51 protein-coding genes and 1 pseudogene (2 of these 52 only partly in view) are annotated in these 55,881 nt (G+C 73.8%); 25 read left to right on the forward strand and 27 right to left on the reverse strand.

Translation table 11 applies throughout. The features are described from left to right. From AB0E88_RS14675 to rhaI, 8 genes are all read right to left on the reverse strand, one after another. Nucleotides 1-1,244, reverse strand: the 5' portion of a protein-coding gene (locus AB0E88_RS14675; RefSeq protein WP_361629509.1) for a VWA domain-containing protein. The gene continues 124 nt to the left of window position 1, outside the view; the window shows 1,244 of its 1,368 coding nt (coding positions 1-1,244); it begins with the start codon at nucleotides 1,242-1,244; the stop codon falls past the left edge of the window. Beyond that, nucleotides 1,241-2,098, reverse strand: a complete 858-nt coding sequence (locus tag AB0E88_RS14680) for a MoxR family ATPase (RefSeq protein WP_361629512.1) — start codon at nucleotides 2,096-2,098, stop codon at nucleotides 1,241-1,243. Before AB0E88_RS14680 ends, AB0E88_RS14675 begins: the two co-directional genes overlap by 4 nt. 107 nt (nucleotides 2,099-2,205) lie before the next feature. Then, on the reverse strand, nucleotides 2,206-2,847 hold the full coding sequence (locus AB0E88_RS14685; protein WP_361629909.1) for an LUD domain-containing protein: 642 nt from the start codon (nucleotides 2,845-2,847) through the stop codon (nucleotides 2,206-2,208). 5 nt (nucleotides 2,848-2,852) lie between these two features. Then, nucleotides 2,853-4,331: a lactate utilization protein B gene (locus tag AB0E88_RS14690; RefSeq protein ID WP_361629515.1), complete on the reverse strand. Its 1,479-nt coding sequence runs from the start codon at nucleotides 4,329-4,331 to the stop codon at nucleotides 2,853-2,855. Continuing rightward, nucleotides 4,328-5,083: a (Fe-S)-binding protein gene (locus AB0E88_RS14695; RefSeq protein ID WP_361629518.1), complete on the reverse strand. Its 756-nt coding sequence runs from the start codon at nucleotides 5,081-5,083 to the stop codon at nucleotides 4,328-4,330. Before AB0E88_RS14695 ends, AB0E88_RS14690 begins: the two co-directional genes overlap by 4 nt. A 73-nt stretch (nucleotides 5,084-5,156) precedes the next feature. Next, on the reverse strand, nucleotides 5,157-6,605 hold the full coding sequence (locus tag AB0E88_RS14700) for a rhamnulokinase family protein (protein ID WP_361629521.1): 1,449 nt from the start codon (nucleotides 6,603-6,605) through the stop codon (nucleotides 5,157-5,159). After that, entirely contained in the window at nucleotides 6,602-8,641 is a 2,040-nt protein-coding gene (locus AB0E88_RS14705) for a bifunctional aldolase/short-chain dehydrogenase (protein WP_361629524.1), read from the reverse strand. Before AB0E88_RS14705 ends, AB0E88_RS14700 begins: the two co-directional genes overlap by 4 nt. Nucleotides 8,642-8,755: 114 nt before the next feature. Beyond that, nucleotides 8,756-9,916, reverse strand: coding sequence for an L-rhamnose isomerase (gene rhaI / locus AB0E88_RS14710; protein WP_361629527.1), 1,161 nt, complete (start codon nucleotides 9,914-9,916; stop codon nucleotides 8,756-8,758). Between the two features lie 303 nt (nucleotides 9,917-10,219). On the opposite strand from rhaI, the gene AB0E88_RS14715 reads away from it, so the two are divergent. The 8 genes and pseudogenes from AB0E88_RS14715 (at nucleotide 10,220) to AB0E88_RS14750 (ending at nucleotide 19,424) form a co-directional block, all read left to right on the forward strand. Then, nucleotides 10,220-11,737, forward strand: a complete 1,518-nt coding sequence (locus AB0E88_RS14715; protein ID WP_361629530.1) for a sugar ABC transporter ATP-binding protein — start codon at nucleotides 10,220-10,222, stop codon at nucleotides 11,735-11,737. A gap of 99 nt (nucleotides 11,738-11,836) precedes the next feature. After that, the gene (locus AB0E88_RS14720; protein WP_361629533.1) at nucleotides 11,837-12,910 is read left to right on the forward strand and encodes an ABC transporter permease; all 1,074 of its coding nucleotides are present in this window, start codon (nucleotides 11,837-11,839) and stop codon (nucleotides 12,908-12,910) included. After that, the gene (locus AB0E88_RS14725) at nucleotides 12,903-13,892 is read left to right on the forward strand and encodes an ABC transporter permease (RefSeq protein WP_361629536.1); all 990 of its coding nucleotides are present in this window, start codon (nucleotides 12,903-12,905) and stop codon (nucleotides 13,890-13,892) included. The genes AB0E88_RS14720 and AB0E88_RS14725 overlap by 8 nt, the downstream gene beginning before the upstream one ends. 105 nt (nucleotides 13,893-13,997) lie before the next feature. Beyond that, nucleotides 13,998-15,080, forward strand: coding sequence for a rhamnose ABC transporter substrate-binding protein (gene rhaS, locus AB0E88_RS14730; protein ID WP_361629539.1), 1,083 nt, complete (start codon nucleotides 13,998-14,000; stop codon nucleotides 15,078-15,080). A 158-nt stretch (nucleotides 15,081-15,238) separates the two neighbouring features. Then, nucleotides 15,239-16,261, forward strand: a complete 1,023-nt coding sequence (locus AB0E88_RS14735) for a LacI family DNA-binding transcriptional regulator (protein ID WP_361629542.1) — start codon at nucleotides 15,239-15,241, stop codon at nucleotides 16,259-16,261. A gap of 114 nt (nucleotides 16,262-16,375) precedes the next feature. After that, on the forward strand, nucleotides 16,376-17,677 hold the full coding sequence (locus AB0E88_RS14740; protein ID WP_361629545.1) for an alpha/beta fold hydrolase: 1,302 nt from the start codon (nucleotides 16,376-16,378) through the stop codon (nucleotides 17,675-17,677). 68 nt (nucleotides 17,678-17,745) lie between these two features. Further along, a pseudogene (locus AB0E88_RS14745) lies at nucleotides 17,746-18,486 on the forward strand (PIG-L deacetylase family protein). A gap of 35 nt (nucleotides 18,487-18,521) precedes the next feature. After that, nucleotides 18,522-19,424 (forward strand): sigma-70 family RNA polymerase sigma factor, encoded by a 903-nt coding sequence (locus AB0E88_RS14750; protein WP_361629548.1) that lies wholly within the window; start codon nucleotides 18,522-18,524, stop codon nucleotides 19,422-19,424. A gap of 6 nt (nucleotides 19,425-19,430) precedes the next feature. On the opposite strand, the gene AB0E88_RS14755 is transcribed toward AB0E88_RS14750, so the two are convergent. Next, the gene (locus AB0E88_RS14755) at nucleotides 19,431-20,966 is read right to left on the reverse strand and encodes a cytochrome P450 (protein ID WP_361629551.1); all 1,536 of its coding nucleotides are present in this window, start codon (nucleotides 20,964-20,966) and stop codon (nucleotides 19,431-19,433) included. Nucleotides 20,967-21,074: 108 nt separating this feature from the next. Here AB0E88_RS14755 and AB0E88_RS14760 point away from each other — a divergent pair, with 108 nt between their 5' ends. Both AB0E88_RS14760 and AB0E88_RS14765 read left to right on the forward strand, forming a co-directional pair. Next, a complete protein-coding gene (locus tag AB0E88_RS14760) occupies nucleotides 21,075-21,683 on the forward strand; it encodes a TetR/AcrR family transcriptional regulator (RefSeq protein ID WP_361629554.1) in 609 nt (202 codons plus the stop codon). A gap of 96 nt (nucleotides 21,684-21,779) precedes the next feature. Continuing rightward, entirely contained in the window at nucleotides 21,780-22,505 is a 726-nt protein-coding gene (locus AB0E88_RS14765) for a DUF2470 domain-containing protein (RefSeq protein ID WP_361629557.1), read from the forward strand. Here the strand turns inward: AB0E88_RS14765 and AB0E88_RS14770 are convergent. From AB0E88_RS14770 to AB0E88_RS14790, 5 genes are all read right to left on the reverse strand, one after another. Beyond that, nucleotides 22,473-23,684, reverse strand: a complete 1,212-nt coding sequence (locus tag AB0E88_RS14770; RefSeq protein ID WP_361629560.1) for a lactonase family protein — start codon at nucleotides 23,682-23,684, stop codon at nucleotides 22,473-22,475. The genes AB0E88_RS14765 and AB0E88_RS14770 overlap by 33 nt on opposite strands. 375 nt (nucleotides 23,685-24,059) lie before the next feature. Beyond that, a complete protein-coding gene (locus AB0E88_RS14775; RefSeq protein ID WP_361629563.1) occupies nucleotides 24,060-25,112 on the reverse strand; it encodes a hypothetical protein in 1,053 nt (350 codons plus the stop codon). A 50-nt stretch (nucleotides 25,113-25,162) separates the two neighbouring features. Beyond that, the gene (locus tag AB0E88_RS14780) at nucleotides 25,163-26,482 is read right to left on the reverse strand and encodes an FUSC family protein (RefSeq protein WP_361629566.1); all 1,320 of its coding nucleotides are present in this window, start codon (nucleotides 26,480-26,482) and stop codon (nucleotides 25,163-25,165) included. Nucleotides 26,483-26,713: 231 nt separating this feature from the next. Then, entirely contained in the window at nucleotides 26,714-27,208 is a 495-nt protein-coding gene (locus AB0E88_RS14785; RefSeq protein ID WP_361629569.1) for an FBP domain-containing protein, read from the reverse strand. Between the two features lie 357 nt (nucleotides 27,209-27,565). Then, a complete protein-coding gene (locus tag AB0E88_RS14790) occupies nucleotides 27,566-28,207 on the reverse strand; it encodes a PAS domain S-box protein (protein ID WP_361629572.1) in 642 nt (213 codons plus the stop codon). A gap of 141 nt (nucleotides 28,208-28,348) precedes the next feature. Between AB0E88_RS14790 and AB0E88_RS14795 the strand changes: the two genes are divergently transcribed. Together AB0E88_RS14795 and AB0E88_RS14800 are read left to right on the forward strand one after the other, a co-directional pair. Then, nucleotides 28,349-31,537 (forward strand): cytochrome P450, encoded by a 3,189-nt coding sequence (locus tag AB0E88_RS14795; RefSeq protein WP_361629575.1) that lies wholly within the window; start codon nucleotides 28,349-28,351, stop codon nucleotides 31,535-31,537. Between the two features lie 117 nt (nucleotides 31,538-31,654). Then, nucleotides 31,655-32,944, forward strand: a complete 1,290-nt coding sequence (locus AB0E88_RS14800; RefSeq protein WP_361629578.1) for an ROK family protein — start codon at nucleotides 31,655-31,657, stop codon at nucleotides 32,942-32,944. A 328-nt stretch (nucleotides 32,945-33,272) separates the two neighbouring features. Here AB0E88_RS14800 and AB0E88_RS14805 read toward each other — a convergent pair whose 3' ends face one another. Together AB0E88_RS14805 and AB0E88_RS14810 are read right to left on the reverse strand one after the other, a co-directional pair. Then, nucleotides 33,273-33,533 (reverse strand): hypothetical protein, encoded by a 261-nt coding sequence (locus tag AB0E88_RS14805; RefSeq protein ID WP_361629581.1) that lies wholly within the window; start codon nucleotides 33,531-33,533, stop codon nucleotides 33,273-33,275. 65 nt (nucleotides 33,534-33,598) lie between these two features. Continuing rightward, nucleotides 33,599-34,627, reverse strand: a complete 1,029-nt coding sequence (locus AB0E88_RS14810; protein WP_361629584.1) for an SDR family oxidoreductase — start codon at nucleotides 34,625-34,627, stop codon at nucleotides 33,599-33,601. A 162-nt stretch (nucleotides 34,628-34,789) separates the two neighbouring features. On the opposite strand from AB0E88_RS14810, the gene AB0E88_RS14815 reads away from it, so the two are divergent. After that, on the forward strand, nucleotides 34,790-35,623 hold the full coding sequence (locus AB0E88_RS14815; RefSeq protein ID WP_361629587.1) for an alpha/beta hydrolase: 834 nt from the start codon (nucleotides 34,790-34,792) through the stop codon (nucleotides 35,621-35,623). On the opposite strand, the gene AB0E88_RS14820 is transcribed toward AB0E88_RS14815, so the two are convergent. From AB0E88_RS14820 to AB0E88_RS14835, 4 genes are all read right to left on the reverse strand, one after another. Next, nucleotides 35,612-36,601 carry an SDR family NAD(P)-dependent oxidoreductase gene (locus AB0E88_RS14820; protein ID WP_361629590.1) on the reverse strand — a complete coding sequence of 330 codons (990 nt, stop codon included), beginning with the start codon at nucleotides 36,599-36,601 and terminating at the stop codon, nucleotides 35,612-35,614. The genes AB0E88_RS14815 and AB0E88_RS14820 overlap by 12 nt on opposite strands. A 487-nt stretch (nucleotides 36,602-37,088) precedes the next feature. Further along, entirely contained in the window at nucleotides 37,089-38,312 is a 1,224-nt protein-coding gene (locus AB0E88_RS14825; RefSeq protein ID WP_361629593.1) for an FUSC family protein, read from the reverse strand. Between the two features lie 31 nt (nucleotides 38,313-38,343). Continuing rightward, a complete protein-coding gene (locus tag AB0E88_RS14830; protein WP_361629596.1) occupies nucleotides 38,344-39,000 on the reverse strand; it encodes an HAD family hydrolase in 657 nt (218 codons plus the stop codon). A gap of 39 nt (nucleotides 39,001-39,039) precedes the next feature. Next, nucleotides 39,040-40,080, reverse strand: a complete 1,041-nt coding sequence (locus AB0E88_RS14835) for a PHP domain-containing protein (RefSeq protein ID WP_361629599.1) — start codon at nucleotides 40,078-40,080, stop codon at nucleotides 39,040-39,042. Nucleotides 40,081-40,392: 312 nt separating this feature from the next. Between AB0E88_RS14835 and AB0E88_RS14840 the strand changes: the two genes are divergently transcribed. Genes AB0E88_RS14840 through AB0E88_RS14850 form a run of 3 tightly spaced genes read left to right on the forward strand, consistent with a single transcriptional unit; the run spans nucleotide 40,393 to nucleotide 42,516 of the window. Continuing rightward, nucleotides 40,393-41,202, forward strand: a complete 810-nt coding sequence (locus AB0E88_RS14840) for an SDR family oxidoreductase (RefSeq protein WP_361629602.1) — start codon at nucleotides 40,393-40,395, stop codon at nucleotides 41,200-41,202. Nucleotides 41,203-41,212: 10 nt separating this feature from the next. Further along, a complete protein-coding gene (locus tag AB0E88_RS14845) occupies nucleotides 41,213-42,238 on the forward strand; it encodes a DNA topoisomerase IB (RefSeq protein ID WP_361629605.1) in 1,026 nt (341 codons plus the stop codon). A gap of 35 nt (nucleotides 42,239-42,273) precedes the next feature. Beyond that, nucleotides 42,274-42,516, forward strand: a complete 243-nt coding sequence (locus AB0E88_RS14850) for a hypothetical protein (RefSeq protein ID WP_361629608.1) — start codon at nucleotides 42,274-42,276, stop codon at nucleotides 42,514-42,516. A 12-nt stretch (nucleotides 42,517-42,528) separates the two neighbouring features. On the opposite strand, the gene AB0E88_RS14855 is transcribed toward AB0E88_RS14850, so the two are convergent. Both AB0E88_RS14855 and AB0E88_RS14860 read right to left on the reverse strand, forming a co-directional pair. Further along, nucleotides 42,529-43,764 carry a family 16 glycosylhydrolase gene (locus tag AB0E88_RS14855; protein ID WP_361629611.1) on the reverse strand — a complete coding sequence of 412 codons (1,236 nt, stop codon included), beginning with the start codon at nucleotides 43,762-43,764 and terminating at the stop codon, nucleotides 42,529-42,531. Nucleotides 43,765-43,925: 161 nt separating this feature from the next. Further along, nucleotides 43,926-44,459 (reverse strand): VanZ family protein, encoded by a 534-nt coding sequence (locus tag AB0E88_RS14860; protein ID WP_361629614.1) that lies wholly within the window; start codon nucleotides 44,457-44,459, stop codon nucleotides 43,926-43,928. 218 nt (nucleotides 44,460-44,677) lie between these two features. Between AB0E88_RS14860 and AB0E88_RS14865 the strand changes: the two genes are divergently transcribed. From AB0E88_RS14865 to AB0E88_RS14890, 6 genes are all read left to right on the forward strand, one after another. Continuing rightward, entirely contained in the window at nucleotides 44,678-44,860 is a 183-nt protein-coding gene (locus AB0E88_RS14865; RefSeq protein ID WP_361629617.1) for a hypothetical protein, read from the forward strand. Continuing rightward, complete coding sequence (locus tag AB0E88_RS14870) at nucleotides 44,857-45,309, forward strand: MrpF/PhaF family protein (protein ID WP_361629620.1); 453 nt, start codon at nucleotides 44,857-44,859, stop codon at nucleotides 45,307-45,309. Before AB0E88_RS14865 ends, AB0E88_RS14870 begins: the two co-directional genes overlap by 4 nt. Nucleotides 45,310-45,492: 183 nt before the next feature. Then, nucleotides 45,493-45,762: a hydrogenase subunit MbhD domain-containing protein gene (locus tag AB0E88_RS14875; protein ID WP_361629623.1), complete on the forward strand. Its 270-nt coding sequence runs from the start codon at nucleotides 45,493-45,495 to the stop codon at nucleotides 45,760-45,762. Next, complete coding sequence (locus AB0E88_RS14880) at nucleotides 45,759-46,520, forward strand: MnhB domain-containing protein (RefSeq protein ID WP_361629626.1); 762 nt, start codon at nucleotides 45,759-45,761, stop codon at nucleotides 46,518-46,520. The genes AB0E88_RS14875 and AB0E88_RS14880 overlap by 4 nt, the downstream gene beginning before the upstream one ends. Before the next feature lie 8 nt (nucleotides 46,521-46,528). Beyond that, nucleotides 46,529-46,876: a sodium:proton antiporter gene (locus AB0E88_RS14885; RefSeq protein WP_361629912.1), complete on the forward strand. Its 348-nt coding sequence runs from the start codon at nucleotides 46,529-46,531 to the stop codon at nucleotides 46,874-46,876. Beyond that, the gene (locus tag AB0E88_RS14890; RefSeq protein WP_361629629.1) at nucleotides 46,876-48,636 is read left to right on the forward strand and encodes a complex I subunit 5 family protein; all 1,761 of its coding nucleotides are present in this window, start codon (nucleotides 46,876-46,878) and stop codon (nucleotides 48,634-48,636) included. The genes AB0E88_RS14885 and AB0E88_RS14890 overlap by 1 nt, the downstream gene beginning before the upstream one ends. Here AB0E88_RS14890 and AB0E88_RS14895 read toward each other — a convergent pair whose 3' ends face one another. From AB0E88_RS14895 to AB0E88_RS14915, 5 genes are all read right to left on the reverse strand, one after another. After that, nucleotides 48,637-49,311 carry a DUF4230 domain-containing protein gene (locus AB0E88_RS14895; protein ID WP_361629632.1) on the reverse strand — a complete coding sequence of 225 codons (675 nt, stop codon included), beginning with the start codon at nucleotides 49,309-49,311 and terminating at the stop codon, nucleotides 48,637-48,639. Nucleotides 49,312-49,575: 264 nt separating this feature from the next. Then, on the reverse strand, nucleotides 49,576-50,178 hold the full coding sequence (locus tag AB0E88_RS14900) for a TetR family transcriptional regulator (RefSeq protein WP_361629635.1): 603 nt from the start codon (nucleotides 50,176-50,178) through the stop codon (nucleotides 49,576-49,578). A 297-nt stretch (nucleotides 50,179-50,475) separates the two neighbouring features. Next, nucleotides 50,476-50,856 (reverse strand): anti-sigma factor antagonist, encoded by a 381-nt coding sequence (locus tag AB0E88_RS14905; protein WP_361629638.1) that lies wholly within the window; start codon nucleotides 50,854-50,856, stop codon nucleotides 50,476-50,478. Between the two features lie 185 nt (nucleotides 50,857-51,041). After that, nucleotides 51,042-52,673: an amidohydrolase family protein gene (locus AB0E88_RS14910; RefSeq protein ID WP_361629641.1), complete on the reverse strand. Its 1,632-nt coding sequence runs from the start codon at nucleotides 52,671-52,673 to the stop codon at nucleotides 51,042-51,044. 25 nt (nucleotides 52,674-52,698) lie between these two features. Beyond that, a complete protein-coding gene (locus AB0E88_RS14915; protein WP_361629644.1) occupies nucleotides 52,699-54,177 on the reverse strand; it encodes an APC family permease in 1,479 nt (492 codons plus the stop codon). A 136-nt stretch (nucleotides 54,178-54,313) separates the two neighbouring features. Here AB0E88_RS14915 and AB0E88_RS14920 point away from each other — a divergent pair, with 136 nt between their 5' ends. From AB0E88_RS14920 to AB0E88_RS14930, 3 genes are all read left to right on the forward strand, one after another. Further along, on the forward strand, nucleotides 54,314-55,030 hold the full coding sequence (locus AB0E88_RS14920; RefSeq protein WP_361629647.1) for a TetR/AcrR family transcriptional regulator: 717 nt from the start codon (nucleotides 54,314-54,316) through the stop codon (nucleotides 55,028-55,030). Nucleotides 55,031-55,077: 47 nt separating this feature from the next. After that, nucleotides 55,078-55,542 carry a pyridoxamine 5'-phosphate oxidase family protein gene (locus tag AB0E88_RS14925; protein WP_361629650.1) on the forward strand — a complete coding sequence of 155 codons (465 nt, stop codon included), beginning with the start codon at nucleotides 55,078-55,080 and terminating at the stop codon, nucleotides 55,540-55,542. A gap of 68 nt (nucleotides 55,543-55,610) precedes the next feature. Beyond that, a protein-coding gene (locus AB0E88_RS14930; protein ID WP_361629653.1) for a VOC family protein crosses the window boundary here: on the forward strand, nucleotides 55,611-55,881 show its 5' portion. It continues 122 nt past the right edge of the window; only the first 271 of its 393 coding nucleotides appear in the window; it begins with the start codon at nucleotides 55,611-55,613; the stop codon falls past the right edge of the window.

Here is a 55,881-nt window from a genome sequence, read left to right on the forward strand (position 1 = left end):
TCGGGGTTCAGCCAGTACACCCGGCGGGCCTGCCCGGCGATCTGCCGCAGCGCCGGCAGGTTCGGGTCGCTCATGTTGGTGCGGGCGTCGCCCAGCACGAACACCGTGGTCCGCGGGCCCACGGCGGCGCCGTACCGCTCCGCGAACTCGCCGAGCGCCACCCCGTAGTCGCTGCTGCCGTGCCAGCCGGTCAGCGTGGCCTCGGCGCGGATGCGTCCGCCGAGGCCCCCGGCGTCGGCGGCGCCGCGCACCAGCAGCCCGGTCACCTCGTCGACCCGGTTGACGAACGCGAACACCCGCACCTTGCTGAACTGGTCGTGCAGCGCCTGCACCAGCAGCATCGTGAAGTCCGAGAACCCGGACACCGACCCCGACACGTCGCACAGCAGCACCAGTTCCGGCCGGGCGGGCCGGCGCCGGCGCAGCACCGGCCGCATCGGCACCCCGCCCGTCGACAGCGAACCGCGCAGGGTGCGCCGTAGATCGATCGTGCCGCGCGCCGCCCGCCGGCGCCGCGCGGCCAGCCGGGTGGCCAGCTTGCGTGCCAGCGGCTGCACCGTCCGCCGCAGCTCGGCCAGTTGCTCGCGGCCCGCGTACAGGAAGTCGACGCGGTCCACCGTGGGGGCCACCGCCCGCCGGGCGATCTCGTCCCGTCCGCGCCGCTCCGCCACCCGCCGCCGCGCCTCCGCAGCCACCAGCGCGCGGAAGGCGTCGATACGGCGGCGGATCTCGTCCTCGAGCAGCCGGCCGGCGAAACCGCCGCCCCCGCCGCGCCCCCGCATCTGCTCCCGCACGGGCGCGAGCAGCGTCTGCGGCCGCAGCCGGTCCAGCGTCTGGTACGAGGAGAAGCCGTCCGAGCCGGGCGAACTCCCGTACCCGCCCAGCGCGTCGACGGCCTCCACGGCCAGCCGGCCCATGGCCCCGGTGTCGCCCGCCGCCAGGGCCGCCGCGAGCCGTTCCCGCAGGTCCTCCCGCCCGGCCGGCTCCTGCCCGGGTCCGCCGACGGCGCGCGGGAAGTACAGGTCGAAGACCGGGTCGAACACCTGCCGCTGGCCCACGCCGTGCAGCAGCGTGGCGGCCAGCCCCTCCCGCAGCATCTCCCGGTCGGCCAGCCCCAGCGCCCGGACGGCCCGCGCCGCGTCCACGCTCTCCCCGGTCCCGATCCGCACCCCGTGCGTCCGCAGCGCGGCGACGAACCCGGTCAGCCGTGCCGCGACGTCACCCTGCCCGCCCGGCGGCGTCATACGGCGTCCAGGTCCAGCTTCGCCGCCGCCTTCAGCACGTCGTCCTGGTGCTTGAGCAGCACACCGAGCGTGTCCCGGACCACCGCCTCGCCGAGGCTGTCCGCGCCGAGCGCCAGCAGGGTGCGCGCCCAGTCGACGGTCTCCGCGACCGACGGCACCTTGCGCAGGTCCATCGCCCGCAGCGCGCCGACCACCCGGACCACCGACTCGGCCAGCGCCGCGTCGAGGTCCGGCACCTTCAGCCCGACGATGCGCCGCTCCAGCTCCTGCTCGGGGAAACCGATGTGCAGGAAGAGACAGCGGCGGCGCAGCGCCTCCGACAACTCGCGGGAGGCGTTGGAGGTGACCACCACGAAGGGGCGGCGGGTCGCGCTGATCGTGCCCAGCTCCGGCACCGTCACCTGGAAGTCGCTGAGCACCTCCAGCAGCAGCCCCTCCACCTCGACGTCGGCCTTGTCCATCTCGTCGATCAGCAGCACCTTCTGCTCCTCGCCGCGGATCGCGGTGAGCAGCGGCCGGGAGAGCAGGAACTCCTCGCTGAAGATGCCGGTCCGCGTCTCGTCCCACGTCTCCTCGCGGCCGGCGCTGATGCGCAGCAGCTGCTTGGCGTGATTCCACTCGTACAGCGCCCGGGACTCGTCCACGCCCTCATAGCACTGCAACCGCACCAGCCGCGCCCCGGCGACCTCGGCGACGGCCTTCGCGAGCTCCGTCTTGCCGACCCCGGCGGGGCCCTCCACCAGCAGAGGCTTGCCCAGCCGGGCGGCGAGGAAGACGGTCGTGGCCACGGCCGGCGAGGCGAGGTAACCGGTCTCGGCGAGGCGGGCGGAGACATCGTCGACGGACGTGAACAACTGCGCCTCCGGCGGTCGGGGTCGCGGACGGGTCGGCGTACGGCACCTATCTAAGCGCTTGTTCAGCGACCTGTCACGGCCCGGTCGGGGCCCGGCCCGCGTGCTGCTCAGCCGACGAGGACGACCTCCAGGGTCCGCGGGCCGTGCACGCCCTCCACACGGTCGAGTTCGATGTCGCTTGTCGCCGACGGGCCCGAGATCCAGGTCAGCGGCCGGGCCGGGTCGAGGCGTTCGAGGGCCTGCGGCACCGAGGAGACGACCTGGTCCGGCACGCGGACGACGCAGATGTGGTGGTCGGGGATCAGGGTGATCCGGCGCCGGCCCTGGTCGGGCGAGCCGTCCAGGACGATGGTGCCGGTCTCGGCGATCGCCACCGCGCAGCCGGTGACCACGCTGTCCACCGCGTCCAGGTCGTGGGGCGTGCTCGCGGCGCGGTCGTCCACCCGGGTCACCGGGCAGCCGGCGAGCCAGCTCTCGTCCAGCCCCGGCGGCACCAGCACCGACTCCACCCCGCGCGCGGCCAGCAGCCGCGCCACCAGCCCCGGCACCTCCTCGGACGCGCACCGGTGCACCACGGCCCGGTAGTCCGCCAGGTTCTCCGCGAGCAGGTCCACCGTCTGCCCGGCGGTCCGCTCGCCGTGCTCGCGCAGATAGTCGCGGGGCACGGCCTGCTCGTAGGCGAGGTCGTCCGCCGGCACATCGGCGAGGGCCCGCCGCACCCGCCCCAGGATCCGCTCCCTGCCGCTCACGTGGTTCACCTGGCTCCGTCCTTCCCGCCGCGTGTGCGCTGCCACCAGTCCCTGAACGGCTCCGCCGGCACCGCCGGCAGCTCCCGGCTGCCCGTCCACGCCTGGCCGGGCCCCGGCAGGGTGCGGGGATGGAACCGGCGGGTGCGCGAGGCCAGCCGCTGTCCGGCGCCCAGCGCGCCGGGACGGGTGAACGCCCAGCGCGCCGCCCGCATCGCGGCGCGCTCCGCGGCGTGGCCCCCGGCGGGCCTGAGCACCACCTTGTTGCCGCCGCGCACCGCGGGTCCGCCCTGGACGACGCGTTCCCGCAGATGCACCAGCACCTCGGGGATGTCGATCGCGACCGGGCACACGTCGTAGCAGGCCCCGCACAGCGACGAGGCGTACGGCAGCGAGGCGTCGATGTCGCTGCCCGTGCCCCGCAGTTGCGGGCTGAGGATCGCGCCGATGGGGCCGGGGTAGACCGACCCGTAGGCGTGCCCGCCCGCCCGCTCGTACACCGGGCAGACGTTGAGGCACGCCGAGCAGCGGATGCAGCGCAGGGCCTGGCGTCCGACCTGGTCGGCGAGGGTGTCGGTGCGGCCGTTGTCGAGCAGCACCAGGTGGAACGTCCGCGGACCGTCGCCGTCCGTCGTACCCGTCCACATCGTCGTGTACGGGTTCATGCGCTCGGCGGTGGAGGAGCGGGGGAGGGTCTGCAGGAACACCTCCAGGTCCCGCCAGGTCGGCACGGTCTTCTCGATGCCGACGACCGAGATCAGCGTCTCGGGCAGGGTCAGGCACATCCGCCCGTTGCCCTCGGACTCCACGACGACCAGCGTGCCCGTCTCGGCGACCATGAAGTTGGCGCCGGAGATGCCGACCTTGGCCCGCAGGAACTTCTCCCGCAGATGCAGCCGCGCCGCCTCGGCGAGTTCGGCGGGCGTGTCGGTCAGGCCCTCGGGAGCGGGGCGGCCCCAGCCGGCCATCTCCGAGCGGAAGATGTCCCGGATCTCGCCCCGGTTGCGGTGGATCGCCGGGACGAGGATGTGGGAGGGCCGGTCGCGACCCAACTGCACGATCAGCTCGGCGAGATCGGTCTCGTAGGCGCGGATGCCCTCCGCCTCGAGCGCCTCGTTGAGCCCGATCTCCTGCGTGGCCATCGACTTGACCTTGACGACCTCCGACTCACCGGTCGCCTTGACGAGTTCGGTGACGATCCGGTTGGCCTCCTCGGCGTCGGCCGCCCAGTGCACCACACCGCCCGCCGCGGTCACCGACTCCTCCAACCGCACGAGGTGGCGCTCGAGGTGGCGCAGCGTGTGGTCCTTGATCCGTCGGCCGGCCTCCCGCAGCGCCGCCCAGTCGGAGACCTCGGCGACCGCCTTGGCCCGCTTGGCGCGGATGGTGCGGGTGGCGTGCCGCAGATTGCCGCGCAGGGTCGGGTCGTTCACCGCCTCACGCGCTGCCGCGGGAAACGCGGGCATCCCGAGATACGTCCCGCTCATACCGCCGGCTCCTCCTTCGTGCTCGCCAGGATCTCCGCGATGTGCACCGGCCGCATGCCCACCCTCAGCCGGGCCATGATCCCGCCGATGTGCATCAGGCAGGAGTTGTCGGCGGCGCACAGCACCTGCGCCCCCGTCGACTCGGCGTTGCGGACCTTGTCCGCGCCCATCGCCGCCGAGACGTCGGCGTTCTTCACCGCGAACGTGCCGCCGAACCCGCAGCACTCGTCGGCACCCGGCAGCTCCACGAGCTCCAGACCCTCGACGGCCTCCAGCAGCCGCCGCGGCCGGTCGCCGAGCCCCAGGGCCCGCAGCCCGTGACAGGTCGGGTGGTAGGTGACGGTGTGCGGATACCAGGCGCCGACGTCCGTCACGCCGAGCACGTCCACCAGGAACTCCGTCAGCTCGTACGTCTTCGGCACGACCGGCGCCACCGCCTCGGCCAGCGCGCTCCCGCGCCCCTCGGCCAGAGCCCGCTCACCCATCCGCGGATACAGCTCCCGCACCATCGCCGCGCACGACCCCGACGGCGTCACGACGGCGTCGTAGTCGCCGAAGACCTCGGCGTGGCGCCGGGCCATAGGCTCCGCCTCGTGCCGGTAGCCGGTGTTGTAGTGGGCCTGCCCGCAGCAGGTCTGCGCGAAGGGGAAGTCCACGTCCACCCCGAGCCTGTGCAGCAGCCGCACGACGTCCCGGCCGGTGTCCGGATAGAGCGTGTCGTTGACGCAGGTCAGGAACAGGGCGACACGCATCGCGGCTCCTCGGGAATCGATCAACGGACGAGTGCAGGGTAATCGCCGCCCCGGGGGCCGGGGGAGGCCCCGCTCACCGGGCGGCGAGCCGGGCCTCGGCCGCCCGCCACCGCCCCGTGTCGCCGCGCGGTTCGTACCGCGTCAGCGGCTGGGTACGCACCAGCAGACGCCGCATGCCGGTCAGGTCGCCCACCAGTCCGTGCGTGCGGGCCTGCACCAGCACGTTGCCGAGCGCGGCCGCCTCCGTCGGACCCGCCACCACCGGCAGCCCGCAGGCGTCGGCGGTCAGCCGGCACAGCAGCGCGTTGCGGGTGCCCCCGCCGACCACGTGCACCACGTCCACCGGATGCCCGGCGAGCCGCTGCGCGTCCTGGACCGCCCGCCGGTGGGCGAGCGCCAGGGAGTCCAGGATGCAGCGCGTGATCTCACCCGGCGTGCGCGGCACCGGCTGACCGGACGCCCGGCACGCCTCGGCGATCCGTTCCGGCATCCGGCCCGGCGCCAGGAACGCCGCGTCCCCGGCGTCGACCACCGACCGCAGCCCCGGCGCCGCGGCCGCCTCCCGCAGCAGTGCGCCCAGATCCCGCTCGCCCCAGGCCCGCCGGCACTCCTGGAGCAGCCACAGCCCCATGATGTTGCGCAGGTAGCGGACCGTGCCGTCCAGGCCCAGCTCGTTGGTGAAGTTGGCGCTCCGGCTCTCCTCGGTCAGCACCGGCGCGTCCAGCTCCAGACCGGCCAGCGACCAGGTGCCGGTGCAGATGTAGGCGAAGCGCTCGCCCGTCGCCGGGACCGCGGCCACCGCCGACGCCGTGTCGTGCGAGCCGACCGCCGTCACCGGTACGGGCCCGGTGAGCCCGGTCTCCCGCAGCACCTCGTCCCGCAGGGAGCCCGCCGGGTCGCCGGGCTGCCGCAGCGGCGCGAACAGCCCCAGGTCGATGCCGAGCCGGTCGGCGATCCCGTACGCCCACGACCGCGTCCGGGGATCGATCAGCTGGGTGGTGGAGGCGTTGGTCAGCTCGGTGCCCTGCTCCCCGGTCAGCCAGTACGTCAGCAGGTCGGGAATGAGCAACAGCCGTCTGGCGAGCGCGAACCGCGCGGTGCCGGCCTCCGCCGTCAGTTGGTAGAGCGTGTTGAAGGGCGCGTACTGGATGCCCGTCGCCGCGTACAGCTCGGCCGCCGGGACGCTCGCCCACACCTTCTCCGCGACGCCCTCGGTGCGCGGGTCGCGGTAGTGCACCGGGTTGCCCAGCAGCGCCCCGTCGGCGTCCAGCAGACCGTGGTCGACGGCCCAGCTGTCGATGCCGACGGAGTCCACCCGGCCGGCCGCCCGCAGCCCGTCCAGCACCCCGGCGTACAGCGCCAGGATGTCCCAGCGCAGCCCCTCGGGCGTGCGCACGGGCCGGTTGGGGAAGCGGTGCGCCTCGGTCAGCTCCAGCGAGTCCGGACCGACCCGTCCGGTCATCACCCGTCCGCTGGAGGCGCCGAGATCGACCGCGGCGTACGCCTTCACGTGCCCGCTCATCGCAGGAAGGCGGCGGCGACGCCGGCGTCGACCGGGATGTGCAGACCGGTGGTGTGGGTCAGGTCGCCACCGGTGAGCGCGAAGACGGCGTTCGCGACGTGCTCGGGCAGCACCTCCCGCTTGAGGAGGGTCCGCTGCGCGTAGAACTCGCCCAGCTTCTCCTCCTCCACCCCGTACACGGCCGCCCGCTGGGCGCCCCAGCCGCCCGCGAAGATGCCCGAGCCGCGCACCACACCGTCCGGGTTGACGCCGTTGACCCGGATGCCGTGCTCGCCCAGCTCGGCGGCGAGCAGCCGCACCTGGTGGGCCTGGTCGGCCTTGGTGGCGGAGTAGGCGATGTTGCTCGGCCCGGCGAAGACGGCGTTCTTGGACGCGATGTACACGATGTCGCCGCCGAGCCCCTGCGCGATCATCACCCGGGCGGCCTCCCGCGAGACGAGGAAGGAACCGCGGGCCATGATGTCGTGCTGGAGGTCCCAGTCCTCGGCGGTCGTCTCCAGCAGCGGCTTGGAGATGGAGATCCCGGCGTTGTTCACCACCAGGTCCACCCCGCCGAAGGCGAGGACGGCCTCGCGGAAGGAGGCGGCGATCTGCTCCTCGTCCGTGACGTCCACGGTCACCGCGACGGCCCGGTCCGGCCCGCCCAGCTCCTCGGCGACCTCGGCGGCTTTGACCCCGTCGAGATCGGCGACGACGACACACGCCCCCTCGGCCACCAGCCGGTGGGCGATCGCCTTGCCGATGCCGCTGCCGGCGCCGGTCACCAGCGCCACCCGGGTCGCCAGCGCCTTGGGCTCCGGCATCCGCCGGAGCTTCGCCTCCTCCAGCGCCCAGTACTCGATGCGGAACTTCTCCGACTCCTCGATCGGCGCGTACGCCGAGACGGCCTCGGCCCCGCGCATCACGTTGACGGCGTTGACGTAGAACTCGCCGGCCACCCGCGCGGTCTGCTTGTCCTTGCCGAAGGAGAACATGCCCACGCCCGGCACCAGCACGATCGCCGGGTCGGCGCCGCGCATGGCGGGGGAGTCTGCGGTCGCGTGCCGCTGGTAGTAGGCGGCATATTCCTCACGGTAGGCGGCGTGCAGTTCCTTCAGCCGCGCGACCGTCTCCTCCAGCGGCGCGGTCGGCGGCAGATCCAGCACCAGCGGCCGTACCTTGGTCCGCAGGAAGTGGTCCGGGCACGAGGTCCCCAGGGCCGCCAGCCGCGGATGCCCGGCCCTCGCCAGGAAGTCGAGGACCACGCCGGAGTCGTCGAAGTGCCCGACCCGCGCCCGGTCCTGCGAGGCGACGGCCCGCACATACGGCGCCAGTGCCGCCGCCCGCTCCCGCCGCTCACTCTCCGGCAGCGCCCGGTACCCCTCGAGCACGGGCCCGAACGGCTCGGCCCTGCCCCGCTCGGCGAGGAACTTCTCCGCGGTGCGGATGATGTGCAGCGAGTTGCTCTCGCACTCCTCGGAGGTGTCACCCCAGGCGGTGATCCCGTGGCCGCCGAGGACGCAGCCGATGGCCTGCGGACGGGCCTCCTTGATCGCGGCGATGTCCAGCCCCAGCTGGAACCCGGGCCGCCGCCACGGCACCCACACCACGGTGTCGCCGAAACACTCGGCGGTCAGCTTCTCGCCGTCGGCGGCACAGGCCAGCGCGATACCGGAGTCCGGGTGCAGATGATCGACGTGCGGGGCGTCGACGAGACCGTGCATGGCGGTGTCGATGGACGGCGCGGCCCCGCCCTTGCCGTGCAGGCAGTAGTCGAACGCGGCGACCATCTCGTCCTCGCGCTCCACACCCGGGTACACCCCGGCGAGCGCCCGCAGCCGATCGAGCCGCAACACGGCGAGCCCGCTCTCGGTGAGGGTGCCGAGGTCGCCTCCCGACCCCTTCACCCACATCAGCTCCACCTCCCCGCCGGTGACGGGATCGGTGGCGGTGCCTTTGGCGGAGGTGTTGCCGCCGGCGTAGTTGGTGTTGCGCGGATCGGAACCGAGCCGGTGCGAACGGGAGAGCAGAGCGGCGGCTTCGGGGTGGGTGGTCATGAACTTCCAGTCCTTTTCGACGAGGGAGAACTCGGCCGGCTCACGGGCGCGGGGAACTGCGCGACCAGCCACAGCGGCCCCGCGCCCCGCAACGAACAGGAACCCGGCAGACGCTCACGCCCCCCACCCGGCCTGAGACCCACCCACCCGCTCGGCCGCGATCTTCTCGCCCCACCCGGACCGCGCATACGCGGCAAGGGGCTCGGGGTCCAGCCCCATCTCCTCGCGCACCTCACGAAGAAGCGGCCGCACGTCGGTGTTGTACGCATCCATCAGCACGGCATTGGCACCCAGCACATCCCCGGCGGCCTGAGCCGAAGCCAACGCCGTCCGGTCCACCAGCAGCGCCTTCGCCGTGGCCTCCTGAACGTTCATCACCGAACGGACGATCGCCGGGATCTTCGCCTCGATGTTGTGGCACTGGTCGAGCATGAACGCCACCTCGGAGGTGAGCCCGCCCCCGCACACCACCTCGAACATGATCCGGAACAGCTGGAACGGATCGGCCGCGCCCACCATCAGGTCGTCGTCCGCGTAGAAGCGCGAGTTGAAGTCGAACCCGCCGAGCTTGCCCTCCCGCAGCAGCGTGGCGACGATGAACTCGATGTTCGTCCCCGGCGCGTGGTGCCCCGTGTCGACGACGACCCGGGCCTTCTCGCCCAGCCGCAGACAGTGCGCGTACGCGGTCCCCCAGTCCGGCACATCCGTCGTGTAGAAGGCCGGCTCGAACAGCTTGTACTCCAGCAGCATCCGCTGCCCCTCGCCCAGCCGTTCGTACACCTCGGCCAGCCCCTCGGCGAGCCGGTCCTGCCGGGCGCGGATGTCGTCCTGCCCCGGATAGTTCGTGCCGTCCGCGAACCACAGCTTGAGATCGGCGGAGCCCGTCGCGTCCATGATGTCGACGCACTCCAGCAGATGGTCGACGGCCTTGCGGCGCACCCCCGCGTCCGGGTGGCAGATGCTGCCGAGCCTGTAGTCGTCGTCCTGGAAGGTGTTGGAGTTGATCGCGCCGAGCTTCAGCCCGCGCTCCTCGGCGTGCTTGGCCAGCGCCGCGTAGTCGTCGACCTTGTCCCAGGGGATGTGCAGCGCCACCGTCGGCGCGACACCCGTCACGGCATGGACCTGCGCCGCGTCGTCCAGCTTCTCGAACGGGTCACGGGGTACGCCCGCCTGGGCGAACACCTTGAAGCGGGTGCCGGAGTTCCCGTACGCCCATGACGGTGTCTCGACGGCCTGGGTCTTGAGCGCGGCCTTCACCGCGGCGAGGTCGGTCACTTCCGGACTCCTGGTGGCATCGGCGAATCAGGGGATCGAAATCAGGGGATCGATGTGACGGCATCGCGCTGCGCCATCGATGAAACGATTCAGAGAGCGAAGCTATGAGTCGCCCGGAAGCGTGTCAAGACCCCGGCCGAGCCCTCTTCGTCGTAACCTGGGCGCGACCTGCTGGCGTCGGGAGTTTTTCGCTACGAACCCATTGACGCGGGCGAGTGACGCTGCCTACGGTCCCGGCAATCCAGTTGAAACCTTTCACGGCGCCGCGAAGGTCCGACCCGCCGGCGTCGCCGAGGAGCCCTCATGACCCACCCGTCCGACTCGGGGCCGGTCCCGGTGCTGGCGCTCAAGGACGTCTCGAAGTCCTTCGGTGCCGTACGGGCCCTGCGGGACGTCCGTCTGGAGCTGTTCCCCGGCGAGGTGCACGCACTCGCCGGGGGTAACGGCGCCGGGAAGTCGACCCTGATCAAGACGCTCGCCGGGGTGCACCGGCCGGACGCCGGCCAGGTGCTGCTCGACGGCCGTCCCGTCACCTTCCACGGCCCCGGCGACGCCCGCGACGCCGGGATCGCCGTGATCTACCAGGAGCCCACGCTCTTCCCGGACCTGTCGATCGCCGAGAACATCTTCATGGGCCGCCGGCCGAAGAGGGCACTCGGCCGCATCGACCACAAGGCCACCCACGCCGCCACGCTCGCCCTGATGCGGCGCCTCGGCGTCGGCCTCGACCCCGACCGCCCGGCGCGCGGCCTGTCCATCGCCGACCAGCAGATCGTCGAGATCGCCAAGGCGCTCTCCTTCGACGCCCGGGTACTGATCATGGACGAGCCCACCGCCGCCCTCACCGGCAGCGAGGTGGCCCGTCTCTTCGGGGTCGTCCGGACCCTGAGCGAACAGGGCGCCGCGGTGCTGTTCGTCTCCCACCGGCTGGAGGAGATCTTCCAGATCTGCCGGAAGGTCACCACCCTGCGCGACGGCGCCTGGATCGCCGGCGAGCCGCTGGACGGCATGACGGAGGACGACCTGGTGCGCCGCATGGTCGGCCGCGACCTCGGCGAGCTGTACCCCAAGCAGGACGTCCGGCCGGGCGAAGTCGCCCTGAGCGTCAGGCGGCTGACCCGGGAGGGGGTGTTCTCCGACGTCTCCTTCGAGGTGCGCGGCGGCGAGATCGTCGGCCTCGCCGGCCTGGTCGGCGCGGGCCGCACGGAGGTCGCCCGGGCCGTCTTCGGCATCGACCGCTGGGACGCGGGCGAGGTCGAGGTCCACGGCCGCAGGCTCACCAACGGCGCGCCCTCCACCGCGATGGCCGCCGGACTCGCGCTCGTGCCCGAGGACCGGCGGGCCCAGGGTCTGGTGATGGACATGTCCATCGAACGCAACATCGGCCTCACCGGCCTGCGCACCACCGTGAAGGCCGGTCTCATGGACCGCGGCGCCGAACGCAGCCGCTCCCTCGACTGGGCGGTCAGGCTGCGGGTGAAGTACGCCCGGCTCGCGGACGCCGTCTCCACCCTCTCCGGCGGCAACCAGCAGAAAGTCGTCCTCGCCAAGTGGCTGGCCACCAGCCCCCGGGTGCTCATCGTCGACGAGCCGACCCGCGGCATCGATGTCGCCACCAAGGCCGAGGTGCACCGGCTGCTGTCCCGGCTCGCCGCCGACGGCGTCGCCGTCCTGATGATCTCCTCCGACCTGCCCGAGATCCTCGGCATGGCCGACCGCGTGCTCGTGATGCACGAGGGCCGGCTGACGGCCGAGATCCCCCGCTCCGAAGCCACCGAGGAAGCCGTGATGGCCGCCGCCACCGGGAGGGCCGCCGCATGACGCCCACCCCTTGTGTCAGGAGGGCCGCCGCGTGACGCCCACCGCCCGTGCCGGGAGCACACGCCGCGTGACGCCCGCCATCTCCGTCAGGAGGGCCGCATGACCGTGACCGCTCCCGACCACGCCCCCGTCGCCGACGTTCCGAAGTCCGGTGGCACCCGGCTCGTCGACCGCGTCTTCAAGATGCGTGAACTCGCCATCCTCGTCGTCTTCCTGGTGATGATCGCCGTCACCCAGGCCGGCAACAGCCAGTTCCTGTCCGAACAGGGCATCAAGGATCTGCTGCTGAACGCGACGATCCTGGTGCTGGTCGCCACCGGCCAGTCCCTCGTCGTCATCACCCGCAACGTCGACCTGTCCGTCGGCTCCACCCTCGGCATCAGCGCGTTCGCCGCGGGCACCTGCCTCCAGGGCGGCGGCAACCCCGTCGTCGCGATCGTCCTCGCCGTCCTGCTCGGCATCGGCTTCGGGCTGCTCAACGGCCTGCTCGTCAGCCTCGGCCAGGTGCCCGCCCTGGTCGTCACCCTCGGCACGCTCTACATCATCCGCGGCGTCGACTCCATCTGGGTCGGCTCCCGCCAGATCACCGCGGCCGATCTGCCCGGCTCCTTCGTCGACTTCGGCTCCGGCGGCTTCTCCGCCATCCCCTACCTGGCGCTGATCGCCCTCGTCGTGCTCGTCGCGACGGCCTACTACCTCAAGCACTACGGCAGCGGACGCGAGCTGTACGCGCTCGGCTCCAACCCGGAGGCCGCGCGGCTCGCCGGGATCCCCGTCCGCAAGCGCATCCTCGCCGCGTACACCTTCTGCGGGGCGCTCGCCGGACTCGCCGGTGCGATGTACCTGGCCCGGTTCGGCAACGTCGACTCCGGCACCGGCAGCGGCTACGAACTCACCGTCGTCAGCGCGGTGGTGGTCGGCGGCGTCGTCTTCACCGGCGGCTCCGGCAGCGTCTACGGCGCCGCCCTGGGCGCTCTGCTGCTGACCTCGGTCAACAGCGTGCTGCCCGCGCTGGGCGTCAGCAGCGTGTGGGTGCTCGCCATCAACGGCGCCCTGCTGCTGCTCGCCATCGCGGTCGACCGGATCGTCGCCCTGCGGGTGGCCGCCGCCCTGAAGAAGAAGCCGGCCCATGTGAAGCCGCTCCCGCAGAAGGGGGACGCCCGCCATGCCTGAGTCCCTGACCCGTGCCGTCCGCTGGGACACGGTGGTCGGAGTCCTGCTGATCGTCCTGCTCCTGCTGTCGTTCTCCCTCGTGGACGGCTTCGGCAACGCGCTGAACCTGTCTTTCCTCATCGGCAACACCCTGCCGATCGCCCTCATCGCCCTGCCGATGACCCTGCTCGTCGTCTCCGGTGAGATCGACCTGTCGGTCGCCTCCACCGCCGGGCTGTCCGGCGCGGTGATGGGCCGGCTGTGGAACGAGGGCATGGCCATCGAGACGATCATCCCGCTGTGCCTTCTGCTCGGCGTGGTCTGCGGCCTGGTCAACGGCCTGCTCGTGACCCGGCTCGGCCTGCCCTCGCTCGCCGTCACCATCGGCACGCTCGCTCTCTACCGGGGCATCGCGCAGATCGTGCTCGGTTCGAACGCGGTGACCGACTTCCCGCCGCGCTACCTGGACTTCGCCGCGGGCCGGATCGGGGACAGCTTCCTGCCGCAGGCCTTCCTGCCCTTCCTCGCGCTGCTCGTCGTCGCCGTCGTCGTCCTGCACGCCACCCCGTTCGGGCGGTCGCTGTTCGCGATCGGCGCGAGCGAGGAGGCGGCGCGGTTCGCCGGCATCCGCGTCAAGAGGTCCAAGCTGCTGCTGTTCGTCGCGACCGGGTTCATGGCCTCGCTGACCGGGATCTTCTGGGCCCTGCACTACGCCAGCGCGCGCTACGACAACGCCACGGGTCTCGAACTGTCCGTCGTCGCCGCCGTGTTGCTCGGCGGCATCGACTTCGACGGCGGCAGGGGCACGCTCGGCGGCGCGATCGCCGGGGTGTTCCTGCTGGGCGCGCTGCAGAACGTGATGAGTCTGCTGAACGTCTCCGCGCAGTCGCAGATCGTCGTGACCGGTGTGCTGCTCGTGGTCTCCGTGCTCGGGCCCCGTGTGGCCCGCCAGGTCGCCGTCGCCCGCGCGGCGGCTCGCTCCGCGGCCCGCTCCGCTGGTTAGGCCGTCTTCCGGCTGCGGGCCGTCCGTGGCCGGTCGCGCAGTTCCCCGCGCCCCTGAAGAAGCGCGTTCAGCTCGCTCCCCCCTCGTCGCTAAGGACCCGTTGCCATGCGCAAGCAATCCCTCCGCCGCACCTGTGTCGCCCTCGCCACTGTCACCGCACTCTCCCTCGCCGCCACCGCCTGCGGTGGTACCACCAAGAACGATGTGCAGAAAGAGGGTTCCGGGGCCGGCGCCGTCGCCGGCAAGGCCGACCCCAACGCCGCCACCAAGAAGGGGCTGACCGTCGGCTTCCTGCCCAAGCAGGTCAACAACCCCTACTTCACCAGCGCCGACAAGGGCGGCGAGAAGGCGCTCACCGAGCTGGGCAGCACCTACAAGGAGGTCGGCCCGTCCAGCGCCACGGACACCGCGGGGCAGGTCTCCTACGTCAACACGCTCACCCAGCAGCAGGTGAACGCCATGGCCGTGTCGGCTCAGGACCCCGGTGCCCTGTGCACCGCGCTGAAGCAGGCCATGCGCAACGGCGTCAAGGTCGTCACCTACGACTCCGACACCAAGACCGGCTGCCGCAACGCCTTCGTCTCGCAGGCCTCCGCCGAGGACCTCGGCCGCACCGAGGTGCAGCTCCTCGCCCGGCAGATCGGCTACAAGGGCGAGATCGCGATCCTGTCCGCCGCGCAGACCGCGACGAACCAGAACACGTGGATCGGCTACATGAAGGACGAGCTGAAGGACCCCAAGTACAAGGACGTCAAGCTCGTCAAGATCGCCTACGGCAACGACGACCCGCAGCAGTCGTTCCAGCAGACCCAGGGCCTGCTCCAGGAGCACCCGCACCTGAAGGGGATCATCTCCCCGACCACCGTCGGCATCAAGGCGGCCGCCCAGTACCTGTCCGGCTCCAAGTACAAGGGCAAGGTCGAGCTGACCGGCCTCGCCACCCCCAACGACATGCGCAAGTACGTCAAGAACGGCACGGTCGACGCGTTCGAGCTGTGGGACCCGGCCAGGCTCGGCGACCTCGCCGCACGTACCGCTGTCGCCCTGTCGTCCGGCCAGATCACCGGCAAGGAGGGCGAGACGTTCAAGGCCGGCTCCACGACGTACACCATCGGCCGGGACGGCGTGATCAGCCTCGGCAAGCCGACCGTGTTCGACGCCGAGAACATCGACCGGTTCGACTTCTGATCCACGCGGCAGGCCGGGATCCGGGAGGGGCTCTGCTTCGCGTCGCTCGACGGGTCCCGTCCCGGCGGGGCGAGGACAGCTCACCGAGGTCTTCCACCTCGCGTGACGTAGTGTGAAGCTCTCCCCGCCGCTCCAGAACCCCAGGAGGTCCCTGCCCGATGGCCCAGTCGGTGGGTATCAAGGACGTCGCCCGCGTCGCAGGAGTCTCCGTCGGCACGGTGTCGAACGTGATCAACCGGCCGGACACGGTCGCCCAGGAGACCCGGGCGCGGGTACTGTCCGCGATCGAGCGGCTCGGCTACGTCCGCAGCGAGTCCGCACGCCAGCTGCGCGCGGGCCGCAGCCGGATCATGGGGCTGCTGGTGCTGGACATGGGCAACCCGTTCTTCGTGGACGTCGCGCGCGGCGCCGAGCGGGCCGCACGCGAGGCGGGGCTCGGCGTGATGGTCTGCAACAGCGCGCAGAGCGCCGGTGAGGAGGCCGAGTACCTGTCCCTCTTCGCCGAACAACGGGTGCGGGGCGTGCTGCTCACCCCCACCGACGCCTCCGGCCGCAACATCGGCGCCTTCCGCCGGCACGGCATCCCGTTCGTCCTGGTCGACCGGGTCGCCGAGGGCGCCGCCGAGTGCTCGGTGTCCGTCGACGACGTCGCCGGCGGTGCCCTGGCGGTGCGGCACCTGGTGGACGCCGGGCACCGCTCGATCGCGTACGTCAGCGGCCCGCCCGGGCTGAACCAGGTCCGCGACCGCCGCACGGGCGCCCTGAACGCCCTTGCCGAGGCGGGACTCGGCCCCGGAGCGCTGCGCGAGATCCCCACCGAGCGCCTCGACGTCGCCGCCGGCCGCGACGCCGGCGCCCGCCTCCTCGGCCTCGCCGAGCGGCCCACGGCCGTGTTCTGCGCCAACGATCTGCTCGCCCTCGGCGTACTCCAGGCCATGTACGCGGCCGGGGTGGGCGTCCCCGACGACCTCGCGATCGTCGGCTACGACGACATCGAGTTCGCCGCCGCCGCGGCTGTCCCGCTCACCTCGGTGCGCCAGCCCGCCGTCACCATCGGCGCGCTCGCCGCCGAGCTGCTGCTGGAGGAGACCGAGGAGCGCGGCGAGCAGCCGCACGAGCACCGCCGTGTGGTGCTCCAGCCGGAGCTGGTGGTACGCCGCTCCAGCCTGCCGGGGCGCTGACCCATCGGTCAGCGACGGGTGACCGGCTGTTCAGTTGCCCCGGCGGCGCGCGGTGGTCCGGCGTGTGCTGGACTGGGATCCGTCCGCACCCACCGCCCGCACCGGGGAGACGCGTTGACCGACCGCTACCGCCAGCCCGGCGTCCACCTCACCGACCGCCGCTTCACCGTGCCGCTCGACCACGCCGACCCCTCGGGGGAGACCATCGAGCTGTACGCCCGAGAGGTGGTCGCGAGCGACAAGGCCCGCCAGGACCTGCCGTGGCTGGTCTACCTCCAGGGCGGCCCCGGCTTCGGCGCCCAGCGCTTCACCGGCCGCACCGGCTGGCTGGACCGCGCGCTGCGCGAGTTCCGGGTGCTGCTGCTGGACCAGCGCGGCACCCGCGCCTCCACCCCCGCCAACCGCCAGACCCTGCCGCTGCGCGGCGGCCCGGCCGCACAGGCCGACTACCTCACGCACTTCCGCGCCGACTCCATCGTCCGGGACTGCGAGGCCATCCGGCCCCAGGTCACCGGCGGCGCGCCCTGGACGGTCCTCGGGCAGAGCTTCGGCGGGTTTTGCACCGTCCACTACCTCTCCACCGCCCCCGAGGGCCTGGCCACCGCGCTGATCACCGGCGGGCTGCCCTCCCTCGACGCCCACGCCGACGACGTCTACCGGGCCGCCTACCCGCGCATCGAACGCAAGGTCGCCGCGCACTACGCCCGCTACCCGCAGGACGTCGAGCGGGCCCGCCGTATCGCCGAGCACCTGCTCGCCCACGAGGTGGTCCTGCCCGGCGGGTACCGACTCACCGTCGAGGCCTTCCAGTCCCTCGGCATCCTGCTGGGCACCGGCGACGGCAGCCACCGCCTGCACTACCTGCTGGAGGACGCGTTCGTCCCCACCCCGGGCGGCCGGCAGCTCTCGGACGCCTTCCAGGAAGAGGTGCGCTCCCTGCTGTCGCACGGCCCGCACCCGCTGTACGCCCTCGTGCACGAGTCGATCTACGGCCAGGACGCCCGGCCCACCGCCTGGGCCGCCGAGCGGGTCCGCGCGGAGTTCCCGCAGTTCGACGCGGCCAAGGCGCTCGCGGGCGACGGACCGCTGCTGTTCACCGGCGAGACCGTCCACCCCTGGGTGTTCGACTGCGACCCGGCGCTGCGCCCGCTGAAGGAGACCGCCGACCTGCTCGCCGCCCGCACCGACTGGACGCCCCTGTACGACCGTGAGCGGCTGGCCGGCAACGAGGTGCCGGTCGCCGCGGCCGTCTACCACGACGACATGTACGTCGACGCGGACCACTCCCTCGCCACCGCCCGCGCGATCCGCGGTCTGCGCACTTGGGTGACCGACGAGTTCGAGCACGACGGGGTGCGCGTGGGCGGCCCCCGGGTCCTGGACCGGTTGCTCGCCCTGGCCCGCGACGAGGTGTGAGGCACCGCCCCGCCCGCAAGATCCACAAAGGGCGGGCCGCTGTCACCGGCAGGGATTAGTCTGCGCCCATGACCGAGCCGACGACAGCGCTGCAACCCCTGCCCGAGGACTGGCGGCGGGCCCTGGCCGTGGTGGCCCATCCGGACGACCTCGAGTACGGCTGCTCGGCGGCCGTCGCCGCCTGGACCGACGCCGGCCGTGAGGTCGCGTACGTCCTCGCGAGCCGGGGCGAGGCCGGCATCGACACGCTGGAGCCCGCCGTGTGCGGCCCGCTGCGCGAACGGGAGCAGCGGGCGAGCGCGGCGGTCGTCGGCGTGACGAGCGTGGAGTTCCTCGACCACCGCGACGGGACGATCGAGTACGGCCCCGCGCTGCGCCGGGACATCGCCGCCGCGATCCGCCGCCACCGGCCCGAGCTGGTGATCACCCTCAACCACCGGGACACCTGGGGCGGCACCGCCTGGAACACCCCCGACCACGTGGCGGTCGGCCGGGCCACCCTCGACGCCGCCGCCGACGCGGGCAACCGCTGGATCTTCCCCGAGCTGACCTAGCAGGGACTCGAACCCTGGGACGGCGTGCGCTGGGTCGCGGTCGCCGGCTCGGCCTCGCCCACCCACGCGGCGGACGCCACGCCGGGCCTGGAGCGCGCGGTGCGCTCGCTGCTGGAACACCGCACCTACATCGAGGCGTTGACCGACGAGGACCCGCAGACGTACGCCCGCGGCTTCCTCATGGCGAACGCCGAGGCGGCGGCGGAGCGCTTCGGCGGACGTCCGGCCGTGGCCTTCGAACTGTTCAGCAGATGACGCGGCAGCCGACGACACCCGGGGGAGAGGCAGGCATGGACACCAGCCAGGCACTGGCCGACCGCTTCGAGGAACACCGAGGGCATCTGCGGGCCGTGGCCTACCGCATGCTCGGCTCGCAGGCCGAGGCGGAGGACGCGGTGCAGGAGACCTGGCTCAAGCTCAGCCGCACCGACACCGGCGCCATCGGGAACCTCGGCGGCTGGCTGACCACCGTGACCGGCCGGGTCTGCCTCGACCTGCTGCGCTCGCGCAGCGCACGCCGCGAGGAGTCGATCGACGACCGGTTCGACACCTTCGTCCCGGACCCCGAACTGCGGCCGCTCGCCCGGCTCGACCCGGAGCGGGAGATTCTGCACGCCGACTCGGTCGGCCTCGCCCTCCTCGTCGTCCTGGAGAACCTCGAGCCGGACGAGCGGCTGGCCTTCGTGCTGCACGACATGTTCGCCGTGCCCTTCGACGACATCGCGCCGATCGTGGACCGCACCCCGGCCGCCACCCGGCAGCTCGCCAGCCGCGCCCGGCGCCGGGTGCGCGGCGCCGAGCCGGTCGCCGAGCCGGACCTCGGCCGGCAGAAGCAGGTCCTGGAGGCCTTCCTCGCCGCCTCGCGTGCCGGCGACTTCGAGGCGCTGGTCGGCGTGCTCCACCCGGAGGTCGTCCTGCGCGTGGACGCCGGGGCGCTGGTGCGGGGCGCGGGCTCCTCCAAGGTGCTCCAGGGCGCGAAGTCGGTGGCCGAGCAGGCGCTGCTGTTCTCCCGGTTCGCGCCGTCGGCACGGATGGTCCTGGTCAACGGCGCGCTCGGGTTCGTCAACATGCCGGAACAGGGGCCTGCGTCGGTCATGGGCCTCACCGTCGCCGACGGACGGATCACCGGCATGTACATCCTCTCCGACCCCGAGCGGCTGGAGCGGCTGGGCATCGAGGCGTTCGCCGGCTGACCCGGCTCAGCTCCCGGCCCCGTGCGCGGGACAGCGCGGCGCGTGCGGTTCGTCCGCCCGCTCGTCGCTCTCCGCGCGCGCGGACGGGCCCCCGGCGGGTGCCTGGCGCTCGAGCCGCAGCCGCAGCCCCTCCGGCATCAGGGTGAGCCGTTCGGCCACCCGCAGCCGGTAACCGGGGTCGGGCAGGAAGGAGTAGCGGCGCAGCAGCAGGCCGAGGACCAGGGTCGCCTCGTGCAGCGCGAACTGGCGGCCTATGCAGGCGCGCGCCCCGGTGCCGAAGGGCTTGAAGACATGCCCGGGCCGGGCCCGTACGGCCGCGGCGTCGAAGCGGTCCGGGTCGAACCGCTCGGCGTCCGCGCCCCACACCGCGGGGTCGCGGTGCAGCATCGGTGTCAGCACCAGCGCCCAGGCACCGCGCCGCATGGGGTGGTCCCCGGCGAGCACCGTGTCCTCGCGCGCCTCGCGGGCGAAGGCGGGCGCCGTCGGCCACAGCCGCAGCGACTCGTCCAGCACCCGGCGCACGTACCGCAACTTGGCGACCTGCTCGTAGGCCGGCACCTCCGCTGCGCCCCACACCCGCTCGACCTCGGCGCGGGCGAGGGCGGCGACCTCGGGGTGACGGGCGAGGTAGTACAGGGCGAAGGAGAGCGCCCCGGAGGTGGTCTCGTGCCCGGCGACCAGGAAGGTGATGACCTGCCGCCGCACGTTCAGCGCGGACAGCCGCTCCCCGGTCCGCGGATGAGCGGTCTCCAGCATCCGGTCGAGCAGGTCGCCGTCGCCGCCGCCCGCGGCGCGCCGGGCGCGCACCACCTCGTCGACGGTCCGGTTCAGATACGCCATGTCGGCGGCGTTGCGCCGGGTCGCGCCCCGCAGCAGGAGCGGGGCCATGGGCGCGGGCACGGTGTTGAGCCGCTGGGCGTGGCTGAGGGTGCCGACCATGGCGGTCACGAAAGGGTGCAGCCGGGGCCGCTCGAAGGAGCCGAAGTCGTGGCCGAAGCCGGTGCGGGAGATGGTCTCCAGGGTCAGCTTGGTCATGTCGCCGGGCACGTCGACGCCGTGACCCGCCGCGGCGGCCCGGTCCCAGTGCTCGGTCAGGCGCGCGGCGACGTCCAGCATCATCGGGTGGTAGGCCGCCATGGCTTCCCGGCTGAAGCCCGGCGCCAGCACGTCGTGGGCAAGCTGCCAGTTGGGCTCGTCGTTGTACGCCGTGAACAGCGCGTCCCCGACGACCGGGCGCAGATTGGCGATGCCAAGCCCGACGTGCTTGGCGAAGCGCGACTCGTCGGAGAGGTCCGCGACGAGGCCGCCGCCCCACACGAGCACGAACTCCTTGCCGAAGGCCCGGCGCCGGAAGATCGGGCCGAGCCGGCGGCCGAGCCGCACCGAGTCCTGCACGGGAGTGGCCCGGTTCGCGCCGAGGACGTCACCGAGCAGAGGCAGCCGGTGCGGCGGGTGCGGAATGCGGTGCAGCTCGGGCCAGCCCAGCTCGGCGCTGCGGAACCCCCTGGTCTGACGGCCGTGGTCCGCCCTGGCGTCGGCCATGCGCGATCTCCCTTGATCCTGCGGCATGTTGAGCAGTGTTGTACGCCGGTTCAATAGCGAGTTTCAGTCTCGTCCCGTTGTTGAATCCGCGTCAAGTAAAGTGCGGGCATGGCCGCGAACCAGGGGCAGCGCACCCGCCGTCGGCTCAGCACCGCCGAGCGCCGTGAGCAGCTGCTCACGGTCGGCGCCCGGCTGTTCTCGGAGAGCCCGTACGACGACGTGTGGATCGAGCAGGTCGCGGAGATCGCCGGCGTCTCACGCGGCCTGCTGTACCACTACTTCCCGACGAAACGGGAGTTCTTCGCCGCGGTCGTGGAGCGGGAGAGCGAGCGCATGCTGCGCATGACGGCCGCCGTGCCCGGCGTGCCGGTGCGCGAGCAGCTCACCGTCGTCCTCGACGCCTACCTGGAGCACGTGCGGGCGCACGCCCACGGCTACCGCGCCTTCCATCGTGCCGACGCGGCCGGTGACCAGACCGTGCGGCGCGTCTACCGGCGGGCATTGGCGGCGCAGGAACGGCAGATCCTCGCCGCGCTGGCGGGCGACCCCGAGTTCGGCCCGCTCTTCGGACAGCGTCCCGACGTCCGCCTCGCCGTACGGGGCTGGCTGGCGTTCACGACGGCGGTCTGTCTGGAGTGGCTGCGCGGCTCGGACCTGAGCCGGGAGCAGGTACGTGACCTGTGCGCGCGGGCGCTGCTCGGAGTTCTCGCGAGCTGAGCGCCGTCGGTGCGGGGGCTTGGTTGGCGCACACCCCGATCTCCGATAAGTTAGGTGAGGCTTACCTAAGAAGGTTTGGTGTGGAGGAGGTTCGGCATGGGTGACAGCCAGAGGTGGGCCGCCGCGCCCGGAACGGCCGAGCGGGCACGGTCCGTGCTCGCCGCCGCCTGGTCGTGCGCGGTGACCGCCGAGGGCGGCCGCGAGGAGTTCGTGGGCGCGCACGCCATGAGCGACGACGGGCGCGTCCTGCTGCGCCTGCCCGACGACAGCGCGCTGCTCACCGCCGCGATCTGCGCACCGCGCGGTGAACCCTCCGCCGTCCTGGAGTTCGCCGACGTCGCGCCCGTACCCGTCCGCCACCGCATCCGTGCCCGGCTGTGGCTCGCCGGCTGGTTCACCCCCGAGGACGACCAGCTCGCCTTCCACCCCACCCGGATCGTCCTGCGCCGCCCCTCCGGCGCCGCCGTCGTCGCCGTGGACGACTTCACCGCCGCCGCGCCCGACCCGCTGACCGGCGCCGAGGCACAGCTGCTCACCCACCTCGCCGACGCCCACCCCGACGCCGTCGAACGCCTCACCCGTCTGGTCGACCCCGGCAGCCTGCACGGCGCCGTCCGGGTCCGCCCGCTCGCCGTCGACCGGCACGGACTGACGCTGCGCATCGAACGCGCCCGCACCCACGGCGACGTACGCCTGCCCTTCCACGCACCCGCCGACGACGTCCCCCAGCTCACCGAGCGCATGCACCACCTGCTCGCCCGGGCGAGCGGCTCCGGCTGCCCGCGCGCCCTACAGCGGCAGCGCGCAGACGGCGACCGGTGACGGGAACGGCCGGCCGGCCGGGCGCAGGTCACCGGTGCGGCCGTCCACATGGAAGACGCTGACGCCGCCCGACTTCTGGTTCGCCGCGAACAGCAGCCGGCCGTCGGGGGAGAGGGCGATCTGCCGCGGGAAGTCACCCCCGGCGTCGGTCGTGCCCAGCAGTCTCAGCCGGGCTCCGGCGGCCTCCACCGCGTACCGCGCCACACTGTTGTGCCCCCGGTTGGCGAGGAAGGCGAACCGGCCGTCCGCGGTGACGGCGAACTGCGCCGGGTAGTTGGTGCCGGACTCCGCACCCGAGGACTGCGGCGCTCCGATACCGAGCCGGCCGCTGCCCGGGTCGTAGTCGCACACCATCACCGTGTTGCCGACCTCGCCGGCCAGGTAGGCGTGGCGGCCGCCGGGATGGAAGGCCAGATGGCGCGGGCCGGTGCCGGGACGGGCGGAGGCCCGGGCGACCTCGGTGAGCCGTCCGGTGCGCGCATCGAGGCGGTAGCTGTACACGGTGTCCGTGCCCAGGTCGACGGCGAGGACGTGCCCGCCGTCGGGGCTCGTGACGACCTGGTGCGCGTGCGGTCCCCGCTGCCCCGGGCCGGGCGCCGGACGGGTGTGGGTGACCAGGTCCGCCCGCTCGCCCAGGGCGCCCGAGGCGTCGATCGGATGCACCGCCACGCTCCCGGAGCCGTAGTTGGCGCTCAGCAGCCACCGCCCGCTCGGATGCACCGACAGATGGCACGGCGCCGCACCGCCGGTGCTCCGGCTGCCCAGCACCGTGCGGTCGGCACGCCGGATCGCGGTCACCGCGCCGTCCTCCCGCTCGTCGACCGCGTACAGCGTCCGGCCGTCCGGATGCACCGCCAGGTACGACGGGTCCGGCACGCCCGTCAGCGTGCCCTGCCCCGTGATCCGGCCCGTGCCGGGGTCGTACACGGCCAGGCCGATGCCCGTGCCGCCGCCCGGCGCGGAGGTGTAGGTGCCGAGGTAGAGCGGGCGCGGCCCGGACGCCGTCCGGTCGGCCCGCCGGGACGGCCCGGCCGCCGTCCGCGAGGGGGTGGACCCGCCGGACGAGTGGCCCGCGCCGCACGCGGCGAGCGCCACGGAGGCGGCGGCGCCGCCGAGCGCACCCACGGCGCCGCGCCGGCTCCAGCCGGTCCCGCGCGCCCCTTGCCCGTCCCTGCCCATGCCCGCACCCCAAGGTGTCGTCCGCCTCACCGGTCGTGACGGCCACCCTCGCAAGCCGGACCCGACGCGTGCAACATCTGGTGCGGGGCGCGCGCCACGGCCGCCGGGCGCCCCCTGTTGCGATCCGCCCGGCCCCGGCGCCTGCTGCGATCCGCCCGGCCCTGGGTCCGCGGCGATGCCTGTGGCCGCGGGCCCGGGCTGGGGTGATGCCTGTGGCGGCGGGCCCGGGCTGGGGTGATGCCCGTGGGGGCGGGCCCGGGCTGGGGTGATGCCCGTGGGGGCGGGCCCGGGCTGGGGTGATGCCCGTGGGGCAGGCCCGGGCCGGGACGACTCCTGTGGCCGCGGGCACCGGCCTGGCGATGCCCGTCGCCGCGGCTACCAGTCGCCGTCCGTCACCGGCTTGCCCGGGGCGTCCTTCAGCGGGTGGATCTGGTGCGGGGCCGGGGCCTGCCACGGGTCGTGGTCGTCGCCCAGCCAGTCGCCGACCGGCTTGACCGACTGCAGCGGGTCCGCGGGGGCCAGATCGTCGGCGTCGGCGTCGTAGTAGTCGTACCAGGGCAGGCCCGCCCGGGTGTACGCCGCCCGGTCGACGGGCGAGGGCGGCGGGGCCTCGCCCGTGATGCGGCGCCACTCCGGCGGGGTCACCAGGTGCACGAAGACCCGCCCGGCGGGCTCGGCCGCCCAGTCGGACAGCGGGCGGTCGTCGCGGTAGACCTCCTGACGCAGGGAACCGCCCACGCCGAGCCCCATCGCCGCCGCGGCGCGCGGAGCGGCCCCCGGGGCGGCGGGCGCCGCACCCGGCGCGGGCGCCATGGCGGGCAGGGCGCCGCCCGGCGGGGGGCCGCCGTAGCCCCCGGTCATGGTCCGCGCCATCGCCTCCGCGAGACGCCGCTGCTCCTCCCGCCACCGTGCGAGCGCCGGCTCACCGAGCGGGAACGACTGCACCTGCACGCCGCCCCACACCTCCTCGCCGGTGACCTGCCCCTCGACGGTCGCGCCGAGGCCGAGCGGCACCGCGACGAACTGCCGCACGGTGCCCCGGCCGGAGTTGATGCCGTCCAGCCAGGGCTGCCGGGGCAGGACGACGTAGTTCTGCGGGTCGCGCGAGAGCCGCCCGGTCCACGCCTTGCCGGAGACCGCGCACACCTTGCCCGCCCCGATCTGGAGGGCGGCGGGCTCGCTGCTGCCCGCGAACGACAGCCACATCGCCTCGCGCAGATACACCGGCAGCATCACGCCCCCGCGCGCCCGCCACGCCTCGGGCACGGTGTCCGGGTAGTCGGCGACCCGGCGCACCGGGAACTCGCCGAGCCCCGGCGGCAGCGCATGGGTGCCCGACTCGGGCAGCCGCAGCGTGCGGATGAACCGCACCGCCACACCCCCCGGCAGCCGCAGGGTGTTCCCGTCGATCCGCACGCCACCGTTCATCCGCACGCTCCCTCAGTGGTGCCTTTTCGGACACCGCGCACGCGGTGCCGTCACGGAGAACGCCGGATCCCCGCCCCGCGGTTCCACCGCAGCCGCTCCGGAATCCGGGCCCGCAGCCGCCGGCCGCCCCGCCGCAGCCGGCGCGGCAGCCCGAGGCGCTCCCGCAGCCACACCACCCAGGGGAGCCGTTCACGCTGCTCACGGGTGTGCCGGTCCAGCTCCTCCAGCAGCCGGCGCGAGCGGTGCTCGGTGTCCAGCTCGTCGAGCATCCGGTTGACCTCGGTCAGCACGGCGCCGCTCAGCTGCCAGTGCCGGGGCTCGTGCTGGACCTCCTTGAGCAGCAGCTCGGCCACCTTGTCCCGGGTCGCCGCGGCCTGCCGCAGCTGGATGGTCAGCCGCTCCTCGGCCGACTCGGCGCTGACGCTGGTGTGCGTGGTGACCAGCACCGCGAAACTGACCACCGCGTCGGCGATCTGCGACAGCAGCTCCTCGATGGCCGCCCCCACGTCCTGGGGGAACAGCGGCTCCGGATCGCGCTCCTTGGCCAGGTCGGTCAGCGTGCGCGCGAGCACCCGCAGCACGACCGTGCAGATCTCCAGGGTGTCCAGGCCGGTGCGCAGCACCACCCGGTGCAGCAGTCCCTCGCGCACCCGCGGGTTGAACCGCAGACTGTCCTCGGCCTGCCGCAGCGCGGCGTCCACCTCGGCGATGGCGTGGTCCAGCCGGCGCGCCTCGTGCAGCCGGGCCGCCGCCAGCTCGTAGGACGGGCGGCCGGCGGCCTGCTCGCCGACGCGCAGCATCATCTGCCGCACCCGCCGCGCCAGGTCGTCGATGGACTCGCCCGCCTCGTCCACCCACACGGGCGGGGCGAGCAGCAGGTTGAACCCCATGCCGACGACGGCGCCGATCAGTGTCTCCAGGACGCGCGCCCACGCGGTCGCGCCGTGCGTGGTCACGCCGAGGATCAGCATGGCGCTGATCGCGACCTCCTGGACGTACTCCTCGACGCGCACCAGATGGCCGACGGCCAGCGCGGCCACGATCACCAGCGCCAGACTCCACCAGGTCAGGCCCACCAGCAGGCTGAACGCGATCGCCACCAGCACGCCCGCCACCACCGCGTTCACCCGGCGGATGCCGTTGGTGAGCGTCGCGTACAGGGTCACCTGGACGACCAGCAGCGCGGTCAGCGGTGCGGTCAGCGGAGCCGGCTCGGGACTCAGCCGGACCGCGACGACGTAGGCGACCGTCGCCGCGGCCGCCGATCGCAGTGCCTGTACGACCGCGGGGTCCCGCCGCCACTGCCACAGCCGCCCGAGCCACTGCCTCAGTCGCTCGAGGGTGGGCGTCCACTCACGTACATCTCGCATCCCTTGGCCTGTTCCCGTTCCCCTCCGACCTCGAACGCCTCATGGCCGAAACCGAACGCCTACGGCCCACCGTGACAGCCGGGCTGCACCTCCCCGGCGGTGTTCGCGGGCCGCACGCGCCCCAGAGGGCAGCGGTGTGCGGCCCGCGTCACCGCGTTTGGCGGCGGCGGCCCGAGCTTCCACGTGATCTCCGGGATCCGAGGCGACCTGCGGGAACCCGTGACCGGCCGGTCAGGCGCGGATCTTGTCCAGGAAAGCGAACAGGTTCGCCGTCGTCCGGGCGATCTGCTCCTCCTCGGTCAGACTCTCCTCGAACCGGGTGCCGTTCTCCGGCACTTTCTTGCCACGGACGTAGAGGGAGCAGGCGAGGTCGGTGCACATGTACAGCCCCACCGAGTTTCCCTGCCGCCCCGCCGCGCCCGTCTTGCGCGCGGTCATCAGCGACACGCCACCGCGCGGATGGGACGTCAGGCACAGGGCGCACAGGCTGCGCTGCATCAGGGCCCGCCGGGCGGGTGTGAAGCGCAGCGCGACGCCGACCGGCTCGCCGTCCCGCTCGGTGACCAGATGGGCGCGGTCCGGCGCGCCCGGATCACGCCAGCCGAGGAAGTCGAGATCGTCCCAGGGCCGCTCGTCGAGATCCCGGGGCACCGCGAGACGCTTCGCCTCGCCCTTCGAGCAGTTGATGAACGAGTTGCGGATGTCCCGCTCGGTGAGTGATCTCATGACTGCTTCCTGGTATCCGATCCTAGGGGCCCTAGGTTTTCACCTAGGTTAGGCAGGGGTGAGGAGCGGACGCCAACGGATTTTCCGAGAACACCATCCTGCGGGCGCGAAGGGCGCGAAGGGCGCGAAGGGTGCTGCGGTGCGGCGCGGCCTTCGGTGTCGTCCCGTCGGCGGCGGGCGCGGCCTCGTTTGCGACCGTGCGGCGGGTGGGTTGCCGGCGCTGGTGCCGGCGTGCACGCCCCGCCGGGGTGCCCGGCCCCGGACGGGGCGGCCGCCGGTGGGACCCGCGGCTGCTCGGCCACGGGACGCGCCCAGCGTCAGGGGCGGGCGGGGCCACGCTCCGGCCGCGGGTACCGCCTATCCGGCCGACGGTGAAGCCGGTGCCGGCGGCCAGACTCCGGCCGCCAGCACCCCGGAGGCGTAGGCGCGGGCCACCAGTTCCGTGCGGTTCGCCGCACCCCAGCGGGCCGACAGCCGCCGCAGGTGATAGGTCACGCCGTCCGTCGTCAGGCCCGTCTCCCGCGCGGCACGGGCCGTGGTGGCGCCCTCCGCCAGCAGCGCGAGGATGCGGGCCTCCGCCGGGGTGACCCGAGCGGCCGGCCGGTCGCGCTGCGGGCGTTCGCCGAGCACCCGCAGCATCACCAGCAGCGTGGGCGTGTCGTCGGCGGTGTCACTCACGGGGTCGGCCGTCAGCTCCCCGAGCCGCTCGGTCCCGTCGGGCGCCGGCCAGCGCACGGAGACCTGGTAGCGGGAGCGGTGACGCAGCCGCAGCGCCTGCGCGATCCGCTCGACCTGCGCCTCCTCCAGTGGCCGGAACAGCTCCAGCACCTGGCGGCCGCGCAGCCGCCCCGGCGTCGTACCGCACTCCGCGGCCATCGCCGGGTTGGCCAGCAGCAGCCCGCCGTACACGTCGCACACCGCGACCGGCACCGCCACCCGGTCGAAGAGCGCCAGCGCGCGGTTGCGCCACACCACGGCCTCCTGCCGACCCCAGTCCACCAGCACCTCCAGCCACTCGGCGCAAGGGCGACCCCCATCCGCGCACTACACAATCATGTAGCCGGCGCGCACGGGCGGACGGGGCCCGTCGACCAGGCTGGAGCGCAGCACGTCCTTACCGCGAAAGGCAGTTGTCGCGCCATGCCCCCCACCGCAGCGCATCCCCGGACCGCCGCCCTCCCCGGCGTCCCCGTCGTCGACATCACCGCCACCGGCCCCGGCCCCACCCCGATCCAGCAGGTCATGGACCTGATGCGGGAACACGGACCGGTGCTGGTGCGCCGGCTGCACGGACGGGACACCCTATTCGTCGCCGACGTCGACCTCGTCACCGACCTCGCCGACGAACAGCGGTTCGCCAAGCACGTGAGCCCCGCGCTGGAGAACGTCCGTGAGTTCGCCGCCGACGGCCTGTTCACCGCGTACAACGACGAACCCAACTGGGCCAAGGCGCACGACATCCTCATGCCGGCCTTCGCGCTCGGGTCGATGCGCACCTACCACCCGGTCATGCTGAAGGTGGCGCGCCGGCTGATCGCCGCCTGGGACCGCGCCGCCGCCGAGGGACGCCCGGTCGACGTCGCCGACGACATGACGCGGATGACCCTGGACACGATCGGGCTGGCCGGTTTCGGCTACGACTTCGGCTCCTTCGAGGGCGACCGGCCGCACCCCTTCGTCGAGTCGATGGTCCGCTGCCTGCACTGGAGCATGACCCGCCTGGGCCGCACCCCGGGCGAGGACCACTCAGCCGCCGACGCCGCCTTCCGGGACGACGCCGCCCATCTCGCCCAGGTCGTCGACGACGTGATCGCCTCCCGCACCGTCACGCGGGCCGGTGCGGGCGCCCAGGACGCCACCGACCTGCTGGGGCTGATGCTCACCGCCGAGCACCCCGCCGACGGCACCACGCTGGACCCCGCCAACATCCGCAACCAGGTCATCACCTTCCTGATCGCCGGCCACGAGACGACCTCCGGCGCGATGTCGTTCGCGCTGTACCACCTGGCCAAGGACCCGACAGCCCTGCACCTCGTACGGCGGGAGGTCGACGCGCTGTGGGGCGACACCGCCGACCCGGAGCCGACGTACGAGGACGTGGGGCGGCTGCCCCGCACCCGGCAGGTGCTCAGCGAGGCGCTCAGGCTGTGGCCGACCGCCGCCGCGTTCAGCCGGCACGCCCTCGAGGACACCCTGCTCGGCGGGCGCGTCCCGCTGCGCGCCGGACAGGCCGTCACCGTGCTCACGCCGATGCTGCACCGGCAGCCCGTGTGGGGCGACAACCCCGAACTCTTCGACCCCTCCCGCTTCGCGCCCGAAGCCGAGGCGGCCCGCCCCGTGCACGCCTACAAGCCCTTCGGCACCGGCGAACGGGCCTGCATCGGGCGGCAGTTCGCCCTGCACGAGGCGACCATGCTGCTCGCCATGCTGGTCCACCGCTACCGGCTGCACGACCACGCCGGCTACCGGCTCGACGTCAAGGAGACCCTCACCCTCAAGCCCGAGGGCTTCACGCTCACCCTGACCCCGCGCACCGCCGCCGACCGCGCCCACCCGCCGCTGCCGGGCGCCGTCCCCGCCCAGGCGGCGCGGACGGTCGCCCCCGACACCCTGCCCGCCCGGGTCCGCCCCGGCGTCGGCGCGCTCCTCCTGCACGGCAGCAACTACGGCACCTGCCGCGCCTTCGCCGCCCAACTAGCCGACGAGGCCACGGAGCTGGGCTGCGCGACCGAGGTCGCGGCGCTGGACGCGTACGCGAGCGGACTGCCCACGGACCGGCCCGTGATCATCACCGCCGCCTCCTACAACGGGCGCCCCACCGACGACGCCACGGCCTTCACCGCCTGGCTGGACGGCGACCCCGACCTGACCGGCGTCACCTACGCCGTCCTCGGCGTCGGTGACCGCACCTGGGCCGCCACCTACCAGCACGTGCCCACCCGCATCGACGAACGCCTCGCCGCCCTCGGCGCCGTCCGGCTCACCGACCGTGCCGCCGCCGACGCCTCCGGCGACCTCACCGGCGCCGTGCGCGACTTCACCGTACGGCTGCGCGCCGCCCTGCTGGAGCGGTACGGCGACCCCGACGCGGCCCCCGTCCAGGGCGACGAACCGGCCGCGGCGTACGAGGTGCGGACCCTCGGCGGCGGTCCCCTCGACGCGCTCGCCGAGCGGCACGCGCTCGTGCCGATGACCGTGACCGAGGCCTGCGACCTCACCGCCCCCGGGCATCCGCGCCGCAAGCGGTTCGTCCGCGTCGCGCTGCCCGACGGCGTCACCTACCGCACCGCCGACCACCTCACGGTGCTGCCCGCCCACCCGCCTCGTCTCGTCGAGCGTGCCGCCGCGGCCCTCGGCGTCGGCCTCGACACGGTCCTGGACATCCGCCCCACCCGCCGCCGACGCGACGGGCTCGCCGTCGACCGGCCGCTGACGGTGCGCGAACTGCTCACCCATCACGTCGAGTTGCAGGAGCGGCCCGGCCCCGACCGGATCGCCGCCCTCGCCGCGGCCAACCCCTGCCCGCCCGAGCGTGCCGCACTCGCGTCCCTCCCCGCCGACGACCCCCGCACCCTGATCGACCTGTTCGAGGACCACCCGGCCCTGCGCGGGGCCCTCGACTGGCCGGCGCTGCTCGGCCTGCTCACCCCGCTGCGCCCGCGCCACTACTCGATCTCCTCGTCCCCCGCCGCCGACCCGCGCCACGCCGACCTGATGGTCTCCGTGCTCCAGGCACCGGCTCGCTCGGGCAAGGGTGACTACACCGGCACCGGGTCCGGTCATCTGGCCGCCGTACGCCCCGGGGACACGGTGTACGCGCGCGTGCAGCCGTGCCGGGAGGCCTTCCGCGTGGACCACGCCCACCCGGTCGTCCTGATCGCCGCCGGCACCGGCCTCGCCCCCTTCCGGGGCGTGATCGCCGACCGCACGGCGGCCCTGGCCGCGGGCGCCGAACTGCCGCCCGCGCTCCTCTACTTCGGCTGCGACGCACCGGACGCCGACTTCCTGCACGCCGAGGAGCTGCGCGCCGCCGAGGCCGCCGGCGCGGTGTCCTTGCGCCCCGCCTTCAGCGCGGCCCCGGTCGACGGACAGATGTTCGTCCAGCACCGCATCGCCGCCGACGCCGAGGAGGTCGGCCGGCTGCTCGACGCCGGCGCCCGCGTCCACGTCTGCGGCGACGGGGCGCGCATGGCTCCGGGCGTGCGCGAGGCGTTCCGTACGCTGTACCGGGGCCGCACTCCGGGCACCGACGACGCCGCGGCGCAGCGGTGGCTCGACGGCCTGGTCGCCGCCGGGCGGTACGTCGAGGACGTGTACGCGGCCGGGTGACGTGGCGGTCCGCCCCGGCGACCGGCTTACCTTTCTCCGTGAACTAAGGGGTGGGGAAAGTGTCCTCCCGCCCCGAACGGCGATAGGGTGCAGGTCGGCAGGGGCGGAAGGAGCCACATGGCGGGGCGGAACGGGCGCACGGTGCGCGATCTGAGGCGGGCCAACCGTACGGCCGTACTCCAGCGCCTGTACTTCGACGGGCCGCTCAGCCGTTTCGAGCTGGGCCCGGCCACCGGGCTGAGCTCCGGCTCGATCAGCAACGTCGTCGCCGATCTGATCGCCGACGGCCTGCTGGAGGAAGCCGGCAGCGTCGACTCCGACGGCGGGCGCCCGCGCACCCTGCTGCGCGTCGCCCCCGGCAGCGGTCACATGATCGGCGTGGACGTCGGCGAGACCCGGGTGCGCGTCGAGCTGTTCGACCTCACCCTCACCGAACTGGCCCGCGCCGAACGGCCGCTGGAGCGGCGCGGATACGCCGTCGAGGCGATCGTCGGCCACATCCGCGACGGCATCGCCGAGGTGCTCACCGCCTCCGGCACCGGCGCGAGCGCGCTGCTCGGCGTCGGCATCGGCGTCCCCGGCATCGTGGAGCACACCCCCGAGCTGGGGGCCGTCGTGCACGGCCAGACCATCGGCTGGGACGCCGCCCCGCTGGAGGCACTGCTGCGCGCGGGCTCCCCGCTGCCGGACACGGTGCCGTACTTCATCGACAACGGCGCGAAGACGCTCGGCCAGGCCGAGATGTGGTTCGGCGGCGGGCGCGGCGCCCGCAACGCCGTCGTCGTGCTCTTCGGCTCCGGTGTCGGCGCCTGCCTGGTCACCCCGGACGTGGAACACGGGCGCGCCGTGGAGTGGGGCCACCTGACCGTACGGGTGCGCGGACGGCGCTGCCGGTGCGGCGCCCTCGGCTGTCTCGAGGCGTACGCCGGGGCCGAGTCGCTGCTCGCCCGCTGGGCCGAGGAGGGCGGCAGGCCCCCGCAGGGCGGCGACGAGGAGGCGGACCTCACCGCCATGCTCGCCGCGGCCTACCCGCCCGACGGCACCGCGCCCGACCCCGTCGCGCTGGCCGTGCTCGAGGAGACCGCCGAGTACCTGGGCGCCGGCCTGTCCGACCTGATCAACCTCTTCCAGCCCGAGCGGATCCTCATCGGCGGCTGGGCCGGGCTCCAGCTCGGCGCCCGCTTCCTGCCCGCGGTGCGCCGCCACGCCACCGCCTACGCGCTGCGGCACCCGGCCGAGAAGGTCGCGATCGAACTCGGCCGGCTCGGCCCAGACGCGGTGACGGTCGGCGCGGCGATCCTCCCGCTGGCCGACTTCTTCGGCCGCGGCGGCCGCCGCGCCGAACCCGCCGCGCAGAGCCCGGAGCCGGCCTGGCGCACGGCGCTGGGGGACCGGGTACCGCGCTGACGACTGCCCCTGCCGGGGCGAGGGCTTGCCTGCTGCGTGCGCGGGCCAGGACTGACCGCTCGCGGCCTGGATCGTGCGGTGACGGCCGTGCGCCCGGTCATGGTGACGGCCGTTCACCCGGTCACGGTGACGGCCTGCCGGCCGTTCGGCCGGTCACGATGACGGCCGTCGTGCCGGTCACGATGACGGCCGTCCGCTCGGTCACAGTGGCGGCCGCGTGCCCGGCCGAGCAGACGTCTGTCCCCGCCGTGTCGGCATCCGGCCGCCCGGCCGTCAGCCCGGCGGCTCGTCCGGGAGCGGATCGGCCCGGCGGCCCCTGCGGGACCGCTCAGCCCGACGGCTCGTCCGGGACCGGCTGGTCCTGGTCGGCGCCGCGCGGCTGCTGCTGCGCGCCGTCGGGACCGGTGCCGGCCTCGTCGGTGTCCGGCAGAGCGTCGCCCCGCCCCTCGTCCTCGGCGTCCTGACCGGGCCGGCCGGCCGGGTTGGGCACCTCCCAGGGGTCCTCCTTGCCGTCGGCCTGCTGGTCGGGCAGGTCGCGCGGGACCGGGTCGGCGTTCTCTCCAGGTGCCTCGGCACGATGTGCGGCCACGACATGCTCCTTTCGGCTCGTCCGGCCCCCGCGGGTACCTCCCGGCAGGGCTGCGAAACCCCTGCTCAGCCCACCTTGCGGCCGGCCATCGGGGCCGTCTTGGCGCCCGCGCCCTGCTGGAGGCCCTCCAGGAACTCCTGGATCACGTCCGTCGCCGAGCGTTCCGGCCGCCAGCCCAGTTCGACCCGGGCGCGGGTGCAGTCCATCAGGGGCAGCCGGAGCACCGCGTCGAAGAGGTGCGGGGAGGCCGGCAGCAGATGCAGGCCCCATGCCGCGGCGATCGCCGAGCGTGCCGCCGTGCGCGGCAGCCGCACCGGACGCGCGCCCAGCAGCTCGCCCAGCACCCGCGCGTCGAGCGGCGGCTCGGCGGCCAGGTTGAAGGCGCCGCGTACATCGGAGGCGACCGCGAGCTGATAGGCGCGGGCCGCGTCGTCGGTGTGCAGGGCCTGGACCCTCAGCCCCGGGACGTCCGGCAGGAAGGGCAGCAGCTCGGGGCGGACCAGCGGGCCGGGCAGGAAGCGGCCGCCGAAGATCCGGCGCTGCTCGCTCGCCGACTCCCGCTTGAACAGGAACGCCGGCCGCATCCGCACCACCCGCGTCCCGGCATGTTCCCGCTCGAAGGTGTCCAGCGCCCGCTCCAGATACGCCTTCTCCCGGCAGTACGCGGCGTCGGGCCAGCCGTGCGTGGGCCAGGACTCGTCGACCGCGTGGTCCTTGGGTCCCGGCGAATAGGCGCCGACCGACGAGGCGTGCACCAGCGCGGGCACCCCGGCGGCCGCCACCGCGTCGAACACCCGGATGCTGCCGAGCACGTTCGTCCGCCAGGTGGTCGCCGGATCGTGCGTCGGCTGAAACGCCCACGCCAGATGAATCACCGCGTCCGCGTCCGCGAAGCGCTCAGCGAGCCCGGCCCGCTCCGAGGCCAGGTCGACGGCCGACCACTCGGTCTTCGGCGGGGACCAGTCCGGCACCCGGCGGGCCAGCCCCAGCACCGATCCGACCTGGGGGTCCTCCGACAACAGCCGCACCACGCTGGTGCCGACATTGCCGGTGGCGCCCGTGACGACGATCCTGCTGCCCGAGGTGCTGCTCACCTTCGGCTCCCTTCTGCGCGGCGGCTGGACGGCCCGGGTACCCGCCGCCCGGCCGCACACGCAGCCGGGCGGCGGCCATGACCTCCGGGGTAATCGACCCGCGCCCCGGCCGCCGCGAGGATGAGGGACGTACCCGCCCACCGCATCGCAGGAGGACGTCCCATGCCGTACTTCGCCAGCCCCGTCGACGGCACCCGGCTGCACTACGTCGACCACGGACCGGCCGACGGACCCGTGCTCGTCTTCGTCAACAGCGCCTACTTCGGTACGGACATGTGGGAGGCGCAGACGATCCCGCTCGCGGAGGAGGGGTTCCGGTGCGTCGGCCTGGACCGGCGCGGGCACGGCCGCTCGGACGACGTGTGGGGCGGCTTCGACCTGGACAGCCTCGCCGACGACGTACAGGGTCTGCTCGACCACCTCGACCTGCGCGGCGTCACCCTCGTCGCCCACTCCGTAGGGACCGTGGAGGCCGTGCGCTGCCTGACCCGGCACGGCACCGAGCGGGTGGACCGGCTCGCCCTGGTGTCCGGGGTGGCCCCCGGCCTGGTCCGGTGCGCCGACCACCCCGACGGCCTGGAACCCGAGGCGATGCGGGCGTTCAACGACACCGTGCGACGGGACCGCTCGGCGTTCTTCGCGGACGGCGCGGACTCCTTCTTCGCCCGTGACCTGCCGGGCAACGAGCTGTCCGACGCGTATGTGCAGTCCATGGTCCGCGCCTGCCACGTCTCGACACCCCGCGCCGGGACCGCGCTGCGCGAGCTGATCGCCGGGCTGAACATGGCGCCGGAGATCACCAAGCTGGACCTGCCGGTCCTGGTGATCCACGGCACGCACGACACCTCGGCGCCCCTGGAGCTCACCGGCCGCCGCACGGCCGAGCTGGCACCCGACGCCACGCTGAAGGTGTACGACAACGGCGGGCACGGCCTGTTCGCCACCCACGCCGGGCAACTAACCTCGGACCTGCGGGACTTCGCGTCAGCCGGCTGAACCGGACCGGCCCGCGAAGGCGTTCACGCCCGTCAGCCCGGCCGAGAACTCCCACAGCCGGGCCGCTTGCTCCGGGTCGGTGGCCCAGGCCTTGACACCGGTGGTGCCGCCCTCGACGGCCGGCTCGGCGATGTCGCAGTCCTCCAGGTAGACGCCGCCCATGCCGTCCAGCTGCGGTGAGGTGGCCGCCCACACCTGGGTGGCCGCGCCCTGCTCGGGGGTCTTGAAGCCCTCCGGATCGAGCACGGTGCCGTTCTCGTCGATCCAGCCGCGCTCGATCATCTCCTCCTTGGGGAGGTGCCGCTGGAGCGGGGTGAGGATGCCGCCGGGGTGCAGGGAGAAGGCGCGCACGCCCCGGTCCCGGCCGAGCCGGTCGAGGTGGACGGCGAACAGCGCGTTGGCCGTCTTGGCCTGGCCGTAGGCCTCCCACTTGTCGTAGCCCTGCTGCCAGTGCGGGTCGTCCCAGCGGATGCCCGAGAAGTGGTGGGCGCGCGAGGAGACCGACACGACGCGGGCGCCGCCGGGCTCGATCGCCGGCCACAGCCGGTTGACCAGGGCGAAGTGTCCGAGGTGGTTGGTGGCGAACTGCGCCTCCCAGCCCGGCCCGACCCGGGTCTCGGGGCAGGCCATGATGCCGGCGTTGTCGATGACGTAGTCGATGCGGCGACCCGAGGCGAGGAAGCGGTCGGCGAAGCCGCGCACGCTGTCCAGGTCGCCGAGGTCCAGGTCGTCGACCTCGACGCCCTCGATACCGGCCAGGTTCTCCTGCGCGGCGGCGGGGCGCCGGGCGGGCACCACGACCCGGGCGCCGGCCTTGGCGAGGGCGCGGGTGGTCTCCAGCCCGAGGCCGGAGTAGCCCCCGGTGACGAGGGCGAGCCTGCCGGTGAGGTCGAGGCCGGCCAGGACGTCGTCGGCGGTGGACCGGGCGCCGAAACCGGAGCCGATCTTGTGCTGTGCGGTGATGACGCTGTCGCTCATGCCCGGCACGCTACGAATTGGAGCGCACTCAAAGTCAAGCGCCACTCCCTGCCCGGGGGCCGAGGGGACGAAAGTCCCGGTGCCGGCCCCTGCCGGGGGCTGGGCGGGGCGGCCCTGGCGTCGCTCCGGGGCAAGGGGCTGAGCGGACGAGAGTTCCGGCGCGGCTCCGTGGCTGGGGGCCTGGGCGGGGCCGGTCCGGCGTCGTTGCGCGGTCGGGGGGGCTGGGCGGGGCGGCCCCGGCGTCGCCTTCCAGCCGGGGGCATCGGCGCGCGAGGGGCCGGTTGTGGCGTCCCGAAGGGGCCGGGACAGGAAAGTGCCCCGACCGGACGGGGGGATGCCGGTCGGGGCTGACTGTGGTGGGCGCGGATGGCGGTCGCCTCTCGGCGAAAGGCTCCACAGGGCTTCAGCCGAACGATCGTCCCTGTGGGCAAAAGGTGAGGCCCGGGGACACTGTCCCATCCGCACCCACGGTGGTTTCAACGGACGGCTACCGGCCGGTGTTCCCCGGCTTGTCGCCGTTTGAGGTGATCTGCGTCACGGGGGAGGGGGCGGCGTCCTCGCTGTCGCCGTCCCGGCCCGGTACGGCCTCCGCCCAGATGCTCTCCGCCTCCAGCAGCAGCGTCCCCAGGACCGTCGTCACCGAGGCGCCCAGGCCCACGTGTTCCTGGAGGCTCTTCTGCAGCCGGCACCGCAGCTCCTCCATCTCCTCCTCCCGCCGGTCGTCGCCCGCCGGCGGCCCGGCGTACGGATCGCCGAGCCGGTCCGCCTCGGCGTGGCAGGCGTCCCCGATCAGCTCCAGCAGGCTCGCGTACAGCCGCAGCGCCTCACCCTGGGGCGGGGCCGGGGTGCGCGCGTCGTCGGCGGCGACCGCCAGCGCCCGCGTCAGTGCCGTGACATGCCCGGCGACCCGGCTGAACCGTTCGTCCTCCGAGCGGGGCGGCACCCCCTGCGGCACCCGGTGCAGCGCACGCAGCGGCGCGGAGGTCAGGCGCAGACTCTCCTCGCTCCAGGCGCGGGCCGAGCCCAGTCCCCGGCACCGCCACTGGAGCCGGTCGGCGGCGTGCGACCACTCGCTGGTCACCGAGGCGTCCCAGTCGCCCTCACGCAGCCCCGACGCGACCAGGTGCAGCGTGTCGCCCGCCTCCCGGGCCAGCGCCGACAGGTTCTCCCGTACGTCGCGCAGATGCACCGGCGGCAGCACGAACGCATTGACCGCGACCCCGATCACCGCGCCGAGCGCCGCCTGGCCTATGCGATGGCCGACCGCCGACGCCGACACCGGGCCCGCCGTCAGCGTGAAGATGGCCGTCGTGGCCATGTACACGCCCTGATCGCCGAAGCGCGGCCAGTTCGCCAGCAGCATCAGCAGCGGCAGCGACAGCGCGAGCGCGCCGGTCGTGTCGTCGGTCACCGCCTGTGCGCCCGAAGCGATCAGCGCGCCCGCGCAGATCGCGGCGAACTGCTGGGCGCCCCGGCGCAGCGAGCTGTAGACGGTCGCCTGCACCAGCACCACGGCCACCCAGGGCGCCATCAGCGCCATCGGGTCGTTCAGCCAGATCCGTGCCACCACCCACGCCAGCAGCCCGGCCGCGGCCGCCTTCAGCGACTGCACCACCAGATCCCGCTCGCGGCCCGGGCCGCGAGCGGCCGCGCTCACCGCCCGTCCGATGGCCTGGGCCTCGCCCCGTACGGCGTCCGTCGCTCGTGTCATGCGCGACGGGTATCCCGCAGGTGCGTACCGATCACCCAAGGGGGCTGTCGTCGAGGCGGGCGAGCAGATCAGCGGGATCGGCGTAGACCGCCTGCGCGCCCGCCTCCTCCAGATCGGCACGCGGGATGCCCCCGCACAGCACGCCCACGCAGCGCACCCCGGCGCGACGGCCGGCCTTCATGTCCCACACCGTGTCGCCCACGAACACCGCCCGCTCCGGACGCACCCCGGCCAGTTCCAGCGCGTGCTCGACGGGCTCCGGGGCGGGCTTGCCCTCCTCGACGTCGTCGGAGCTGGCGGTCGCCGTGATGGCGTCGTCGGCGTCGATGGCGGCGCGCAGCGCTGTGAGCTCGGGACCGCTCGCGGAGGTGGCGAGGACCACCGCCCAGCCGTCGCCGTGCAGCCGCTTCAGCAGCGCCCCGGCCTCCGCCAGCGCGGGCAGCCGGTCGAAGTACTGGCCGTACAGCGCCGTGTGCGCGGCGCTGAGCCGGCCGTCCTGGTCCTTGTCGCGGTCCTCGCCCAGCAGATGGGCGATCAGATCGTCGGAGCCGAGGCCGACCGCCCGGTGCACGGCGTGCATCGGCACCCGGTGGCCCGCCTGGCGCAGGGCCTCCCACCAGGTGACGACATGCAGGTGATTGGTGTCGACGAGGGTTCCGTCGACGTCGAAGACGGCGGCACGGTCCATGCGGTGATCCTTTCTCTCGCGGCTCGCACGGGTACCACGTCAGGCACCCGTCACTCCGGACGGCACGCGGCCGGTGCCGGTCCAGGCGAGCAGGTCGTCGGCGGACCAGGTGGTGACGACACGTTCGGCGGGCACCCCGCACTCCTCGGCGCGGGCGCAGCCGTTGATCTGCCAGTCCAGCTGGCCGGGCGCGTGGGCGTCGGTGTCGATCGAGAACAGCGCGCCCGCCTCGACCGCGCGGCGCAGCAGGCGGCGGGGCGGGTCGAGCCGTTCGGGGCGGCTGTTGATCTCCACCGCGGTGCCGGACTCGGCGCACGCGGCGAACACCTCGTCCGCGTCGAACTGCGACTCCGGGCGTCCGCGGCCCGTGACCAGGCGCCCGGTGCAGTGGCCCAGGATGTCGGCGTGCGGGTTGCGGACGGCGGCCACCATACGGCGGGTCATCGCCCGGGCGTCCATCCGGAGCTTGGAGTGGACGGACACCACCACGACGTCCAGCTCGGCGAGCAGCCCGGGCTCCTGGTCGAGGGAGCCGTCGTCGAGGATGTCGCACTCGATGCCGGTGAGCAGCCGGAACGGCGCCCACGTGCGGTTCAGCTCCGCCACCACGCCGAGTTGCTCGCGCAGCCGCTCCGGGGACAGGCCGCGGGCCACCGTCAGGCGCGGCGAGTGGTCGGTCAGTACGGCCCAGTCGTGACCGAGCGCGGCGGCCGCCCGGCCCATCTCCTCGATCGGGCTGCCGCCGTCGGACCAGTCCGAGTGCAGATGGCAGTCACCGCGCAGCGCCGCCCGCAGCGCCTCACCGCCGCGTACGGGGGGAGCCTTGCCCGCCTCCTCCTCCAGCTTCCGCAGGTACCCGGGTGTCTGCCCGCCCAGCGCCTCCTGCACGACCTGCGCGGTCTTGGGGCCGACGCCCTTGAGCGACTCCAGCGTCCCGCCCCGCACCCGCTCGCGCAGCTCCTCCTCCGGCAGCTCCCGCACCACGCGCGCCGCGGTACGGAAGGCGCGGACGCGGTACGTCGGTTCCTGGGCCCGCTCCAAGAGGAACGCGATGCGCTCCAGAGCCGCGACGGGGTCCATTGCCACCTCCTGCCACCAGGGTTCCCCAGGTGGTGGGGGTCCGCACGGTGGCGTGTCCGCCGTCTTCGTCTGCGGGTGGGTGGGGGGTTGCTCGCGCCGTTCCCCGCGCCCCTTTTTTTGCCTGCGGCGGCCCCTTGCTGTCCGGTGGGTGGTCGCGGTCTCGCCCGCGGCCGGTGGTCACGGCGGGGCCGGGGCGCCTGCGGATCGTCGTACCTCCCGTCGCGGGTGCGGGTGCCGTGGGTCGTTGTTTGTGGTGGGTGGGCTCGGGTACTGCGATGGCTCGATCGTGGTTCGCTGTGGAGGAGGTCCGTCATGCCAGGTCCGAGCCCGACCGGTGGCAAGGTCGCCGTGGTCACCGGGGCCGATTCGGGGATCGGGCGGGCCACCGCCGTACAGCTGGCCCGGGCGGGTATGGACGTGGGGATCACCTGGCACACCGACCGCGAGGGCGCCGAGGAGACCGCGCGGGAGGTCCGCGCGCTCGGGCGGCGGGCGGAGGTCGAGCGGATGGACCTGACCCGGCTGCCCGGCGACGCCGACGCCGTCGACGCGCTGTGCGACCGGCTGGGACGGCTCGACGTGCTCGTCAACAACGCCGGTACGGGCACCATGACGCCGTTCCTCGATCTGGACCTGGACACCGTGCGCGAGGTGCTGGACGTCGATCTCGTCGGCCCGTTCCTGTGCGGGCAGAAGGCCGCCCGGCACATGATCAGGCAGGGCGACGGCGGCCGCATCGTGAACGTGACGTCCGTGCACGAGCACCAGCCCCGCGTCGGCGCCGCCCCCTACTGCGCCGCCAAGGGCGGCCTCGGCCTGCTCACCCAGGTGATGGCGCTGGAACTGGCCGAGCACCGCATCACCGTCAACGCCGTCGCCCCCGGCGAGATCGCCACCCCGATGACCGGCCAGGAGGACACCGACGTGCACACGGAGTCCCGGCCCGGTGTGCCGCTGGGGCGGCCCGGCGACGCCCGCGAGGTGGCCGCCGTCATCGCGTTCCTGGCGGGCCCCGACGCCTCCTACGTCACCGGCGCGTCCTGGGCCGTGGACGGCGGCATGCTGCGCATGGGGCCCCAGGCCGGCTCGCACCTCGACAGCGACGCCTGGCGCCGGCCCTGAGGTGCCGGCCGTGCGTCTGCGTACCGTCTCCTGCGACCGTCCCGGCTTCCGGAGCGTCCGTCACGGCCGCGGTTTCCGGTATCTGGACAAGCAGGGACGCCCCCTCGCCGATCCCGGGCAGCTGGCCCGCATCCGCGCCCTGGCCGTCCCGCCCGCCTGGCGGGACGTGTGGATCTGCCCCTGGCCTAACGGCCACCTTCAGGCCGTCGGCACCGACGACGCCGGGCGCCGCCAGTACCTGTACCACGAGGAGTTCCACGCCCGGCAGCAGCAGGCCAAGCACGAGCACGTGCGCGAGATCGCCCGCGCGCTGCCCGACCTGCGCCGCCATGTCCGCGCCGACCTCGCCGGACGAGGCCTGAGCCGCCCCCGCGTCACCGCCTGCGCGGTGCGCCTGCTGGAGCGGGGCTTCTTCCGCATCGGCAGTGACCGGCACACCAGGAACAGCGAGACCTACGGCCTGACCACCATGCTGCGCGAGCACGTCACCTGCGGCCGCGGCGAGATCGCCTTCTGTTTCCCGGCCAAGGGCGGTACCGAGATGGTGCGGGCCCTGGTCGACGAGGAGGCCTACGCCGTCGTACGGGCCCTGATGCGGCGCCGGCGCGGCGGCGAGCGCCTGCTGACGTACTGGGAGCGCGGCGCCTGGCGCGAGCTGCACGGCGCCGACCTGAACGAGGCGCTGCGCCGGCTGTCCGGCACCGACGTCACCGCCAAGGACTTCCGCACCTGGCACGCCACGGTCCTCGCGGCCGTCGCGGTCGCCGTGACCGGTGAGGACGGCAGCGCCACCGAGGCGGCACGGCACCGCCAGACCGTGCGGGCGGTCAAGGAGGTCAGCCACTACCTGGGCAACACGCCCGCCGTGTGCCGTGCCTCCTACATCGACCCGCGCGTCTTCGAACTCTTCGCACAGGGCCGGACGATCGCCCCTGTGCTCACCCGGCTGGGCGAACACGGGGCGTTCGGGCGTCCGGCCACGCAGGGCGCCGTGGAGGCGGCGGTACTGGAGCTGCTGGACGGACGGTCCGGATGACCCGTTCGTCCCGGTTCCGCTCTACTCTCGATGACATGACCGAAGTCGCGAGCCCTCACATCTCCCAACCGCGCATCACGGTGCTCGGTGTTCAGCCGGGCACGCCGCCGTTCCGCATCGTGGAAATCGACGGTCAGGTCGTCGGTGAGGCGACGGGCGTCGTCGACGTCCTCGAGGCCGCCGCCGCGTACGGCATCCAGGTCCACGACCTGGAGGACCCGGATGTCGTGCGCTGGGTCGGCGGGGACAAGTTCACCTGGACCCTGCGCCGCCGCTGACCGCCGGGCGGCTCAGCCCAGCGTCCACTTCTGGTTGGCGCCGCCGGTGCAGGTCCAGATCTGCAGCCGGGTGCCGTTGGCGGAGTTGCCGCCGGTCACGTCGAGGCACTTGTTCGCCTGCGGGTTGACGATGTCGTGGGCGGCGGTGACGACCCACTGCTGGTTCGTGCCGCCCGAGCAGTCCCACAGCTGCACCGTCGAGCCGTCCGCCGTCCCGCGGTCGGTGACGTCCAGGCACTTGCCGAGCGCGCGCAGGGTGCCGTCCGACCCGGCCGTCCACGCCTGCGCGGCGGTGCCGTTGCAGTCGTAGAGCTGGACGGGTGTGCCGTTGGCGGAGTTCGCCCCGGCGACGTCGGCGCACTTGCCGGCCAGGCCCCGGACCGGCACCCCGGTGGCCGTGTTGCCGGTCGTCACCGAGACGTGGTCGACCACCAGCTGCTGCGGGAAGACGGTCGAGCCGTCCGGGTCGCCGGGCCAGTAGCCGCCGACGGCGAGGTTGAGGATGAGGAAGAACGGCTTGTTGAACACCCAGGTCTTCCCGCCGAGGTCCGCGGGGGTGCGGCGCTGGTAGACCGTGCCGTCCACCGACCAGGTGATCGAGTCGGGGGCCCAGTCCACCGCGAAGGTGTGGAAGGCGTCGGCGAAGGCCTGGCCGCCGGGCAGCGTGTAGGCCGCGCCGATGCCGCCGGAGCCCGAGTAGCCGGGGCCGTGGATCGTGCCGTGCACGGTGGCCGGCTCGAAGCCGACGTTCTCCATGACGTCGATCTCGCCGGAGTCCGGCCAGTTCACCGGCGTGCCGAGCATCCAGAACGCGGGCCACATGCCCTGTCCGCGCGGGATCTTCATCCGGGCCTCGACGTGCCCGTACTGCGCGGTGAACCTGCCTGCCGTGTTCAGCCGCGCCGAGGTGTACTGGCAGCTGCCGTACCAGCACTGATAGCCGGCCGGGTTCTCGCGCCGGGCGGTGATGACCAGATGGCCCTGCCCGTCGAGAGCGGCGTTCTTCGTGCCGGACGTGTAGTACTGCCGCTCGTGGTTGTTGACGTTGTCGCCGGTCTCCAGCTGCCACTTCGAGGAGTCCACCGGCGCGCCGGCGGGTCCGTCGAAGGTGTCGGAGAACACCGTGGCGGCGGCGACCGGGGCCGCGTCGGGAGCCGTCGCCCGGGCCGGGACCACCGCGGCGGACGCGGCGAGCGTGGCGGAGGCGGCGGCGAGGAGACATCTGCGGAGCAGGCGTGGGCGGGCCACGGCTCTCCCTTCCGTCCGGCGGCCCGTGTGCGCGGGCCGGCCGGACCAGGTGGGGGTGGGGGAGTGGTGCGTGTCGCCTCTTGATTTAAGGAGTGAAGTAAGGGGGCGTCAATACCCTGGTACGGACCTGGAGTTGACGGGAGGGGCGGGCGCCCCTCACCTCACCGGTCGCGTCGGCTGCGGCCCGCCCGCGCGTGCACCGCCCGTCCCAGCCGCCGTCCCAGCAGCAGATAACCGACCAGCGCCCCGGTGGTGTTGAGGATGACGTCGTCGATGTCGAAGGCCCGGCCGGTGATCATCGCCCCCTGCGCGAGCTCCACCAGCAGCATCACGATCGCCGTGAGCAGCAGGACCCGCAGCACGCGGCGGGCGCGCGGCGCGACCAGCGGCACCAGCACCCCGAACGGCACACCGAGCAGCAGATTGCCGCCGATCTGCTTCACCGCGTCGCGCAGGGACGGCTGGTCCAGATACGCCTTCAGAGAGCGCCCGGGATGCAGATTGGTGTGCGTGAACGCTTCCGAGGCCGGGGAGGGCCGCAGCGTCAGCCGGGCCAGCACCACGGCGAACGCCACCATCAGGACGAACGCACACGCCATCACCAGCAGCCGCACGACCAGGCGCAGCGGCCCCTGACCGCCTTCCGGCTGCCGTCGCGCGCGGGGCTTGCGCCCGGCGAGGGGCAGCCGGGCCATCGTGGTTTGCCTCCAAGTTCCCTGCATGGCAAGGCGGTTACCCGCGATCCGCCCGGCCACTCCGCCGCTCGCCCCCGGCCGTGCGGCCACCGGCCGGTTTCCGTTCCTGCGCTCGGGGCACTCCGGGTGCAGACCCGCGCGTGCCGCCGCCCGGCGCGGCACGCGCGGTGCTTGGATGCCCGCAGGACTTCGGGCGACGGCGGCGAGGAGGTGGCGCGGTGCGGACGCGTACGGCGCTGGGCGCCGCGGGCGAACTGCTCGCCTGGTGGGCCGCGCTCGCCGTGCTGTGGCTGATGCTGATCAGCGCCGTCTACCCGCTGGAGTTCGCGGTGGGCGGCGGCGCGGCGGCGGTCGGCGCCGTCGCCGCGCGGGCGGCCCGGCGGGCGGTGACCGAACGGTGAACGGCTGGCTCCTCGCGGCGGCCGTCGTCCTCGCCGGCGGCGCCGGGGCGGCCCTGTGGGGTGTCGCCACCGGCCCGTTGCGCCGCCGCGTCGTCGCCCAGAACCTGTCCACCGCCCTGGTCTGCCCCGGCCTGCTGCTGCTCTCCCAGGGCTATGAGCGCACCTCCTACGTCGATCTCGCCCTGCTGCTCGCGCTGCTCGGCCCGGTCGGCACTCTCGTCTTCGCCCGGCTGCTCGCCGACGAACTCGCCGACCACCCGCCGCTTGCCCGGGGCGCGACCTGGGCGTCCGCCGCCGTCGGCGCGGTGAGCGTCGTCGCCCTGTGCGCGGCGACCGGGCCCGGCCGGGCCATGGTGAAGCTGCTCGTGGTCGGCGCCCTGCTGATCGCCGGCAACCTGATCGCCTCCCGCGCCCTGTCCGGCGGGATCACGGGGGTGCGCGGTGGCTGACGCGTACTGCCCGCGGCGGCCCGTGCGGGGCGCGCCGTTCCGCTCGCGCCGAGTGGGGCCGCGGCGGCCCGTGCGGGTCGCGTCGTGGCGGGTCGCGCCGTTCCCCGCGCCCCTTGACCGCCTGCGGCCGTCGCGGGGCGTCGGCCGGTCGGGGGCCGGTGTGCGCGAGGAGGGGAGGTCGCGGTGACCGATGCCGTCATCGTCGTCGCGCTGGTGCTCGTCGCGGGGGCCGCGACCGCCGCGGTGGCCACCCGCGACCCCGCGCGGCAGTCGCTGGTGCTCTCCGTGCTCGGCCTGGTGCTCGCCGTGCTGTTCACCGTCCTCCAGGCACCGGACGTCGGCCTGTCCCAGCTCGCGGTGGGCGCCGCGGTCACCCCGCTGTTGCTGCTGCTGACGGTCCGCAAGGTCCGCCGCCGCGCCAAGGACGCCGGCGGCAAGGGGAGCGCCCGGTGAGCCGCCGGGCCCGGATGTGGCTCGTGGCGTTCGGCGGTGCCGGCCTCGCCGCGCTGCTCGTCGCCGCCTGCCTGGACCTCCCCTCGTTCGGCGGCCGCAGTCACCCCTACGGCGACCGGGCCGTACGCGCCGCCCTCAGCCGGCACACGGCCAACACGATCGCGTCGGTCAACTTCGACCTGCGCGCCTACGACACCCTCGGCGAGATGAGCATCCTGTTCGTCTCCGTGCTCGGCTGCGTCGTGCTGCTGCGCCAGGCCCGCGACGAACACCGCGCCGCCCCGCAGCCCGCGGACGTGGCCCGCCCGGTGCGCCGCTACGCCCTCGTGGTGCTGCCCGTCGCCGTGCTCACCGGCCTGTACGTGATCGCGCACGGACAGCTCAGCCCCGGCGGCGGCTTCCAGGGCGGTGTCGTCACGGCGACCGCCCTGCACCTGCTCTATCTCGGCGCCGACTACCGCGCCCTCGAACGCGTCCGCCCGCTCGGCCTGTACGAGGCCGGCGACGCGCTCGCCGCCTGCGCCTACCTCGTCACCGGCCTCGCCTGCGTCCTCGCCGGCGCCGCCTTCCTGGCCAACACACTGCTGCCGTACGGCACCTTCAACACGCTCTCCTCCGGCGGGCTCGTGCCGCTGCTGAACGCGGCCATCGGCATGGAGGTCGCCTGCGCGATCGTCGTCCTGCTCGCCCGCTTCCTGGACCAGGCCGTGGAGATCGTGGAGGAGCCGGGGAACGGGCAGGGAAAGGAGAACGGGTGACCGACGTGATGCACGTCCTGCCGTACCTGGTCGCCGCCTGGGTGTTCCTGGCCGGCGCCCACGGCCTCGCCACCAGCCGCAACCTCATCCACGCCGTGGGCTGTCTGTCCGTCTGCCAGGCCGGCACCTACGTTTTGCTGCTGGCGGTCGGCTACCGCGACGGCGCCACGGCACCCGTGTTCTCCGACATCAAGCCCGGTTCGCGGCCCGTCGTCGACCCGGTCGTGCAGGCGCTCGCGCTGACCGACGTCGTGGTCGGCGCCACGGTCACCGCCCTGCTGCTCGCCCTCGTCGTGCAGATCGCCAAGCGGCACGGCACGGTCGACCCCGACGAGCTGTCCGAGTTGCGCGGCTGATGCACCATCTGATCCCGCTGCTCGTCGCGCTCCCCCTGCTCGGGGCGGGCCTGCTCGTCGCCGGGGGCCGCCGGCTGCCCCGCCCCGCCGCCGAGACCGTCGGCTGTCTGGTCTCCGCCGGCACCCTCGCCCTGGCGCTGGTGCTGCTGCTGAACTCCTCGCCGCCCATGGTGGAGTGGGTCGGCGGCTGGCTGCCCGTGAACGGCGAGAGCGTCGGCATCGTCGTCGTCGGCGACGGCCTCGGCCTCGGCCTCGCCGCGCTGGCCTCCCTGCTCACGCTGGCGGCCCTGGCGTACTCCTGGCGCTACTTCGACGAGCCACCGCGCCGGCACGCCGGGTCCTTTCCCGCGCTGATGCTGGCCTTCCAGGCCGGGATGTGCGGGTTCGCGATCGCCGGTGACCTGTTCAACGCGTTCGTGTTCTTCGAGCTGATGAGCGTCGTCGCCTACGCCCTGACCGGCTACCGCATCGACGAACCCGGTGCCGTGCAGGGCGCCCTGACCTTCGCCGTCGTCACCTCCCTCGGCGCGTACGCGACGTTGATGGGCCTCGGTCTGCTGTACGGGCGCACCGGGGAGCTGTCGATGACGGCGATCGGGCGCGGCCTCGACGCGCACGGCAAGCCGGACGCCCTGGTCCTGACCGCGTTCGTGCTGGTGTTGACCGGGCTGATGGTCAAGGCGGCCGCCGTGCCGTTCCACTTCTGGCTGCCCGACGCGCACGCCGTCGCGCCGACCCCGGTGTGCATGCTGCTGTCCGGCGTGATGGTGGAACTCGGCGTGTACGGCGTGTGGCGGGTGTACTCCACCATCTTCTCCGGGCCGGGTGGTCTGCCCGCATCCGACGCGGGGCACGCCCTGGTGGTGCCGGGCGCGCTCAGCGCCGTGGTCGGCGCGGTGATGTGCTGGTACCAGCGGCACGTCAAACGGCTGCTCGCCTACTCCACCGTCGCCCACACCGGCCTGTTCCTGCTGGGCATCGGACAGCTCACGCCCGAGGCCGACGACGGCGTGGCGATCTACCTCCTCGCTCACGCCGGGGTGAAGGCTGCGCTGTTCGCCTGCGCCGGCCTCCTCCTGGACCGCTTCGGCAGCCTCGACGAACAGGCGCTGCACGGCCGGGCCCGCCGGATGCCCGGGGTCGCGCTCATGTTCGCCGTCGGCGGGCTCGCCCTGGCCGGGCTGCCCCCGTTCGGCACCGGTCTCGGCAAGGCGGTCGGCGAGGAGGCCGCGGGCGGCGCGCTCACCGTGCTCTACGTCGCCGTCTCCGCCCTCACCGCGGGCGCGGTGCTGCGGATGACGGCACGGGTCTTCCTCGGCCTCGGTCCCAGGCCGCAGGAGAGCGGGGAGTACGAGACGACCGGCGCCGACGAGGAACCGGAGACCGGACACCGGCTCAGCCGGGTCCCCGACACCATGCGGGCGGTCCCGGCGCTGCTGCTGGCCGGCTCGCTCGCCGTCGGTGTGGTACCCGGCTTCGGCACGGCCGTCGCCGACGCGGTGAACGAGGCCGGCTCCGGCGGGCTGCGCAGCGACGTGCACTGGACGCTGCCCGGGGTGCTGCTGGGCCTGCTGTCCACGCTGCTCGCCGTGGCCCTGGCCGCGGTCGCCGTCACCCGCCCGAAGCTGCTGGCCGCCCCGCGCCGGGCGCTGCCGCTGCGCCGCCTGCAGTCCGGGCACATCGGCGACTACGTGGCGTGGGTGCTGGTGGGCACGACCCTGCTGGGCGCGCTCGCCCTGCCCGGGGTGCTGGGCGGCTGATCACGCGCCGCCGTAGGACACGTGCACCTCCTTGAAGCCGAGCGAGCGCAGCAGTCCCTGGAGCATGGCGGTGGTGTTGGCCTCGGCCCGCGTGGTCAGTCCGCTGCCGCGGGCGGCTTCCCCGATGTGCCGCACGGCCAGCTTCTGCACGGCCTGCTCGCTGTTGGGGTTGTCGGAGAACAGGTCGCCGAGGCGGTCGAGCAGGCCGCGTTGCTTGGAGACGGCGTAGGAGTGGTCGGGGTCGAGGGCGGGCCGGCCCAGCTGTGCGTGCGGCAGGCGCAGTGTCGCCGTGGTGCGGTCGGCGTCGACGCGTACGTCCCGCTCGCCGAGCCGGCCGAGGTCGACGTAGGCGTCGACGGTGCCCGCGCCGACGTACAGGGTGCGGGTGCCGCGGATGGCGTCCGGCAGGAACCGGGCGTCCTTCTCCAGGTCGACGACCACCTGGAAGGTGCCGGAGGCGGCGTCGTAACGGCTGATGTCGCGCACGGACTTGAGCAGCGCGGGACCGGAGCGGTCATGGGTCTCGGTGCCGAACAGGTCCCGCAGGCCCGGCAGTACGCTCAGCCGCAGCCCCGCGAAGAACACGGCGAGCACCAGCGCCAAGGACAGCAGCACCTTCGCCCAGCCGGGCAGGCGACGTGACGGACGGGCGGGTGGAGCGGGGGCATCGGGCATGACGAGGGCCCTCCTTCCTGAGGTCCGCATGCCCGCCGAGCCCGGTTCCAGACGGCCCTGTCGGCCCTCGGCGTGCGGGCCGGTCACCGGACGGACGGACGCGACCACCACACCCCCTCGCCCCGGGTGAGCCCCGACCGCGTACAAGGGTGATGTCCTCGGGAACCGGGAACCGGGAGCCGGAAGGGGGGCTGGGTGATTTCGAGGAGTCGGCGCTCCCGGTGCGGTGGTCGGCGGCCGGCGCGATGCCCTGAGGGCCCCGCGTCACAGGCGGGGACAGCCGGTGGCCGACCGGGCGTAGCCGAGCAGCAGGCGCAGCGCCGTGGCACGGTCCACGGCGGCGTTGCGGCTGACGATGTGCAGGCCGTAGCCGTCCTCCAGGGTGACCAGGTTGCGGGCGACGTCCGCCACCGGTTCGGCGAGGGTGAACTCACCTGCTGCGGCGCCCAGTTCGAGGATCGTCGAGTAGAGCGCGGTCTCCCGGGCGAAGAGCGAGCCCATCAGCGCGGCGTGGGCGGTGCTGCGGTCGGCCAGGCCGTGCAGTTCGTACAGCAGCCGGTGGTCCGCGTCGTCGGCGTGGGCGGGCAGACCGGACTCGGCGGCGGCGCGCAGCCGCTCGACCGGGTCGCGCAGGGCGTCGGTGACGGCGTGGCGCCGGCCGAGGAAGCGCTCCACGGCGCCGCTGTGCACCTCGAAGACGAGGTCGTCGAGTTCCGGGTAGTAGTACAGCACCGACCCCGCCGAGACGCCCGCCTCCGCGGCGATGTCCTTGATCCGCAGCGCGGCGATGCCGCGCTCGGAGATCGCCCGGCCGGCCGCCTCGATCAGCGCCTCGCGGCGCGCGCCCTGGTTCTTCGGTCTCGCCATGCCCGCCATTCTTTACCGGCCGGTTCGAGTTGTTCAAGTGGCTCCTGCTTGAGCTTCGCGAGGCCGGATCGCGTTTCTTGAATTTCGATGCAAACAATCGCCGCCGCGCGGCGCCTCCGCCGCGCGCATCAGCGTCTTCGAGCGCATCAGCGTCGTAGAGCCGCACAACTCCCGCGCCCGCTCCGGCGAGCCCGTGCGAGACGCCGAGAACCGTGCGAGACGCCGAGAACCGTGCGAGACGCGGTGAGTTCGCGCCGGAGGCCGTGGCCCCGGCGGCCCCGAGCCGGCTGCGGATGCCTACAGATGGCCGGATGTCGCCCCCGGGCAGCCCAGGGCCGCGTCCCGTGTCGGCTGCGGGGGCAGCAGCCGGGCGAGCCCGGTCAGCCGCAGGACCCGCAGGGTGAGGGTGTGCGTGCACACCAGATGGATCCGGCCGTCCCGCTCCAGCACCCGTCGCCGGGCCCGGTACAGCAGCCGCAGCCCGGAGCAGTCGAAGAACTCCACCCCGCTCAGGTCGATCACCACCCGGGGCGCGGGGCCGGCGGTGGCCCGGTCGAGGTGCGGGGCGATCTCGGCCGCGGCGGCGATGTCGATCTCGCCGCGGAACTCCAGCACCGTGTGACCCCGGTCGGCGCGGACGCGCAGATGACGCGTGGGCGGCGCAGGGTCCTGCTGCACGACGGCATCGCCTCCAACCCGCTGCGTGGACGGGAACCCCAACAGGGGCCCCCGTCCTGCAAGTTACCCTCGGCCGACAGTATTTGAGCATGTTCGATTGACATATGTCGTCGAATTGCGGCCGAGTTTGATCGGGAGGCCGGCCGGCGTCCTGCGGCTCGGTCCAGGACCAGCGCCGTGCCGGATCACGCGTCGGCGGCCGCGTACACCCGGTCCCCTCCGACGTACGTCAGCGCCACCCGCGTCTCGCCGAGCTCCCGGGCCGGGACGGCGAACGGGTCCCGGTCTAGCACCACCAGGTCGGCGAGGGCGCCCGCGCGGATCTCGCCCGTGTCGTCCAGGTGGTTCACATGGGCCGAGCCGGCCGTGTACGCGGTGAGGGCTGCGGCCAGGGTGAGCCGCTCGGCCGGCAGGAACACCGGGCCGTCGCCGCCCGGTTCCACGCGGTTGACGGCGACATGGACGCCCTGCAACGGGTCGGGGCTGCTCACCGGCCAGTCGCTGCCCGCGGCCAGCCCCGCGCCCGAGCGCAGCAACGAGGCGAACGGGTACTGCCACGCGGCCCGTTCGGGGCCGAGGAACGGGATCGTCAGCTCGTCCATCTGCGGTTCGTGCGCCGCCCACAGCGGCTGGATGTTCGCCACCGCGCCCAGACGTGCGAAACGCGGCACGTCGTCGGGGTGCACGACCTGCAGATGCGCCAGATGCGGGCGGGTGTCGCTCGGCCCGTTCGCCTCCCGCGCCGCCTCGATCGCGTCCAGCGCGTCCCGTACGGCCCGGTCGCCGAGCGCGTGGAAGTGGCACTGGAAGCCGAGCGCGTCCAGTTCGGTGACGTACTTCGGCAGCAGCCCGGGATCCACGAAACTCTTGCCGCGGTTTCCGGTGGCGCAACCGCACCCGTCCAGATACGGCTCGAGCAGCGCCGCCGTGCCGTTCTCCGCGACGCCGTCCAGCATCAGCTTCACGCTGCCCGCCCGGAACCGCCCGTGGCTCAGATCCGCCCGCCTCTCGACGAGTTCGGGGATCTGCTCGGCGCCGCGCTCCCGGTCCCACCACAGCGCGCCGCGCACCCGTGCGGTGAGCGAGCCGTCCCGTGCGGCGGCCCGGTACGCCTCGGACGGGTCGGGCATTCCGGGGAAGTTCCCGACGAGCGCGTCCTGCCAGGCGGTGATCCCGAGCGCGTGCAGGGTGCGCTGGGCGTGCAGCAGCGCCGCCCTCAGGTCGGCGGGCGTGGCCGCAGGGGCGAGCCGCCCGACCAGCTGCATCGCCCCTTCCTGCAGCGTCCCGCCCGGCTCGCCGGAGACATCCCGTTCGATCCTGCCGTCGGCCGGGTCGGGCGTGTCCCGGGTGATGCCGGCGAGGGCGAGGGCGCGGCTGTTCACCCAGGCGCCGTGATGGTCCCGGTTCGGCAGATACACCGGACGGTCCGGTACCACCGCGTCCAGCAGCTCCTTCGTCGGCGTACCGCCCGGAAACGCCTCCATCGACCAGCCGCCGCCGGTGATCCACTCCCGCTCCGGATGCGCGGCGGCGTACGCCCGCACGGCCGCGACGCTCTCCTCGGCCGTCCTGGTGCCGGTCAGATCGCACTGGGTCAGCTCCAGGCCGGCCGGCACCGGATGCACGTGCGCGTCCTGGAAGCCGGGCAGCAGCAGCCGCCCGGCGAGGTCGACGACCTCGGTGCGCGGCCCGGCCAGCTCGCGCAGTTCGTCACCGCCGAGCGCGGTGATCCGGTCACCGGTGACGGCCACGGCGGTGGCGGCGGGCCCGGCGGGTGTGAACACGAGGCCGTTGAGGAAGAGCAGGTCGGCGTGCATGGGTTCCTTTCGGTGGTGGGGCGGGTCACGGGGCGGCGGTGAGCAGTTCTGGCGCGTCGGCGTCGGTGCCCCGGCCGGTGCGGAAGTACGGCGATCTGCGCCCCCACTTCGCCCAGGCCGCGGCGGCGCAACCCGAGGCGATCATCATGATCGGCGTGAGCAGCAGGAACCAGCCGTTGTCGGCCCGCAGGGCGAAGTGGTCGGTGGAGGTGAAGAAGGACCAGCCGAGGTATCCGCCGAGCCCGAGGAGCGCGGCGGCGCTCAGCGCGGGCAGCACCACCGCCCGCACCCCCTGCCAGGGGTCCGTGCGCAGCAGGGCGCGGAAGCGGACGGCGGCGGCGAGCGCGGTGAGCGCGTAGGACAGGGCGACGACGATCCCGACGGCGTTCACGGTCGCCATGATCATGTCCGACAGGCGGGGGATCACCAGCGACAGCGCGGCCACCGCCACGGCCAGCGCCCCGATCAGCAGCGTCCCGGCCGCCGGGGTGCCGTAGCGGGGGCTGACCCGGGACCACACCGGGCCGAGCGTCGCGTCCCGGCCCATCGCGAACATCGCGCGGGCCGTCGGGATCACCCCGGCCTGCAGCGAGGCGACCGCCGAGAACATCAGCGCCACCAGCGGCAGCACGGCCAGCGGGCGCCCGGCCAGCCGGTCGCCGAAGAACGCCAGCCCCTCGGCCCCGTGGCCGACCAGCTCCGGCTCGCTCAGCACCCGCTGGAAGGCGAGGGAGCCGAGCAGGAACAGCGCCAGCATGGTCGCCAGCGTGATGAACCCGGCCCGGGACGCGTCGCGCGGCTCGCGCACCTCCTCGTTCACGCTGAACGCGGACTCGAAGCCCCAGTAACAGAACACCGACAGCAGCAGCCCCTGCGCGAGGGCCTGCGGGGAGGGCAGGGCGAACGGGTCGAACCACGCCCAGCGGAACGGGTGGGGGCCGGTGACCAGGCCGTATCCGCAAAAGCCCAGCAGCACGATGTACTCGAACACGAGCAGCCCGGTCTGCAGGCGGGCCGCGGTCCGGGCACCGCTCACCGCGGTGAGCGTGACGGCGGCCAGGACGACGATGCCGATCGCGGTGGTCTGCGCGGTCGAGCCGGGGTCCAGGGCCAGCCCGGCGACGCGGTGCAGCCCGGCGTCCCCGGCCAGTTGCAGCAGCGCCGAGCCGGTGACGGCCGTGGTGTACGCGAGGAACGCCACCGTCGCGACGATGTTCACCCACCCCACCAGGAAGCCCAGCCACGGCGAGAGCGAACGGCCCACCCACACATAGCCGTTGCCCGCGTTGGGCTCGACACGGTTCAGCCGTGCGTAGGCGCCGGCGATGCCCAGGACCGGCAGGAACGCCAGCAGCATGATCGCCGGCAGGTGCAGCCCCACCACGCCTGCCGTGACGCCCAGGCCGATGCCGATGCTGGTCGTGGCCGCCGTACTGGACGCGGCGATGGCGACGCCGTCGAGCACGCCGAGGGTTCTTCGCAGCGCGGGTGGTTGATGCGCCATGGCGGCACTCTCCTCGCACCAGGGGGCCCGGCGGGCCCCGGTGAGCGGACATGAAACTGCCGCCGGGCTTCACAGGTCAACGCTGTTGTCATAAGGTCGCGGCTCCCGGAGGCACCGCCCAGCCTGGAGGCGTTCCATGACCGACCGTGTCGTCCCGCCCGGCGCCCGCCGCCGCCGGCGGCCCACCAAAGCGGGCGTGGTCCTGTCCGAGGAGCTGATCGTCGCCACCGCGCTGCGGCTGATCGAGGAACACGGCGCCGAGGCGCTCTCGGTCCGACGCCTGGGCCGCGCCCTCGGCGCCGACCCCAGTTCCCTGTACCGCTACTTCCGGCACACCGACGACCTGATGCTCGCCGTCGCCGACGAGCTCATCGGCGAGACGCTGCGCACCTGGCGGCCGAGCGGCGACTGGCGGGCCGACCTGCGCGACCTGGGCCTGCGCATGCACGCCGGCGCGCTCGCCCACCCGCGGGCGGCGGTGCTCAGCGCCCACCGCGTGACCGGGCGCGAGCACGAGATCGCGGCGGTGGAGGCCATCCTCGGGGTGCTGCGCGGCGCCGGCTTCCCGGACGGGGACGCCGTACGCGTCTACCACGCCTTCGTCGACCAGGCCCTCGCCTTCGGCGCCCTCGACTCGGCGGGCACCGCCCTGCCGGCGACCGCCCGGGAAGCGGAGACGGCGGTATGGCGGGCCACGTACGCCCGCCTGCCGGCGACCACCCACCCCCACATCGCCGCCACCGCTCCCCACCTGATCAGCACCATGCGCCACAGCTCCTACCCCGCGGCCCTCGACCTCCTGCTGACCGCGGCGGCGGCCCGGCTGGCGGAGGTGAGCGGGCGGGCGGAGTGAGGGCGCGTCGTCCGCGAGGGCGGGAACGCGGCGGCCACACTGGTGGCATGACCACCGCAGCTCCCCGCACCGCCCAGCAGCGCAAGCGCGACACCCTGCACCGGCTCGAACACGAGGTCGACGCCTGGGTCGCGACCGCCGCCGAGGACGGCGCGGCCCCCTATCTGGTCCCGCTGTCGTTCGTGTGGGACGGCGCCACCCTGCTGTTCGCCACCCCCGCCGCGAGCCGCACCGGGCGCAATCTCGCCGCCACCGGCGTCGCCCGCCTCGGCATCGGACCCACCCGGGACGTCGTCCTTGTCGAGGGCACCGCCACGGCCGTGGAGCCGCACGACCTGCCGGAGGAGGACGCCGAGATCTTCGCCGCCAAGACCGGCTTCGACCCGCGCGAACTGACCACGCCCTACCTGTACTTCTACGTGCTGCCCCGCCGCGTCCAGGCCTGGCGCGAGGCCGGCGAACTCGACGGGCGGGACCTGATGCGCGACGGCCGCTGGCTGGTGACGGACTGAAACCGGGGTATCCGCAGGAGCGAGGGGCGGGCCCTGCCGCCCCGCGTCAACCGACCAGCGGAGGAGACATGGCCCTGTTCACGGCCGGCGTCGTGGTGCTCGACTGCGCCGAACCGGAGAAACTCGCCCAGTTCTACACGGAGTTGCTGGACGCCGAGCAGGTGGAGGCGACCGCCAACCGAGTGGAGATCCGCGCCGCGGAGGGCACCCGGCTCGCCTTCCGACGCGACATGAACGCGACCCCGCCGAGCTGGCCGCGCCCCGAGAACTCCCTCCAGGTCCACCTCGACTTCCTGGTCGAGGACCTCGACGAGGCCGAACGCCGGATCGTCGGCCTGG

Source organism: Streptomyces sp. NPDC028635 (assembly GCF_040637635.1).
Taxonomy (GTDB): domain Bacteria; phylum Actinomycetota; class Actinomycetes; order Streptomycetales; family Streptomycetaceae; genus Streptomyces.

Excerpts from the sequence above, each read along its gene's own strand:
- AB0E88_RS14775 (WP_361629563.1), bottom strand. The coding sequence starts at position 25,112 with ATGAACGGTGGCGTGCGGATCGACGGGAACACCCTGCGGCTGCCGGGG.
- AB0E88_RS14770 (WP_361629560.1), bottom strand. The coding sequence starts at position 23,684 with ATGGGCAGGGACGGGCAAGGGGCGCGCGGGACCGGCTGGAGCCGGCGC.
- AB0E88_RS14785 (WP_361629569.1), bottom strand. The coding sequence starts at position 27,208 with ATGAGATCACTCACCGAGCGGGACATCCGCAACTCGTTCATCAACTGC.
- AB0E88_RS14860 (WP_361629614.1), bottom strand. The coding sequence starts at position 44,459 with ATGGCCCGGCTGCCCCTCGCCGGGCGCAAGCCCCGCGCGCGACGGCAG.
- AB0E88_RS14695 (WP_361629518.1), bottom strand. The coding sequence starts at position 5,083 with ATGCGTGTCGCCCTGTTCCTGACCTGCGTCAACGACACGCTCTATCCG.
- AB0E88_RS14800 (WP_361629578.1), top strand. The coding sequence starts at position 31,655 with ATGGCGGGGCGGAACGGGCGCACGGTGCGCGATCTGAGGCGGGCCAAC.
- rhaS (WP_361629539.1), top strand. The coding sequence starts at position 13,998 with ATGCGCAAGCAATCCCTCCGCCGCACCTGTGTCGCCCTCGCCACTGTC.
- AB0E88_RS14830 (WP_361629596.1), bottom strand. The coding sequence starts at position 39,000 with ATGGACCGTGCCGCCGTCTTCGACGTCGACGGAACCCTCGTCGACACC.
- AB0E88_RS14705 (WP_361629524.1), bottom strand. The coding sequence starts at position 8,641 with ATGACCACCCACCCCGAAGCCGCCGCTCTGCTCTCCCGTTCGCACCGG.
- AB0E88_RS14900 (WP_361629635.1), bottom strand. The coding sequence starts at position 50,178 with ATGGCGAGACCGAAGAACCAGGGCGCGCGCCGCGAGGCGCTGATCGAG.
- AB0E88_RS14755 (WP_361629551.1), bottom strand. The coding sequence starts at position 20,966 with ATGGCCGACGCCAGGGCGGACCACGGCCGTCAGACCAGGGGGTTCCGC.
- AB0E88_RS14920 (WP_361629647.1), top strand. The coding sequence starts at position 54,314 with ATGACCGACCGTGTCGTCCCGCCCGGCGCCCGCCGCCGCCGGCGGCCC.
- AB0E88_RS14725 (WP_361629536.1), top strand. The coding sequence starts at position 12,903 with ATGCCTGAGTCCCTGACCCGTGCCGTCCGCTGGGACACGGTGGTCGGA.
- AB0E88_RS14750 (WP_361629548.1), top strand. The coding sequence starts at position 18,522 with ATGGACACCAGCCAGGCACTGGCCGACCGCTTCGAGGAACACCGAGGG.
- AB0E88_RS14910 (WP_361629641.1), bottom strand. The coding sequence starts at position 52,673 with ATGCACGCCGACCTGCTCTTCCTCAACGGCCTCGTGTTCACACCCGCC.
- AB0E88_RS14835 (WP_361629599.1), bottom strand. The coding sequence starts at position 40,080 with ATGGACCCCGTCGCGGCTCTGGAGCGCATCGCGTTCCTCTTGGAGCGG.
- AB0E88_RS14840 (WP_361629602.1), top strand. The coding sequence starts at position 40,393 with ATGCCAGGTCCGAGCCCGACCGGTGGCAAGGTCGCCGTGGTCACCGGG.
- AB0E88_RS14765 (WP_361629557.1), top strand. The coding sequence starts at position 21,780 with ATGGGTGACAGCCAGAGGTGGGCCGCCGCGCCCGGAACGGCCGAGCGG.
- AB0E88_RS14925 (WP_361629650.1), top strand. The coding sequence starts at position 55,078 with ATGACCACCGCAGCTCCCCGCACCGCCCAGCAGCGCAAGCGCGACACC.
- AB0E88_RS14700 (WP_361629521.1), bottom strand. The coding sequence starts at position 6,605 with ATGAGCGGGCACGTGAAGGCGTACGCCGCGGTCGATCTCGGCGCCTCC.
- AB0E88_RS14820 (WP_361629590.1), bottom strand. The coding sequence starts at position 36,601 with ATGAGCGACAGCGTCATCACCGCACAGCACAAGATCGGCTCCGGTTTC.
- AB0E88_RS14885 (WP_361629912.1), top strand. The coding sequence starts at position 46,529 with ATGCACGTCCTGCCGTACCTGGTCGCCGCCTGGGTGTTCCTGGCCGGC.
- AB0E88_RS14825 (WP_361629593.1), bottom strand. The coding sequence starts at position 38,312 with ATGACACGAGCGACGGACGCCGTACGGGGCGAGGCCCAGGCCATCGGA.
- AB0E88_RS14815 (WP_361629587.1), top strand. The coding sequence starts at position 34,790 with ATGCCGTACTTCGCCAGCCCCGTCGACGGCACCCGGCTGCACTACGTC.
- AB0E88_RS14780 (WP_361629566.1), bottom strand. The coding sequence starts at position 26,482 with ATGCGAGATGTACGTGAGTGGACGCCCACCCTCGAGCGACTGAGGCAG.
- AB0E88_RS14915 (WP_361629644.1), bottom strand. The coding sequence starts at position 54,177 with ATGGCGCATCAACCACCCGCGCTGCGAAGAACCCTCGGCGTGCTCGAC.
- AB0E88_RS14760 (WP_361629554.1), top strand. The coding sequence starts at position 21,075 with ATGGCCGCGAACCAGGGGCAGCGCACCCGCCGTCGGCTCAGCACCGCC.
- AB0E88_RS14890 (WP_361629629.1), top strand. The coding sequence starts at position 46,876 with ATGCACCATCTGATCCCGCTGCTCGTCGCGCTCCCCCTGCTCGGGGCG.
- AB0E88_RS14720 (WP_361629533.1), top strand. The coding sequence starts at position 11,837 with ATGACCGTGACCGCTCCCGACCACGCCCCCGTCGCCGACGTTCCGAAG.
- AB0E88_RS14715 (WP_361629530.1), top strand. The coding sequence starts at position 10,220 with ATGACCCACCCGTCCGACTCGGGGCCGGTCCCGGTGCTGGCGCTCAAG.
- AB0E88_RS14895 (WP_361629632.1), bottom strand. The coding sequence starts at position 49,311 with ATGCCCGATGCCCCCGCTCCACCCGCCCGTCCGTCACGTCGCCTGCCC.
- AB0E88_RS14850 (WP_361629608.1), top strand. The coding sequence starts at position 42,274 with ATGACCGAAGTCGCGAGCCCTCACATCTCCCAACCGCGCATCACGGTG.
- AB0E88_RS14690 (WP_361629515.1), bottom strand. The coding sequence starts at position 4,331 with ATGAGCGGGACGTATCTCGGGATGCCCGCGTTTCCCGCGGCAGCGCGT.
- AB0E88_RS14735 (WP_361629542.1), top strand. The coding sequence starts at position 15,239 with ATGGCCCAGTCGGTGGGTATCAAGGACGTCGCCCGCGTCGCAGGAGTC.
- AB0E88_RS14795 (WP_361629575.1), top strand. The coding sequence starts at position 28,349 with ATGCCCCCCACCGCAGCGCATCCCCGGACCGCCGCCCTCCCCGGCGTC.